This window comes from Ensifer sp. EB106-05-01-XG146, assembly GCF_058791875.1.
The window spans coordinates 1205379-1259628 of sequence record NZ_JBYTDX010000003.1 but is presented as its reverse complement, the minus strand read 5'-3'; the positions used below and the strand labels follow the sequence as shown (position 1 = coordinate 1259628).

At 58.3% G+C, this 54250-nt stretch carries 55 protein-coding genes and 5 pseudogenes (2 of these 60 only partly in view); 27 read left to right on the top strand and 33 right to left on the bottom strand.

Going from position 1 to position 54250, the window contains the following annotated elements:
- Both AC3WVQ_RS34620 and AC3WVQ_RS34615 read left to right on the top strand, forming a co-directional pair.
- A protein-coding gene (locus AC3WVQ_RS34620; protein WP_110819464.1) for a cation:proton antiporter domain-containing protein crosses the window boundary here: on the top strand, positions 1 to 1696 show its 3' portion. The gene continues 83 nt to the left of window position 1, outside the view; only the last 1696 of its 1779 coding nucleotides appear in the window; its start codon lies beyond the left edge, outside the window; the stop codon is at positions 1694 to 1696.
- A gap of 415 nt (positions 1697 to 2111) precedes the next feature.
- Positions 2112 to 2273, top strand: a complete 162-nt coding sequence (locus AC3WVQ_RS34615; RefSeq protein WP_492383542.1) for a Thivi_2564 family membrane protein — start codon at positions 2112 to 2114, stop codon at positions 2271 to 2273.
- A gap of 611 nt (positions 2274 to 2884) precedes the next feature.
- Here AC3WVQ_RS34615 and AC3WVQ_RS34610 read toward each other — a convergent pair.
- From AC3WVQ_RS34610 to AC3WVQ_RS34600, 3 genes are all read right to left on the bottom strand, one after another.
- A complete protein-coding gene (locus AC3WVQ_RS34610) occupies positions 2885 to 4663 on the bottom strand; it encodes an SLC13 family permease (protein ID WP_113080031.1) in 1779 nt (592 codons plus the stop codon).
- 164 nt (positions 4664 to 4827) lie between these two features.
- Complete coding sequence (locus AC3WVQ_RS34605; RefSeq protein ID WP_029742645.1) at positions 4828 to 4950, bottom strand: hypothetical protein; 123 nt, start codon at positions 4948 to 4950, stop codon at positions 4828 to 4830.
- 51 nt (positions 4951 to 5001) lie between these two features.
- Positions 5002 to 5301 (bottom strand): hypothetical protein, encoded by a 300-nt coding sequence (locus tag AC3WVQ_RS34600; protein ID WP_348646839.1) that lies wholly within the window; start codon positions 5299 to 5301, stop codon positions 5002 to 5004.
- An 873-nt stretch (positions 5302 to 6174) separates the two neighbouring features.
- On the opposite strand from AC3WVQ_RS34600, the gene AC3WVQ_RS34595 reads away from it, so the two are divergent.
- The gene (locus AC3WVQ_RS34595; protein ID WP_113080032.1) at positions 6175 to 6435 is read left to right on the top strand and encodes a hypothetical protein; all 261 of its coding nucleotides are present in this window, start codon (positions 6175 to 6177) and stop codon (positions 6433 to 6435) included.
- 234 nt (positions 6436 to 6669) lie between these two features.
- Here the strand turns inward: AC3WVQ_RS34595 and AC3WVQ_RS34590 are convergent, their stop codons facing one another.
- On the bottom strand, positions 6670 to 7407 hold the full coding sequence (locus tag AC3WVQ_RS34590) for an NYN domain-containing protein (RefSeq protein WP_034800491.1): 738 nt from the start codon (positions 7405 to 7407) through the stop codon (positions 6670 to 6672).
- Between the two features lie 919 nt (positions 7408 to 8326).
- Here AC3WVQ_RS34590 and AC3WVQ_RS34585 point away from each other — a divergent pair.
- On the top strand, positions 8327 to 9433 hold the full coding sequence (locus AC3WVQ_RS34585; protein WP_113080034.1) for an AI-2E family transporter: 1107 nt from the start codon (positions 8327 to 8329) through the stop codon (positions 9431 to 9433).
- 176 nt (positions 9434 to 9609) lie between these two features.
- Here the strand turns inward: AC3WVQ_RS34585 and AC3WVQ_RS34580 are convergent, their stop codons facing one another.
- The 3 genes and pseudogenes from AC3WVQ_RS34580 to AC3WVQ_RS34570 all read right to left on the bottom strand — a co-directional run bounded on the left by AC3WVQ_RS34580 (position 9610) and on the right by AC3WVQ_RS34570 (position 11052).
- Positions 9610 to 9912 (bottom strand): hypothetical protein, encoded by a 303-nt coding sequence (locus AC3WVQ_RS34580; RefSeq protein WP_029742639.1) that lies wholly within the window; start codon positions 9910 to 9912, stop codon positions 9610 to 9612.
- Positions 9913 to 10151: 239 nt separating this feature from the next.
- A pseudogene (locus AC3WVQ_RS34575) lies at positions 10152 to 10474 on the bottom strand (DUF892 family protein); the annotation flags it as partial.
- Between the two features lie 263 nt (positions 10475 to 10737).
- Positions 10738 to 11052, bottom strand: coding sequence for a hypothetical protein (locus AC3WVQ_RS34570; RefSeq protein WP_029742638.1), 315 nt, complete (start codon positions 11050 to 11052; stop codon positions 10738 to 10740).
- Between the two features lie 1493 nt (positions 11053 to 12545).
- On the opposite strand from AC3WVQ_RS34570, the gene AC3WVQ_RS34565 reads away from it, so the two are divergent.
- Together AC3WVQ_RS34565 and AC3WVQ_RS34560 are read left to right on the top strand one after the other, a co-directional pair.
- Entirely contained in the window at positions 12546 to 13142 is a 597-nt protein-coding gene (locus AC3WVQ_RS34565) for a cysteine hydrolase family protein (protein ID WP_192445773.1), read from the top strand.
- A 75-nt stretch (positions 13143 to 13217) separates the two neighbouring features.
- Positions 13218 to 13835, top strand: a complete 618-nt coding sequence (locus AC3WVQ_RS34560; protein ID WP_112975839.1) for a flavodoxin family protein — start codon at positions 13218 to 13220, stop codon at positions 13833 to 13835.
- Between the two features lie 188 nt (positions 13836 to 14023).
- Here AC3WVQ_RS34560 and AC3WVQ_RS34555 read toward each other — a convergent pair.
- The 3 genes and pseudogenes from AC3WVQ_RS34555 to AC3WVQ_RS34545 form a co-directional block, all read right to left on the bottom strand.
- Positions 14024 to 14550: pseudogene (locus AC3WVQ_RS34555) on the bottom strand (DUF4142 domain-containing protein).
- A 135-nt stretch (positions 14551 to 14685) separates the two neighbouring features.
- Positions 14686 to 15075 (bottom strand): hypothetical protein, encoded by a 390-nt coding sequence (locus tag AC3WVQ_RS34550; RefSeq protein ID WP_029742772.1) that lies wholly within the window; start codon positions 15073 to 15075, stop codon positions 14686 to 14688.
- Positions 15076 to 15435: 360 nt separating this feature from the next.
- Positions 15436 to 15630, bottom strand: a complete 195-nt coding sequence (locus AC3WVQ_RS34545) for a hypothetical protein (protein WP_029742771.1) — start codon at positions 15628 to 15630, stop codon at positions 15436 to 15438.
- Positions 15631 to 16012: 382 nt separating this feature from the next.
- Between AC3WVQ_RS34545 and AC3WVQ_RS34540 the strand changes: the two are divergent.
- Positions 16013 to 16192, top strand: a pseudogene (locus AC3WVQ_RS34540) (hypothetical protein); the annotation flags it as partial.
- Positions 16193 to 16360: 168 nt separating this feature from the next.
- On the opposite strand, the gene AC3WVQ_RS34535 reads toward AC3WVQ_RS34540, so the two are convergent.
- The 6 genes from AC3WVQ_RS34535 to AC3WVQ_RS34510 form a co-directional block, all read right to left on the bottom strand.
- Complete coding sequence (locus AC3WVQ_RS34535; protein ID WP_492383578.1) at positions 16361 to 16621, bottom strand: DUF6766 family protein; 261 nt, start codon at positions 16619 to 16621, stop codon at positions 16361 to 16363.
- A gap of 228 nt (positions 16622 to 16849) precedes the next feature.
- Positions 16850 to 17104, bottom strand: coding sequence for a hypothetical protein (locus AC3WVQ_RS34530; RefSeq protein WP_034800476.1), 255 nt, complete (start codon positions 17102 to 17104; stop codon positions 16850 to 16852).
- A 783-nt stretch (positions 17105 to 17887) separates the two neighbouring features.
- Positions 17888 to 18271: a Y4lK-related protein gene (locus tag AC3WVQ_RS34525; RefSeq protein ID WP_412472924.1), complete on the bottom strand. Its 384-nt coding sequence runs from the start codon at positions 18269 to 18271 to the stop codon at positions 17888 to 17890.
- A gap of 19 nt (positions 18272 to 18290) precedes the next feature.
- Positions 18291 to 18515 carry a hypothetical protein gene (locus AC3WVQ_RS34520; protein ID WP_029742766.1) on the bottom strand — a complete coding sequence of 75 codons (225 nt, stop codon included), beginning with the start codon at positions 18513 to 18515 and terminating at the stop codon, positions 18291 to 18293.
- Positions 18516 to 18541: 26 nt separating this feature from the next.
- A complete protein-coding gene (locus tag AC3WVQ_RS34515; protein ID WP_029742765.1) occupies positions 18542 to 18724 on the bottom strand; it encodes a hypothetical protein in 183 nt (60 codons plus the stop codon).
- A gap of 1804 nt (positions 18725 to 20528) precedes the next feature.
- Positions 20529 to 20732 (bottom strand): CsbD family protein, encoded by a 204-nt coding sequence (locus AC3WVQ_RS34510; protein WP_029742764.1) that lies wholly within the window; start codon positions 20730 to 20732, stop codon positions 20529 to 20531.
- 517 nt (positions 20733 to 21249) lie between these two features.
- Here AC3WVQ_RS34510 and AC3WVQ_RS34505 point away from each other — a divergent pair.
- Positions 21250 to 21552: a DUF982 domain-containing protein gene (locus AC3WVQ_RS34505; protein WP_492383541.1), complete on the top strand. Its 303-nt coding sequence runs from the start codon at positions 21250 to 21252 to the stop codon at positions 21550 to 21552.
- A gap of 198 nt (positions 21553 to 21750) precedes the next feature.
- Here AC3WVQ_RS34505 and istB read toward each other — a convergent pair whose 3' ends face one another.
- Together istB and istA are read right to left on the bottom strand one after the other, a co-directional pair.
- Complete coding sequence (gene istB, locus AC3WVQ_RS34500; RefSeq protein ID WP_060581982.1) at positions 21751 to 22494, bottom strand: IS21-like element helper ATPase IstB; 744 nt, start codon at positions 22492 to 22494, stop codon at positions 21751 to 21753.
- A 14-nt stretch (positions 22495 to 22508) separates the two neighbouring features.
- Positions 22509 to 24044, bottom strand: a complete 1536-nt coding sequence (gene istA, locus AC3WVQ_RS34495) for an IS21 family transposase (RefSeq protein ID WP_492382993.1) — start codon at positions 24042 to 24044, stop codon at positions 22509 to 22511.
- Between the two features lie 29 nt (positions 24045 to 24073).
- Here istA and AC3WVQ_RS34490 point away from each other — a divergent pair, with 29 nt between their 5' ends.
- Complete coding sequence (locus tag AC3WVQ_RS34490) at positions 24074 to 25342, top strand: adenylate/guanylate cyclase domain-containing protein (RefSeq protein WP_492383540.1); 1269 nt, start codon at positions 24074 to 24076, stop codon at positions 25340 to 25342.
- A 204-nt stretch (positions 25343 to 25546) separates the two neighbouring features.
- Here the strand turns inward: AC3WVQ_RS34490 and AC3WVQ_RS34485 are convergent, their stop codons facing one another.
- Both AC3WVQ_RS34485 and AC3WVQ_RS34480 read right to left on the bottom strand, forming a co-directional pair.
- The gene (locus tag AC3WVQ_RS34485) at positions 25547 to 26083 is read right to left on the bottom strand and encodes a YidB family protein (RefSeq protein ID WP_060520266.1); all 537 of its coding nucleotides are present in this window, start codon (positions 26081 to 26083) and stop codon (positions 25547 to 25549) included.
- Between the two features lie 651 nt (positions 26084 to 26734).
- Complete coding sequence (locus AC3WVQ_RS34480; RefSeq protein ID WP_492383539.1) at positions 26735 to 26944, bottom strand: hypothetical protein; 210 nt, start codon at positions 26942 to 26944, stop codon at positions 26735 to 26737.
- Between the two features lie 36 nt (positions 26945 to 26980).
- Between AC3WVQ_RS34480 and AC3WVQ_RS34475 the strand changes: the two genes are divergently transcribed.
- Together AC3WVQ_RS34475 and AC3WVQ_RS34470 are read left to right on the top strand one after the other, a co-directional pair.
- A complete protein-coding gene (locus tag AC3WVQ_RS34475; protein WP_492383538.1) occupies positions 26981 to 27244 on the top strand; it encodes a hypothetical protein in 264 nt (87 codons plus the stop codon).
- Between the two features lie 302 nt (positions 27245 to 27546).
- Positions 27547 to 28200, top strand: a complete 654-nt coding sequence (locus AC3WVQ_RS34470) for a hypothetical protein (RefSeq protein WP_192358655.1) — start codon at positions 27547 to 27549, stop codon at positions 28198 to 28200.
- A 246-nt stretch (positions 28201 to 28446) separates the two neighbouring features.
- On the opposite strand, the gene AC3WVQ_RS34465 is transcribed toward AC3WVQ_RS34470, so the two are convergent.
- Both AC3WVQ_RS34465 and AC3WVQ_RS34460 read right to left on the bottom strand, forming a co-directional pair.
- Complete coding sequence (locus AC3WVQ_RS34465) at positions 28447 to 28803, bottom strand: type II toxin-antitoxin system HicB family antitoxin (protein WP_192358658.1); 357 nt, start codon at positions 28801 to 28803, stop codon at positions 28447 to 28449.
- Positions 28800 to 29054 (bottom strand): type II toxin-antitoxin system HicA family toxin, encoded by a 255-nt coding sequence (locus AC3WVQ_RS34460; protein WP_192358711.1) that lies wholly within the window; start codon positions 29052 to 29054, stop codon positions 28800 to 28802. The genes AC3WVQ_RS34465 and AC3WVQ_RS34460 overlap by 4 nt, the downstream gene beginning before the upstream one ends.
- A 434-nt stretch (positions 29055 to 29488) precedes the next feature.
- Between AC3WVQ_RS34460 and AC3WVQ_RS34455 the strand changes: the two genes are divergently transcribed.
- Together AC3WVQ_RS34455 and AC3WVQ_RS34450 are read left to right on the top strand one after the other, a co-directional pair.
- Entirely contained in the window at positions 29489 to 29863 is a 375-nt protein-coding gene (locus AC3WVQ_RS34455) for a response regulator (protein WP_244547874.1), read from the top strand.
- A 542-nt stretch (positions 29864 to 30405) separates the two neighbouring features.
- Positions 30406 to 31173, top strand: coding sequence for a hypothetical protein (locus AC3WVQ_RS34450; RefSeq protein ID WP_134888037.1), 768 nt, complete (start codon positions 30406 to 30408; stop codon positions 31171 to 31173).
- A gap of 247 nt (positions 31174 to 31420) precedes the next feature.
- On the opposite strand, the gene AC3WVQ_RS34445 is transcribed toward AC3WVQ_RS34450, so the two are convergent.
- The 4 genes from AC3WVQ_RS34445 to AC3WVQ_RS34430 all read right to left on the bottom strand — a co-directional run bounded on the left by AC3WVQ_RS34445 (position 31421) and on the right by AC3WVQ_RS34430 (position 35396).
- Positions 31421 to 32515, bottom strand: a complete 1095-nt coding sequence (locus AC3WVQ_RS34445; RefSeq protein ID WP_492383537.1) for an extracellular catalytic domain type 1 short-chain-length polyhydroxyalkanoate depolymerase — start codon at positions 32513 to 32515, stop codon at positions 31421 to 31423.
- Positions 32516 to 32663: 148 nt separating this feature from the next.
- Positions 32664 to 32900 carry a DUF6894 family protein gene (locus AC3WVQ_RS34440; protein WP_492383536.1) on the bottom strand — a complete coding sequence of 79 codons (237 nt, stop codon included), beginning with the start codon at positions 32898 to 32900 and terminating at the stop codon, positions 32664 to 32666.
- Positions 32901 to 33322: 422 nt separating this feature from the next.
- On the bottom strand, positions 33323 to 34102 hold the full coding sequence (locus AC3WVQ_RS34435; protein ID WP_192358664.1) for a COG3904 family protein: 780 nt from the start codon (positions 34100 to 34102) through the stop codon (positions 33323 to 33325).
- Positions 34089 to 35396 (bottom strand): hypothetical protein, encoded by a 1308-nt coding sequence (locus AC3WVQ_RS34430; RefSeq protein WP_029742848.1) that lies wholly within the window; start codon positions 35394 to 35396, stop codon positions 34089 to 34091. The genes AC3WVQ_RS34435 and AC3WVQ_RS34430 overlap by 14 nt, the downstream gene beginning before the upstream one ends.
- 232 nt (positions 35397 to 35628) lie before the next feature.
- Here AC3WVQ_RS34430 and AC3WVQ_RS34425 point away from each other — a divergent pair, with 232 nt between their 5' ends.
- Positions 35629 to 35856: a hypothetical protein gene (locus AC3WVQ_RS34425; protein WP_029742849.1), complete on the top strand. Its 228-nt coding sequence runs from the start codon at positions 35629 to 35631 to the stop codon at positions 35854 to 35856.
- A 645-nt stretch (positions 35857 to 36501) separates the two neighbouring features.
- Here AC3WVQ_RS34425 and AC3WVQ_RS34420 read toward each other — a convergent pair.
- Positions 36502 to 36972: an NUDIX hydrolase gene (locus AC3WVQ_RS34420; RefSeq protein ID WP_060606913.1), complete on the bottom strand. Its 471-nt coding sequence runs from the start codon at positions 36970 to 36972 to the stop codon at positions 36502 to 36504.
- A gap of 147 nt (positions 36973 to 37119) precedes the next feature.
- Between AC3WVQ_RS34420 and AC3WVQ_RS34415 the strand changes: the two genes are divergently transcribed.
- The 3 genes and pseudogenes from AC3WVQ_RS34415 to AC3WVQ_RS34405 all read left to right on the top strand — a co-directional run bounded on the left by AC3WVQ_RS34415 (position 37120) and on the right by AC3WVQ_RS34405 (position 39043).
- On the top strand, positions 37120 to 38013 hold the full coding sequence (locus AC3WVQ_RS34415) for an SDR family oxidoreductase (protein ID WP_192358670.1): 894 nt from the start codon (positions 37120 to 37122) through the stop codon (positions 38011 to 38013).
- A gap of 119 nt (positions 38014 to 38132) precedes the next feature.
- Positions 38133 to 38270: pseudogene (gene ligD / locus AC3WVQ_RS34410) on the top strand (non-homologous end-joining DNA ligase LigD); the annotation flags it as partial.
- 407 nt (positions 38271 to 38677) lie between these two features.
- Positions 38678 to 39043, top strand: a complete 366-nt coding sequence (locus tag AC3WVQ_RS34405; RefSeq protein ID WP_492383535.1) for a DUF4334 domain-containing protein — start codon at positions 38678 to 38680, stop codon at positions 39041 to 39043.
- 46 nt (positions 39044 to 39089) lie between these two features.
- On the opposite strand, the gene ku (AC3WVQ_RS34400) is transcribed toward AC3WVQ_RS34405, so the two are convergent.
- The 5 genes from ku (AC3WVQ_RS34400) to AC3WVQ_RS34380 form a co-directional block, all read right to left on the bottom strand.
- Positions 39090 to 39902 carry a non-homologous end joining protein Ku gene (gene ku / locus AC3WVQ_RS34400; protein ID WP_112977423.1) on the bottom strand — a complete coding sequence of 271 codons (813 nt, stop codon included), beginning with the start codon at positions 39900 to 39902 and terminating at the stop codon, positions 39090 to 39092.
- A 14-nt stretch (positions 39903 to 39916) separates the two neighbouring features.
- On the bottom strand, positions 39917 to 40810 hold the full coding sequence (gene ku / locus AC3WVQ_RS34395) for a non-homologous end joining protein Ku (protein ID WP_492383534.1): 894 nt from the start codon (positions 40808 to 40810) through the stop codon (positions 39917 to 39919).
- A 208-nt stretch (positions 40811 to 41018) separates the two neighbouring features.
- Entirely contained in the window at positions 41019 to 41624 is a 606-nt protein-coding gene (locus AC3WVQ_RS34390) for a general stress protein (RefSeq protein ID WP_029742952.1), read from the bottom strand.
- A 22-nt stretch (positions 41625 to 41646) separates the two neighbouring features.
- On the bottom strand, positions 41647 to 41967 hold the full coding sequence (locus AC3WVQ_RS34385; protein WP_029742951.1) for a PepSY domain-containing protein: 321 nt from the start codon (positions 41965 to 41967) through the stop codon (positions 41647 to 41649).
- A 369-nt stretch (positions 41968 to 42336) separates the two neighbouring features.
- Positions 42337 to 42714, bottom strand: coding sequence for a hypothetical protein (locus tag AC3WVQ_RS34380; protein WP_034800313.1), 378 nt, complete (start codon positions 42712 to 42714; stop codon positions 42337 to 42339).
- Positions 42715 to 43390: 676 nt separating this feature from the next.
- Between AC3WVQ_RS34380 and AC3WVQ_RS34375 the strand changes: the two genes are divergently transcribed.
- The 10 genes from AC3WVQ_RS34375 (at position 43391) to AC3WVQ_RS34330 (ending at position 53120) form a co-directional block, all read left to right on the top strand.
- Positions 43391 to 43936: a nutrient deprivation-induced protein gene (locus AC3WVQ_RS34375; RefSeq protein ID WP_162728928.1), complete on the top strand. Its 546-nt coding sequence runs from the start codon at positions 43391 to 43393 to the stop codon at positions 43934 to 43936.
- Positions 43929 to 44348, top strand: coding sequence for a phage holin family protein (locus AC3WVQ_RS34370; protein WP_034800315.1), 420 nt, complete (start codon positions 43929 to 43931; stop codon positions 44346 to 44348). Before AC3WVQ_RS34375 ends, AC3WVQ_RS34370 begins: the two co-directional genes overlap by 8 nt.
- A complete protein-coding gene (locus tag AC3WVQ_RS34365) occupies positions 44345 to 45280 on the top strand; it encodes a DUF3618 domain-containing protein (protein ID WP_404526944.1) in 936 nt (311 codons plus the stop codon). Before AC3WVQ_RS34370 ends, AC3WVQ_RS34365 begins: the two co-directional genes overlap by 4 nt.
- Before the next feature lie 493 nt (positions 45281 to 45773).
- Complete coding sequence (gene coxB, locus AC3WVQ_RS34360) at positions 45774 to 46646, top strand: cytochrome c oxidase subunit II (protein ID WP_234824594.1); 873 nt, start codon at positions 45774 to 45776, stop codon at positions 46644 to 46646.
- Positions 46643 to 49159, top strand: coding sequence for a cytochrome c oxidase subunit I (gene ctaD, locus AC3WVQ_RS34355; RefSeq protein WP_192358678.1), 2517 nt, complete (start codon positions 46643 to 46645; stop codon positions 49157 to 49159). The genes coxB and ctaD overlap by 4 nt, the downstream gene beginning before the upstream one ends.
- Positions 49159 to 49539 carry a hypothetical protein gene (locus AC3WVQ_RS34350; RefSeq protein WP_034800322.1) on the top strand — a complete coding sequence of 127 codons (381 nt, stop codon included), beginning with the start codon at positions 49159 to 49161 and terminating at the stop codon, positions 49537 to 49539. The genes ctaD and AC3WVQ_RS34350 overlap by 1 nt, the downstream gene beginning before the upstream one ends.
- Positions 49536 to 50165: a cytochrome c oxidase assembly protein gene (locus AC3WVQ_RS34345; RefSeq protein WP_113189677.1), complete on the top strand. Its 630-nt coding sequence runs from the start codon at positions 49536 to 49538 to the stop codon at positions 50163 to 50165. Before AC3WVQ_RS34350 ends, AC3WVQ_RS34345 begins: the two co-directional genes overlap by 4 nt.
- Positions 50165 to 51232, top strand: coding sequence for a c-type cytochrome (locus AC3WVQ_RS34340; protein ID WP_063891187.1), 1068 nt, complete (start codon positions 50165 to 50167; stop codon positions 51230 to 51232). The genes AC3WVQ_RS34345 and AC3WVQ_RS34340 overlap by 1 nt, the downstream gene beginning before the upstream one ends.
- A gap of 48 nt (positions 51233 to 51280) precedes the next feature.
- Entirely contained in the window at positions 51281 to 52615 is a 1335-nt protein-coding gene (locus AC3WVQ_RS34335; RefSeq protein ID WP_060520201.1) for a PQQ-dependent sugar dehydrogenase, read from the top strand.
- 247 nt (positions 52616 to 52862) lie between these two features.
- Positions 52863 to 53120: a DUF6894 family protein gene (locus tag AC3WVQ_RS34330; protein ID WP_192445722.1), complete on the top strand. Its 258-nt coding sequence runs from the start codon at positions 52863 to 52865 to the stop codon at positions 53118 to 53120.
- Positions 53121 to 53413: 293 nt separating this feature from the next.
- Here AC3WVQ_RS34330 and AC3WVQ_RS34325 read toward each other — a convergent pair.
- Positions 53414 to 54250 (bottom strand): annotated as a pseudogene (locus AC3WVQ_RS34325) (quinone oxidoreductase family protein) (it continues 140 nt past the right edge of the window).

Below are 54250 nucleotides of genomic sequence, written 5' to 3'. Positions count from 1 at the left end.
GAAAGTGAGCCCGGTTTTTGGTTTTCTCGCAGCCGGCATCCTGCTTGGTCCATTCGGTCTTGGAGCGCTCGTTGGAGATTGGCCGTGGCTCTCGGCAATCTCTATCACTGACGCTGGGCAGATCGCGCATCTTGCGGAGTTCGGCGTGGCGTTCCTGCTTTTTATGATCGCGCTCGAGCTGTCGTGGAGCCGTCTTCTGCTCATGCGCAAACTCGTCTTCGGATTGGGTGGCTTGCAGGTTCTCACCGCGACAGGCATCCTCGCGGCGATTGCGGGCTTGCTGGGCCAGACACCGGCTTCAGCGGTGGTGCTGGGCAGTGCGCTCGCCATGTCGTCGACGGCGATCATCATACCGTCGCTTGTTGAGCGCAGACTGCTGAACACGACGGTTGGACGGGCCAGTTTCGCCGTACTGCTCTTCCAGGATCTCGCGGTGGCGCCTCTTTTGTTCATGGTGACGATTTTGGGCACACGTGGGGGGACGGGGCTCGGTGCCGGCCTGTTGTATGCTCTGGCGCCAGCCGTTGTAGCGCTTTTCGCGATGGCGGGCCTCGGTCGCCTCATTCTGCGCCCTTTGTTCAAGCTGGTCGCAACGACAAAAAGTAACGAATTGTTCGTCGCTGCATGCCTGTTGGTCGTAGTTGGCTCCGGTCTAATCACAGCCCTCAGTGGTCAGTCGATGGCGCTGGGTGCTTTCGTTGCGGGTCTCTTGCTCGCTGAAACCGAGTATCGTCGTCAGGTCGAGGTTACCATCCAACCGTTCCAGGGACTTTTGCTTGGGCTTTTCTTCGTCTCCGTGGGAGCTCGCCTGGATCTATCCGAGATCATTGCCAACCCTGTCGTCACCCTTGGCGTCGCCATCGGCCTTTTTGCCACAAAGGCTCTCACCCTTTTTCCCATCGCGCGCCTATCAGGACTAACGACCCGCAATGCCGGCGAGGTCGCGCTTGTATTGGGACCTGGTGGCGAGTTCGCATTGATCCTTATCGGTGCTGCTGTGGCCGGCAATGTGGTCCCTGGTGCCGTTGCCGCCACTGCCACGGTTGCGGCAACCTTAACGATGATCGGCGTTCCCTTGCTGGTGCGACTGCTAGACCGCGACCGGGCACCTGCCGGTGCGGTCGATCCTTCGTTTGCAGGATTAACGCCTGAGCATGACGACGGCTTGGAGCGTGTGATCGTGGTTGGATATGGACGTGTCGGGCAACTGGTCGCTGAGATGCTCACGCGACATGGGTTGAGGTTCCTGGCGGTCGACGCCGATCCCGTGCTTGTCGGCAAGGAGCGAGGGCGCGGCACCACGATCTATTATGGCGACGCCACCCGAACCGAGTTGCTTCGACGCTGCGGAATCCAGAGTGCTCGCGCGCTTGTTGTGACCTTGGACGATGCCGAGGCAGTGGCGTCTATCGTCTCTTCTGCAAGATCCGAGCGGGCGGATCTCACTATTGTCGCGCGCGCACGAGATGCGGTGCACGCAACTGAATTATACGAGCTCAAAGTGACAGATGCGGTGCCAGAAACCATCGAAGCCAGCCTCCAGTTGTCGCAGGCGGTGCTCGTTGGCATCGGCATTCCCATGGGGCCAGTGATAGCCTCCATTCATGAACGTCGGGATGAGTTTCGCAGGATGCTACAGCCAGAGGACAGTTCTGGCAGGGAACGGCATGCGATCCGACCGCGAAAATTGACGTGATACGAAATCACTCCAAAGCACGGGGAAATGTTCCGGGGCTGCCATGGAAGAGCGGGTATCTCACACGTAGGGATAAGAATTGTCGAAGTCGGCTTATCGTCAGGCGGCGTGTATCAATTTGGTATTACTTGACCCCTTTTCGATCATCGATCTATATTAAAGCTGCTAGCGAAAACAAACCTTCGCGATTGTAGCTTACGTGGCATCAATAAGGTTAAGGTTCGGGTTTCTGCCGCTCGAAAGTTTCGAGTGCGTTGAAACCATGTGCTTCCTCTGATGTATGCCGATATCAATCTACGTAAGACTATTTAGACTGTGGGCCTAGATACTAAGAGCATCGCTGACGTTCTCTTTTTATCGGCGCATGATCGGTGTTGCGCTGCCGGCAGGCGGTTCCTTCGAAGGAAACCTGGGCATGTCCATCATAATTAGCGTCCTGGTCACGGCCCTTATCATCCCCTTGTTGCTGTATCTTGTGCAAAAACTTCCGATTGACTCGACGATGAAGCAGATGGCCCAGATCGTTGTTGTAGTCGTCGGCATAATTCTATTGCTCAGCTCTCTGGACGTATTCTGATCATTGCACTAGCTTGCCATTACTCGATCCAGACGACGGTTCGGCCAGGAGTTGCTCACTGCCCGCCTTTGCAACGAAATTGAAGCCGGTGTTATCGAGACTCTATTGTGAAGGTTGCCGCCCGCGCCGTGAAACTGCGTTTTTGGGGCCTGTCCAGACGAGCTAATATGGACGCTGTTGGCTGCCGGAAGCCTCCTCGCCGGGTTCGGCTTCACCATGGCTCTGTTCCTGCCGAGCTTCTGATTCCGTCAAGCTCGGCATTCCCAGCGCTTCCGTCATCTCTGCAGCCCTGGGTATCCTGGCGCTGAACTGGCTGATATCTCCTGGCAGTTGTCGTAGCTCGCTCCATCGGCGCCGCTCCGCGTTCTATTGTCTGGGTCGGCGATTGCCTGCCCTCAACTCGCGAGAGACGCGGCCGGGCATAGTAGCACCCCGTCTACGCGATGTTCGAACAGCCACCCCTCGAGTGCGGGAGTAAGACCGCATACATTCGGCTTAACTTGAAAAGCGGAATAATAATTCCGCGTCTGAGGTGCTCGTCTCCCGTGCCACCGGCAGACCTTAGGTGCCACCACGGTGAACCTGAAAATGGAATTGAAACAACGCTTGCGCTAAAGGGGCGGCCAAAACCACAGGATCAGAGGCACGCCCAGCACGACCACAATGAACGAGAGCGGCAGCCCCAACTTCCAATAGTCGCTGAAACGATAACCGCCGGGTCCCAACACCAAGGTGTTGCACTGGTGCCCAACAGGCGTAAGAAAATCACAAGCCGCCCCCACCGCGACTGCCATCAAAAAGGCGTCCGGATTGTAGCCAAGGCGCTGAGCAAGGGTGACAGCGATCGGCGCGACGACGAGAACGGTGGCTGCATTGTTCAGGAACGGTGTTGCGGCCATTGCGACCACCATGATCATTGCAAGGGCCCCATAGGGAGGCAACGTGGCAGCAAGTTGAGCGAGGCCGCCGGCGATTAGGTCGGCACCACCGGTCACACGGATCGACTCGCTGACCGGAATGAGAGCGCCCAACATTATCAGTATGGGCCAATCGACAGCCTCGTAAGCTTCCCGAAGCGAAAGTGAACCGAGCATTACCGTCAGCACGGCAGCCGTAAAGAAGGCCGTGGAGACGGGCAGCAGGCCGAATGCCGTTAGCATCATGGCACCAGCCAGGACCACCACCGGCATCAGGCCTTTTCGGGGGTTCCCCAAGCGGATTTCGCGTCCGACCAACGGAAGAAGTCCGAGTTCCATCAACCTGGTCGGGAGAAGCACGAGATCGCCCTTCAAAACGAGAACGTCGCCTGGTCTTAACACGATGTCGCGCAATCGATCAGTGAATCGTTCGCTGCTTCGGCTTACCGCGAGTAGATTGATATTGAAGCGATCATGCAGCGCCAAACGTTTGGCGGTTTGCCCGATCAAGACTGATTTCGGGCCGATCACTGCTTCAATTCCGGCAATCTCCTCATCGGCTCCCTTTGCTTCCGTCGGGCGGTCGTGCCCCTCAAGTTCCAAACGCGCACGACTGATGCCCCGTTCGAGCGCCTGAGGGTCTCCTTCCAACAGAACGATATCGCCTTGATGGAGAATGACCTCCGGCAGGGGCATCAGCGGTTCGACCCGATTGCGAATGAGGCCAGTGACCAGAACCTCCTCGTCCAACAAGATCGACAGGTGACGGATCGACTTGCCGATGACGGACGAAGTCGCAGTGATGCGGGCCTCTGTCATGTAGTCGTTAATGTTCAGCGCCTTCTCCATTGTCGCGGCCGCCTTGCGCTCCTTTGGAAGCAGCCGGTAACCAAACGCCAGAAAGATCACGCCCGCTGCGGCAAGCCCTATGCCGACGGGGGTGAAATCGAACATGTTGAAAGGGCGGCCCGTCAGTTCCTCGCGCATCCGGGAGACGACGATGTTTGGCGATGTTCCGATGAGAGTCGTGAGACCGCCAAGCAAGGAAGCGAACGCCATAGGCATGAGAAAAGACGACGGGGAGGCTTTCGACCGGCGCGCCATCTGGAATGCGACTGGGATCATCATCGCCAAAGCGCCGATGTTCTTGATGAAGATGGAGAGAACCGAGACAGTCGTCACGAGAATGACAACCTGACCCTGGACAGAGGTCACGCTTGGCGCCGCCCGATGGAGGAGTGCCTCTATGACGCCACTTCGCTCAATCGCGGCGCTGACGACCAGCGCGCTGGCTACAACGATGACAATGTCGTCGCCGAAGCCGGAAAACGCTGCCTTGTGGGGCACTATCCCGGTGAAAACTGCGGCAAGCAACGCGAGAACCGCAATGAGGTCGTAGCGGAGCCGTCCCCAAATGAAAGCGACCATCAGGCCGATCAGAATGGCGAAGGCGAAAGCCTGAGCCTGTGTCATGGATAAAGTCCCGACCAACTCTTCCCAATGCCGGGCCCATTTTACTCGCCTGAAAGAGCTAATGTCTGGATTGCTTACCAGCTTTTTTCAAAGGCGCGGCACCCCGAACGTCCATCCAGGACGTTTTCCAGCCTCGTAGCCCGGATGCACGCATGATCAGGCGACTACAGGATGCTTCCGAAGAGGACCGAATAGACAATCACTGCAATCGCCAGCGTAAACGCAAGCGATACCAACAGGCGCGTGAAGTCGTACGTAGAGAAGCGGGCGGGAATGAGGTTTTTCATAACGATCTCCTATGTTTCGTCGAGATTCCCAACGAGCCGCGTTACCGCGCTTCACGATAGTGCGCGACTGCAACTCGTGCTGACCTTGCTGACGACGTCAGCTGGAACTTGGATGTTGGCCATAATGCTCGCTACGAGTTCGTCACGCTTCGCACGATTGGCGTAGCCCTGAAGCGTTGCGAGATCCGTGCTGGTGGCAGTAGCCATTCGTCCAGCGGTGTCTGAACAGATGCCGGCAAAGGCGTCCACTCTGGCCGTTTCTGCCGCCAGATTGCTGGCAGTCGTAGTGGTGAGCCATCCCGCATTGAAGCCGATGATTGGGCTGAAGAAAAGCCCGACCACCAAACCAATGGCGTAGGGTTTTGCATGTTAAAGGATTTGTCCGAAGGTCATGGATTAATTCCCTTTAATCAGGTGATTATCGGGATCGTTGCGGGCCCGCGCTCCGACCAGGAGCCAATGGCAATCCAGATTTACTACAGTGCGCTTTAAAAGATTTAATGTAAACAACCAATTCAATTGTTCATTAAAAAGTACGTTTCAAATAATTATCGTGCATAAATTTGAGCCGAAAACGACCGCATATCGATTTATCAGTGCTCGTATATTTATAGAGTCTGGACGTATTTTTCGATAAAACAGATTAGCAATTAACAAACAAAGTAAAGACGTATTCAAGGCATAGAGAGTTTTGATTGCTTTTGGCGCAAGATTGGCTTTTTGCTTTACCAAACTTATCGATCTCGATTTCGCATATTCACCTGCGGCGCGCTGCGCAGTGATTGACGCCAAACGGCCCGATCCCGGCTGAATCTCGCCCACGTATGCCGCAGAAAAGGAGGGCAGCGTGTTGCCCGGACGAAACATCGAAAGTCCATTTCGACCGACCATTTTGGATGCTAGACCTCGGCGAGATAGTGGCACCTGGCGAATAGCCGCAATCTTGCCGTCACCCTAACCGTATCGGCAACGTTAAAGTGTCACCATCGATCCCGACCGGTCTGTCAGTGGGCCATAGAGATCGCGCAAATATTTCACCCCGTGCGGCGGAAACGATCCACATCGCCAAATCCGCTTCAGGTACATCTCGCCTCGGTATCGCATCCGCAATGATGAACTCGGCCACGAGCAAGAGAGCAACGAAAGACAATCCGCAGCCGATGAACAGGGCATGGCGGCCGATAGCAGAGCAGTGTCGCCAGTCGTGGTACATCGGCTGCCGCAATGAAAAGCAAACACGAAGAACACGCGTTCGTCATCAGCGCATGGGAATCCGAAGGGGGGGCGCCGAACAGGTCTGAACAGCTCGGTCAGTATGGTCGCCGTTTCGACGGAGACGGAACCTATTCGATTTATCACCTCTTCACGGGAAAGACCGCAGAAATAGGCACCTGGAAGATGGAAGGGCTCAGCCCTAAAAATGCAGCGCGAGCGCTGCGTATTCTCAATAGCCCCAAGCTGGCCGGCAGTCGCCTCCGCCCGTGAAGAAACATTCGCAGCGTGTGTTGATAGGAGGCGCTGCGGCCCGGCGTCTGCCCAGCATTCCATCGGCCGAAGCCCTACTACGTTCGGAGATCGCTATTCCATGCTCAGAGCCCGCTGCGGAGCCGATACCGCCGGTTGCACTCCCAGGCGTTACCGGAGCTCTGAACCCGGCGACGTCAACGGCTGACTATGTCGTCCGATGCGAGTATGTTGGAGGGCGTATGCCTGCAATCTTTACTGTGCCTTGGTACCTTGCTTCAGGCGAATGCTGACGGGCCGGCCCTCCGCATGCTGGACCTCGAACTTGTTTGTCTTTCGGATGAGGTCGCTGAGCTTTCGAAACCCGAAGGTACGCGGATCAAAGTCTGGTGCCAAGTTGAGCAGTTGCTTGCCAACAGTACCGAGGTTTACCCAACCTTCCTCGGTTTCTTCTTGGGCAAGAACTTTTTTTATCAACGGCACGGCGGCGCTCACCGGTTGCAAGGACTTTGCGGCTGATGCGGTATCCTGTTCGTCTTTCCCGGCGTCTGCGAGCAGGTTCTCAGTGTAGATGAATCGGCGGCAGGCCTGCCGGAAGCTCTCCGGAGTCTTTTGTTCGCCAAAGCCAAAAACGTCGATGCCCTGCTCGCGAATACGGGCGGCCAAACGCGTGAAATCGCTATCGGACGAAACGAGGCAGAAACCATCAAAACGACCACTATGCAGCAGGTCCATGGCGTCGATCACAAGCGTGATATCTGATGCGTTCTTGCCGGTAGTGTAGGCGAACTGCTGCTGGGGAATGATCGCGTGTTTCGCGAGCACATCCGCCCAGGCCTTGGAACGCGTGCCCGAGAAATCGCCGTAAATGCGGCGGACACTCGCTTCCCCGATCTTTGCCACCTCTTCGAACAACCCGTCGGCGATCTTTGCCGAGGTATTGTCAGCGTCGATAAGGACCGCCAGGCGTGGTGATCGAGGCTCGAACGGCATGCTTTGCTCCCCTTGTCCAATCATCAAAGCTTAGCAACCGCTTCGCCATAGCACTATCCGGCTTTCCAGCCAGCACTCTTTTTCACCCGCATCAACGCCATCAGCATCGGGCCGAGGGAGAATTCCCCCGCCGCGCTTTGCCGATCAGATCCCTGAGATAGCCGCCCGGCGAAACTGATATACCCCGCCCCAAGGGTGATCACGCTTACATTTATGGAGGCGTAGTCCGGCAATTGGACCTGGTCCTTTGGAGATGCGAAAGGTCATCGAAGATGATTGTGCGGCTCGACGGAGGGCCTATGGCGGCAAGCCGCTAAGAGAAGACGGGAAACGTCATGGGCGATGGTATCAACGGCGTCTGGCGTCGCGCCAAATAACACTTCTGAACAATGGCGAGCGGGTTTACCGTCGCCCACCGCTGGGGCCGGAACGAACGCGCATTTGGCGCGTTACATCCTACGTTGGAGTACGGCAGGAAATAGCATCGTCAATCATCCTGATCGACGATAACCAGGTACTCCCAAGAGGCCCCGATGGATATCACCACACTACTCATCATCGTTCTCGTTGTTCTCTTGCTGGGGGGCGGCTGGTACGGTCGCGGTCGCTGGTATTGAGCCGTTCGTCACGGGCGGGCACTCCCCTATCCTGGACTGATCGAATTTCTCGAAGCGATCCCTTTGAGGCCCATCGTGACCGGATCGCAGCCTTATGGGTCAGTGAGTTCCTCCTATTGCGGTCACGCGCATCCCTAGCTCCGAGAGTGTTTCAGCAACGCTCGTCGGAGCTACTCGTTCTGAACCTCTGACCGCTGCCAGGTTTCAGCGTTTCCGCAGTGTCCGTCCAATGCGACTTGCCATGCGAGGCGTCGCCCCGCTTTCTGGCAAAACGCGATCGGTCCAGAGGAGGCGGATCGGTAATGTTAGATCTTCGCAGCTGGATAGGCTCTTTACTCGCTCTCGGTGCGCTTACACTTCTATTTGTCGGCTGCGCGCTGGTCCTTTGGCCCTTCCTGTCGGCCTTGCTATGGGCTGCGGTTATCTGTTTTTCGACGTGGCCTCTCTACCGCCAATGCGAACGTGCCGTCGGAGGATACCGTGCCGCTGCCGCGGCGATAATGACGATGGTGGTGGTCTTTGCTTTGGCAGCACCGCTTGCATTCCTTGTGACCGCGCTCGTGGACGACATAGAGAACCTGGCAGAAGCGATTACGCAGGTCCTGGAGGAAGGGCCTTCGGCGCCACCCAACTGGGTCAACGGTCTACCCATCATCGGCGAAGGCGTCGCGGCCTACTGGGAGAACCTCGCTCACGATGCTCCAGCGTTCATAGCTGAGCTCAAGAAATTAACAGGCCCAATCACGGATATCGCGCTTTCAGGCGGAGCGGCCCTCGGCGGCGTCCTGATTGAACTTGCCCTCAGCATATTCATCACCTTCTTTCTTTTTCTGCATGGTCGTCGCATGATCGGCTTCATGCGCCAGATCAGCGAGCGCGTTGCTGGCCCGCGGTCCAAGAGGCTGCTGACGGTCATCGGTGCGACCGTAAAGGGGGTCGTCTACGGGATGATCGGAACCGCGCTTGCGCAGGGCTTGCTTGCCGGTACCGGCTTCTGGATCGCCGGTGTGCCCCAGCCCGTATTGTTGGGTTGCCTAACTTTTGCGCTGTCATTCGTGCCGGGTGGTCCACCGTTTCTTTGGGTGCCGGTGGGGCTTTGGCTTCTGCTCCAAGGTTCCATGGGCTGGGCGATTTTCGTCGGCTTGTGGGGTTTTCTTCTTGTCAGCAGCATCGACAACTTCCTGCGGCCGTACCTGCTCAACCAAAACACCAATCTGCCGGTGTTGCTCAGTTTGTTTGGACTGGTTGGCGGGGTGCTCGCCTTTGGGTTGATTGGGCTCTTTCTTGGACCCACATTGTTGGCGGTCGCGTACAATCTGTTTCTCGAGTGGGTGGCAGCCGAGATCGAGGGACGGGTCCAAGCAGCCTCCGGCTTGCCCGTGGATTTGGAAACCAACTCGAAGAACTGAGCAACGTTGTAAATCTGGCCTTGCTGAAGTTCCTGTCTGGCTGGGCGCTTCTCACCGGCGGCCCGGCGATAACAATGGCCTGGCAGTGACCTCATGCTTTGCCTGTCGAAGAGATAGCGGCTACCGGCACCAAAGTGAGCAATGCAGAAGAAAACGGCAATTGGTGCCCCATCCGATCAATGGACTGTCTCCGGCGCTGCAGCGAGATCAGGCTGTACGCCGCCACCTTCGTTTTCCCAGCGGTCGACATCTTCACAAGGGAAAGGTGGCGAGAGCATTTCGATCTGGCTCATCAGAATGGTGACGAGCGCTGCTTCGGAGCAAGTGCCGCGTTGAAAAGCCGAGATCAGCAATCGAGCTGCGGCTCGTCTTTTCGCGCGGTGCCACGCACTCCCAACATCGAATATCCCGACGGTGTCGAGCACCCGTTTGAGCATATCGAGGGGAACGGGGACATGGGAGGCTACGTTGGAAGACATCTTGTCCTCCTTTGGTTGGAGGCATATCCGCAGACCGAACTTGAGGCCTGCTTAAGAGTTTGCCTGCCATCACTGTGATCCCGCTGCAAAGATATGGGAAGCACTTTCGTGATCGCAGTCTGATATCATGAGTTGGAGACGACAGACTGGACCCCCGGCTTTAGCCGGGAAGCTTTGCCAGAGTCGCGGTCCCGACGCCAAGCTTGAGCCCGGAGCCTTTGCCCGGCTCGATAAAAGGATCAAGCCGGGCTGGTGTTTGCGTCAGGCCGCTTTTCGGCGGTCTGATTGACGACCTTGGTGGCGGTCGCGGTCAGGGCGATCTCCGTCGCCTGCTCTTCGTCAAGCGTCGTCATAAGCAGCTTGGCGTCTTTCATGCCCAGCTGCAGCGCCCAGGTCCTCAGCGAGCCGTTCGTAGTGTTCGACAGCCTGTGCGGCTGCAAGCAGTCCGGCGTCGAGCGCGGGCGAGCCTTGATACACTTCCATGATCGAGCCGCCTTCCCATGATTGCGCCACATCTTTTTTCAGGCTTTTTGCCGATGATCCTGAACACTTCGTCAAGCCGCTAGACATCCTCCTTCAGCAGGGGCTACGGGCTAACGATGTCAGGCTTGTTCGCGGTTCCGTAGTGGTCGTGAAGCCCCCACCACTTGTATGGATCTCCCTGCGTACGGCCGGACGGCACGTCCTGCCAGGTTTCCTGTCGGCCAAGTGGCGTGAGGTCCAGGAGCGTAAAGATCGGACCGATCGCTTTACGCGATCCCAGTCCATCATGTTTTCTCCTTGAACGTTACGTCCCACACCGGCACCCGCCGCCTGTGTCGTGGATCAATGATGGACGCTTTCCGCGTTGCGCTTACGGGTTGCAGCCGCCTTTTTTGCGGAGGCCGATCGCTCTGCTTTAGGTCTCGAAGCAGCGGCTTGTCCGCCTTTTCTTCCACCCTTTTCAGACGAGGCGTTGCTCTCCGGGTGCCCACGGCCCGAACCGGACTTGTTGCCGCCGCCGCTTTCCTTATTCACCGTGGCCCAGGCTCGACGCTCGGCCTCCTTTTTCGGAACGCCACGGTCTTCATAGCCCTCCTCAATATGCTCGGCCTTGCGCTTTTGCTTGTCGGTGTATGCGGACTTGTCACCTCGAGGCATGGTTTCGCTCCTTCTCGCTACCTCGCGTTCAAACTCTCGATAACAGGCAAGGTTCCGCTCCGTGGTCTAGCGGCCGATCTACATGACGGTCAAAAAGATGAAGATGCCGGCCACGATCAAGCTCAGGCCAATCCGGTTTCTGACCGGCCCGACAAAGCGAAGGCCTGACCTTTGGGCTCTAGTGTTGGTCTTGAGCGGGCGGATCGGTGAAAGTCACTGAGAGGCCGGGTTCGCAGTGCTTCCCAGAGGAGCGACAGCACTCCGAGGAAACCACAAGCAGCAGCAACAAGGACGAGCATAGACATCGCAGATTCCTCGCGCAGAGCGATGGTATGTGGTGCGTTACCCGTCGATTGTGTTCGGCAAGACCAGCGCCTCCACCCTGGTCAATCCAGCAGGTCCAAACAAGTTCCGTGGATGCGCACCTGCTCGAATGCATCTGGCTCAACGCAGAGCAAAGTAGTCTGGCCTCCGATGGAGTGCCGGTTTTGGCGGCGCGCCGTCCGCGTGATCGGGCGCTCGTGGAACTTCAGCCTGGCAGCCGCCGTTTTATCCAATCATCAAAGGTGAAGCAAACTGATACACGACCAAGGCGATACCGAAACGGTCTCGACCTCATCGAGAACATCGGGTTCTGCATGCTCACCAACGAGGCTCGGTCCATATCTCAAGGCGCGCCCTTGTCGGCCCACGTGGATCGCGGCCCCGCCGCGTGTTCTTCGCACCTTCGGTGTCGCTCACGACGACGGAGAAAATCCGGCCCTTGAGATGCCGCGGGTAAGCCCAGCCGTCCATCTCAGGGCCAATGACAAAGTGCTGGCGAGGTGGAGAAGCAAGCCGTGCGGGGGTGAATGCTTCGACCGTACTCAGAGGCTATCCGGTCGAGCGACAGGAATTCGACGTCAACATCGCCTCTTTCTTCAATCGACGCCTTAGCCAACTCCAGCTTGCGATAGAACTTGGATTCTCCCCGGACAGGTGTGCTCGCTTCGCGCGGATGCGTTGACCAACAGAATTCCAGATGGCCGACGTATTGTCGTCATGACGTACTTTCGCCTCATCGATCGCTTTTCGCGGCAATCCAGTCAACACAGAGTTCGTAGGCTGGATCTCTATAGCCGGGTCCCGCCCTGCGGGTGTAGGGGCTCATTCTGGACTCATATAGGCATCCCATGCGGCGTTGGCGATGTCACTAAGCTGGGCCTTCAGGTGTTCAAACGCTGGCGGCCTCTCATTGTGTGAGATATCGTCGCCTGAATTCTCGCTTGTTGAGCCCAGGACTGGTCATGCCCGTTCGTGGGGTGAGAATCGGGTCGAAATCGGTGTGTCTGCTTGTGAGGCTATTGATGCTCTCCTGTCTCAAGAGAGAACGCGGAGCCTGCAAGAAGGTTCTGTGTGCCTGTGGTGATTGGCCTGTGGCAGAAAACTCCGGGCATCCGGGAACCAGTCACGCCGTTCGCGGGTTCGGTTGATCTTGAAGGAGGCACCGGGGCATGGAAGCAGTCGGCAAGTGGCGGCATATCTGCGTCGATGCCCAGCGGATGTTTTTGGAGCAGACGCCGTGGCACGTGCCGTGGATGAAAAACGTGCTACCGCAACTTGTCGAAATATCGGAACGCCATGCGAGCAACACAATCTTCACCCGATTTATGCCACCCCAGAATCCACGCGACGCGGCGGGAAGTTGGAGGGATTACTATCAAAAATGGTGGATGATGACCGGCGAGCACCTGCCTAAAGAAATGCTCGAGCTGCCGCCCTCCTTTCAAAACCTTGTGCCGCCAGCCCGCGTCTTCGACAAAACGACCTATTCGCCCTGGGTTGATGGCCGGTTGTTTTCGCACCTTCGACAAGAAGGCGTGGAAACCCTCGTCGTTACCGGCGGCGAGACGGATATCTGCGTCCTGGCGACCATCCTCGGCGCGATCGATCTCGGGTTTGGCGTCACCGTGCTTTGCGATGCGGTTTATAGCGGCGCCGACGAAACGCACGATGCCGCCATGGATCTGCTCAGCGATCGGTATTCAGTCCAGCTCGAACTCGTGAAGACCGAAGAATTCTTAGCGGCGACGCCTCGCCGTGAAGCGTAACGCAGTCCGGAGCGTCAACGACATCTGGTCGTTTGAACAACCCGGTTACCCGTCCCGAGTGAGAAGGATCCGTCGATGCCCCTGAAAGCGCTTGCCTTAAACTGCACCTTAAAATCCTCCGCAGCCACCGAGGCGTCGTCCACCGATAAAATCCTAAGTCTTATTGCGGCGGAATTCGAGAAGCATCGCGTCGACACTGAGACGGTCCGCCTGGCCGATCACAACGTAAAACCAGGCGTGACTTCCGATGAAGGTGAGGGGGATGATTGGCCCGATATACGCAAGAAGATCCTCGATGCCAACATCCTGCTCATCGGCACGCCCATCTGGCTCGGGCAGCCATCGAGTGTCTGCAAGCGTGCCCTGGAGAGGATGGACGCATTCCTTGATGAAACCGACGAAAAAGGGCGCATTGTTTCTTACGGCAAGATTGCCGTCGTTGCTGTCGTCGGCAACGAAGACGGCGCCCATCACGTTTCCGCTGAAGTTTTTCAGGCACTCAACGACGTCGGCTTCACCATTCCGGCAAATGCGGTCGCTTACTGGGTTGGCGAAGCGATGGGCTCTACCAACTTCGTCGATCTGAGAAAGACCCCTGAGCCGGTAAAAACGATGATTGCAATGCTTGCCCGCAATGCATCCCATGTTGCCACCCTGCTGAAGAACTCTGCATATCCGGGTGACGAGAACTAAGGCCCTCCAACAAGCGCCAAAGTAAGCCCCATCGGTACCGGGTTTAAAACCTGGATGATGCTGCGGCTCAATCGATCAAAGCGCAATTTTGCGCCCCGCCAGTTAGACCCGGACGCTCGCACCGCGATCCTCGTCACATCGAGCTTCATCTCGGATAGTCGCGGCCGTGCCCTCGAACCGCCATTGCGCTATTTGATAAGGTTCTTCGCAATTTCTAGATGGTGCTCCAGGGCCGGAAGCGTTTTTGCAGCCCAAGCCTTCAACTCAGCGTTTTCTCCGCCTTCGCTGTAGCGCTTGAACAGGTCCACCGCATCTTCATGCGCTTCCTGCTGTCGGAACGGTACTGTTTCCCAAAGTCTTCGCCCTTGAGATCGTTCAGCTTGGCGAGCATGTCCTTTTGAGCGGTCGTCATGGTCTTCGGCAGGGTCGCCTTGACCTTGCCACTGGAGACGAGGCCACTGAGGTCAGCAGTCGTCTTTTCGTGGTCTTGGACCATTTTCTGAGCGAAGGCCTTCGTTGCGGCATCGCCCTTTTCCAAAGCAAGCCTGCTGGACTGAACTTCGAACAGATCGCTTGTCGCCGCTTCCTGGACGAAATCCTGTGTTTTAGGTGCAGCACCGATCAGCGAGTTTATGCCGGATTTTTCCATTGCGGACTGGGCGAGGGCCGAACCGGCCAGAGTGAGCACGAGTGAAGCAAGAACGAGCTGTTTCATGATAGGTCTCCTGTCGGCAGGTCCAACTGCCAAGTGGAAAGAGTTAAGCCGTATGCGGGATCCGGGGTGCAGCCGAGCGCCCGCTGGCAACGCGCTGGCGATCGAGCAAAGAAGACGTGCGCGCGGGCCGCGTGTCTAGCTTTCGTTCTTCGTGGGATCGGAGCGTCCGGTCGGAATAGAGCTGGTGGTCGCGGCAACCGGGTCGCTTGCGGGAAACGAACTCTCGAGACCTTCGTCGAGCTGTTCTTCCAGAGTGCCGGTATCCTTTGCGCTGCGCGCGCTTCTCAAAGACTCCACCGCCGGCGATCCCGTTTCATCGCCACCGACGATTTCGCGGTCATCCCCCTCTTCGAACGCGGCTACTTGCACCATCATAGCTTTGGCCTTGGTCACGGCCGCATCGACGCCAAGGTCTCCGCCAGTGCTTTGTAGGCGAACGGAAATCACATCTCCGCCTTCTGCAACCCATTCGACGGTCATCACGCCTCCGGGATCTGTGAGCACCTGTTGTGCGATGATGTTCATGGTTCCTGTCTCCTGTCTCGTTGGTACACGCCAACGCAAAACACGGTTCGGCGACCGGTGGTTCCGAAGATTGTCAACGCTTTCATGCAAAAAGGACCGCCCGCCGGGATGGCGGACGGTCATCATGCTAAACTAGGATGAGCCAGCCCGTCCGGTTAGCGAGTGGACAAATCGGCACTCGCGACCTCGCCTGGAACCGGGCAGACAGTCCGCATTTCGTCCTCAGTCTCCAGACGGACTTCCGCGTCATCTGATCCCGGGAAGGGCTCGAGGCACTGTGACCTGCCGACTTCCCGAAACCTCTGGGTTCGGTCGACGTCATCGAGTCGTGCACGTCCTTGGCCGCCTTTCCATGGAACCTCAGCTCTTGCGGTCGGTGCCGCGACCGCCGCCCGTGGTGCCAGCGCCACTCTTAGCCCCGCCCGAACCGGCACTCTTGCCAGCCCCGGTTTCGCGACCGCCGGATTGTCGCTGCTTGTCGTCGTTCTTATGGCTTTGTTCGCCAGCCTTGCGATGCTGTTCGCTGCTGCCGCCCTGGCTGCGTTGATTTGCCATTGTCGTTCTCCTCGGTTGGTCCCGCCCTAGAGGCGGCGGGGACCAACAGAAGCGTGGGGGATCGATATGGTTCCCCGCCGAGCAAAAAATCGCCCCGCGACGTTGGGTGTCGAACCCGCATACGTGCAGCGCGCCTGCCTGTGCGGATGCATCCCGATGGGAACTTCAACGCGCATCGCCTGTTCGGCCTTTCGAAAAGGAGGCAGACATGTCGATTACCAAACCGAACGATGGCGCGCCGGGCAGCGCTGACCAGTCACCGCGATGGGAAGGGCCGGAGAAAACGAGGCCGAATGATCCCGAAAAGGATCGGGATGCGGCCGGCGAAAACAATCGGGAACCCGCGAGAAATGACCCTTCTGACGCGACCAAGACCAGGGCCGACGCGAAGGGCCAGTTTGCGGACCCCCAAGGCAACCGCAAGAGCACGGGAGTATCGAGCGCCAAGCCGACCGTGATCACCGGGTCTGAGGATATGTCGGGTCACCGCAGTCCGCCAGGAGATAGGGAACCTCCGAAAGACTGGGACGTGGGGTTCGATCAGGACCGGTCGAAAGAATAGTTCGCTCGGCGAGTGGGCGCGGTTGGAGCGGTCGTGGGAACGACCGTCGCACCCGCGAGATTTTCCAAGACGAATATCCCCGGCGCTCAATCAACGAAGCTCAAGAACATGCGTCAACTGCCGCAACAACCACGAGAATGTTCCTAACGCGTTGGTTGAGTTGGGAAATCAGAACCCGCTCCCGCGCCTCTCAGCGAGCAGCGTCGATGTCCTCTCCGGCCACGCTATAGGGGCCTGCCCTCCGGTCGCGGGCCAGTTGAGGTGCGCGGGCTGCCGCTGTCGAATACGCCCTGGTAGCCATCTCCAAGGTGTCCTTATGCCCCATTGCGGGGGGCAGAAAGAGGAACCACGGACCCTAGGGAAGATCGAGAGAGTAACGAGAACGGCGGTCGATAGAAATGCACTTTGCCAGTTCTGAAGGACGCGAATCGGAACTGAGAGCTGGCGAGGTGATCGGTCACTGAAACAGAGGATCCCCGTGGCTCGAGACTTCCGCGTTCTCCGCCTGACTGCTTCGTGTTGGGCTATCGCCTTTCAGGTGGCGCGAGAGGAATTGATTCCGACCGTAACATCATCCCTCAAGCGGTGATGGCATTCGGTGTGAGCTTCGCTGAGGCGATCAGACGTATCACGTTTGTGAATGCAATTTGCGTCTGACTACCAGCTCTCCTCGTGCAGCCGGTCAAGCACGACGACGACCTCAGCCTGTAAATCCAGGCAAAGCTGCTGAAAATCATGGATTCGCTCCTCCCGTCGGGGCGTCTCGCGCTGAAGAGCATCGAGTGTATTTGCCGCCAACGCATATTTTTCGAAGAGGTCGTACAAACCATGATCTTTGACTGAACGCAATCGTTCGCGATGAGCGGGCAGAGCCATTGCCAAGCGCGCCCGTCCGAGGTGAACTAAACCCATGTAGCCTCCAGATTACTCATGTGCCGGGCCACGAACACGGGATATTTCACCCAGCCCACGACGAGACGAGAACTCCGATTGTCGCGTATCCCGCTTTGTGAACCAGAGAGCGCACTCCAGGAGGCAAGCCTCGTCGGTATGGCCGACACGGAACTCGTCAATCAGGAATCTTGCCAGTTGATTGCCTCGCTTGGAAAGTTTGGGAAATCCCGCTAAGAAGCAGGTCCTCTCAAATACTCGATGCAGCATTTCTACGTCTTTAGGGCCGAGAGCGCAGTTGAGATCATCCGAATGAAAGTACATTTGGGACCTCCCATGAAGGGCGGCAAAGCGTTCGTGGTATTCGCGTCCACAAAACGTCGGCAGGGCTTGCCTGGTTCCACCGGGGAAATACCCATTTCGGGCTATTCGGGCACGTGATGAAGGGGATTCTGCAGGAGGTCGACGGCGGGCAGTTGAAGACATACGAAATTATGGCGTCAGGGCTAAGGGCGACAAGCCAACTTCCAAGGCGATCAAGACCCAGAGGCGTGCAGCCTAAACCGTTCCCATATGGCGCGCTCCCAATGGTAGCTCAAGAAGCGAAACTTTCCATGTCGGCGGAGCATGCACTTCCATTGGGGTGAATTGTCGCCCCGCCCTTCATCAGTAGCTTTTGAAGCGTGCTCCATCCGCTCAGACGAGCCGCTTGCACCAGCGTGCATTGGCCTCTGCCGATCCCGGCAGAGGCTTTTATTCTACCCGTAGCCTCGGCACTGTGTCTGCCCGCGGGAGTTTGCGAAACTAGTGACGGGTGATTTCGGACGCAAGCTCTAGGAACCGGCCAATCGACCAAAGGTAGGCGACGATCTCCCACCTCAGGGCGTCGCGATCGCCGTACTTCTCTACTATTCGGTCAAGCTTTTCCTTAGTTGCGGTCTGCTCCTCAATTTCGCTAATCACGTAGCTGTCATGCCCCACGGCGCAGATGTCGCAGCCTGCCTCGATGACGTCGTCGACGAAGGCCGGGATTTCACCGGGGTCCATCTGACGTCGATTTTTTTCAGTAGAGCCGCTCCTCCATTGAGGCCGTGAAGCCATACTGCGACCCACTTCGCTATCAGGCGCAAAACTGTCTCCGCCCTTATCGGGGATACTGGGATAACGCTTGCGCTTGGCCATGCTCATGGAAATAGTAGCTCATCGGTTAGCGTGAGTAGGGCGACGACTCTACCTTGTCGGCGTAGATCTGTTGGAGTTCGGCAATCTGCTCTTTACGGGCCGGGTATTCCCGCAGAAGCTCGCGTTGAGGAGACGAACGCGTAAGCCTCGAAGAGATCGAGTAGGCAGCGCTCTCTGGCTTGGCGTCGCTGAGGGCGATATCGTGGCAGAGCATTTCAAGGCGGGTTCGCCCTAAGTGCATCAGTCTCATGGCTGCTTTCCTGTTTCAGTCGAGAACTACTTCGAGGATGCCAAAGGTGTCGGAAGGACGATGGCGACGGATTGTTGAGGTTCGTGCGATAACGCGCTGTTCACGACGAGGTATCCGCCGATGACGAGCATCGCCAAGAGCATCACGCCGATAAGAAACCCTGTCGAGAATTTTTTCGGTGGCCCGCCGTAGCGGTATTGTTCGTACATAGTCCATTCCTCCGGTCGGCAACGACACCAGAGCGAACCGAAGGGACGGGCAGGCTGCCCTGGTGTCGTTGTCGGCCTATGCCGAATAGTTCGCCATAGGCTGAGGTTTAGAAATAGCGTATCGGGGTCAGTTCTCCACGGGATTAGGACCATTGCGCCGGGGTTATGGGACTGAAGTCCCATGGTGGAACCGTTGGCGCTTTCCTACGTTCTAACGTGTTGCTCGACCGCCGCTTGGTGATCGAAAGCGCCTCTAGGCCCCACCTTCAACCTCAACTCCGCAGATGGGGCCTATCGAGCGCGGTTTGCCTGCGGACCGTTCAACAGAAGCGTCAGATGTTTTACCTCACGGCCCCAGCGATGGGGCTGTCTTTTTTAATGGACGCACGCAGGAAGCGACTAAAAAGGAAAAGGCCCCTTCCGTCGACAGAGCCAACAGGCTGTGTTGGAACGGGGTCCACTCCCACGGCGCCGCGCCGATCCTGCTCAATGCATTCGCCGCTAAATCGGGCGCCTTCGTCCACCCACGACGATAATCCTCATCGGCGACCGCGGGCCCCGTCGTGGTAATGGCCGCGGCGACTAGGGATCATAAAAGAAATGGCCCCGTCGGGACGAGGCCAGAGGCACTTATCGAGAGAGAGTACTTCACTTCCGGGCGGATTGTGAAGGTGTCACCCTGATCGGGGGCTCAGGGTCTCACGAAGCCAGAAACGTCGAGACTTCGTATCGGTTCCATTACACCGTAAGAAATGACCAGGCGGCGCGCTGGCGCGTGCGGCTCATCCGTCGGGCACCTAGTGGGCCAAAGCCATCGCAGGTCCGGGAATCCCCTGTCGATCAATTCATAAAGAAGTGGCCCCGTCGGGCGCGACGAGGCGAGGGGCTACTTCGGGGGACACTTGGCATCAAGACAAGCGAAAAAACGCACGGGGCTGAACAGGTTCCTGTCGGCAGGGAGCGAACACAAAAAAATGGCCCCGAAAGGCGATAACGGGGCCAAGCGAGCGTGTACCTGGCGGGTTCCGCACGCCTTCGCGTCGCAGCCCGGTCGATGATCCGGCGTCGGGATCATCGGCAAATCACAAACGGCCATCGATCCGAAAAGTTCCCTATTCGTCCGCACCGCGTCGGGGTGCTCGAGCCACATGGCACTCTCGAACAGTGCACCCTCGTCGAGTACATCCACGATCGAACTGGATACACGACTGTTTTTGTCACGCACGACCAGGGGAAGGCGCTTGAGCTAGCCGACCGTATTGTGGTGCTGAACAACGGCTCAAACGAGCAGACGGGCACGCCGGACGAGATCTCCGCTCACCCGTCTCAGTTCGTTTACGGGTTCATTGGCCAGTCGAACTGCCTAAGCGTCAGTGTTTCCGGCCGCGAGATCTGGCTTGAGGGCCGATCTACGGGGCTACCGACAACTGAGCACGATGGTCAGGCGGCCCTCTACTTTCGGCCCACGATATACAACTCGTCATGGGATCCGAACACGGTCTTGTGGGGTCTATCACCGGAAGCCGGCGCGTGGCAGGCACTCGGCATCTTGAGGTGAGGTTGGAGAAATTCGCTTCAGTTGTGCAGTTCGAACTGCCGCCCGATCGAGCACCCTTTCCCCCCGAGAGTCGTATCGCCTTCAATACAAAATGGATGCTCTTTCGCGGCGAACAGCGCGCGAGTTTATCTGAAGCAAGTTTTCCCGACCGGTAGCTGGAGGGCAGTTTAGCGGCCCGACGCGCCGTAGCCGTCGGGCCGCTTGGGGCACACCAGATGCTCCGCCTGGGGCGGGGCGCTCTGAAGATTACCAGGTTTGCCGGCCGAACCAGTCATCCACGTCTTGTCGTGCCCGATCTTTTTCGAGGCCATACCGTTCCTGTATCTTGCCTTCGAGCTGATCGCGTTTGCCAGCGATTTGGTCCAAGTCGTCGTCGGTCAGTTTCCCCCACTGTTCCTTGATCTGTCCCTTGAATTGCTTCCAGTTACCTTCAACACGGTCCCAATCCATGTCATTTCCTCCTGTGAATTGTGGATAGCAGCTAAACGCCTTGGCTACGCATTTGTTCAAATGTGCCTGCTGCGATGGTTCCGGGGACAACGGTGCGACGACTCCACAGGCGGCCGATCCCGCCACGGGAAGAGTTTGCCCGTCGACGATCCCGCGCCCGTAGCTTTATGGCCTCAGCGGAGAGCAAAGCAGTGCTAAAGATACTCGGCGCCAACTGGACGCCGGCGAAATCCCGACATTCGTCACTCGGGGGATAGAAGCAGTCTGCGAGATCAGCGGTGGGCCACCTACAACGTCCTGACGCGTTGAAAGACGCCGCGTGAAAGTGCGGGGGGGGGGCTGTCGCTTCGCGACCCCATCAACAGTTCCCGAACAAGGAGCCTTGCGGGGGCACCTCGATAACGGGAAGAAGGCAGACCGGCTAAAAAAGGGGGCGGATCCGTGCCCAACCTCGTTGCTCGAACTGGGAACACATTCCTGTTTTTCCGGTTTGAAGGTGTTCGAGAAGGAGAACGCCATGGCAGAGGATCGGTGGGAACGCGAGGAACGCTACGGACGCGATCTAGAGAAAGCAAAACAACCGGCCCCCTGGAACGAAAGCGTTGTGATAAGCCTGCCCAAAGCGGATCACGAGGTGTTGGTTGGATCAGCCAGTGAAGCGGTGGCGGTTTTGCGAAACGATTGGTCCGGATCCAGATCCGGTCCAGCATATCAGGCTGCTTTGACCACCTGTCTCGAAGCCATGAATGGTCACTTGCCTGGTTACATGGCCCGATTGGCCTTTGAAGAAGCTGCCCGTGAAGCAGGAGTCCTGCGCTGAGGCTTGTAGGACGTCAACTTTGAAGCCTTTCACCCTCTGGCCGATGCCTTGGTGCGTATTCCGGTGAAGTCGGCCACTGATTCCGAAACGAAGCCGGCCACCTATTCCGATTTCATTCCGGCCACCATTCCGATCTGAAGCTGGCCAGTTGATGCTCCCCTGGGTCGTTGTTTTGCATGGCGCGTGATTGTCGCGTGGTCAAGCGGCGGATGGTGTTTGACGCTGCTTTCGCAAGCTCTCGCCGGACAGTTCGATGCGGTAGGCGTTGTGGACAAGGCGGTCGAGGATTGCATCGGCGATCGTTGGATTGCCGATCATGTCATACCAGTGATCGACGGGCACCTGGCTGGTGACGATGGTGGATCGCTTCTCGTAGCGGTCCTCGACGATCTCCAGGAGATCGCGCCGCTGCTCGTCGTTGAGCTTCTCCGGACCCCAGTCGTCGAGGATGAGCAGGTCGGTTCTGGCGAGCGCCTTGAGGACCTTGGGATAACGGCCGTCGCCGCGCGCCAGCGCAAGGGTGGCGAACAGCCTTGGCAGGCGATGATAGGCGACGGAGAAGTCCTCGCGGCAGGCCTTGTGTCCGAGCGCGCAGGCCAGCCAGCTCTTGCCGACGCCGGCGGGTCCGATCAGCAAGAGACTATGGTGTTGCCTGATCCAGTCGCAGTTGGCGAGCTTCAGGACGAGATTGCGATCGAGGCCGCGGGCGGCGCGGAAGTCGATGTTCTCGATCTGGGCATCATGGCGCAGCCTCGCGGCGCGAGCCCTTGCCTCGAAGCGCTTCTGGCGGCGCGTGGTCGCCTCGCGTTCGAGCAGCAGAGCGAGCCATTCGCCATGCTCGAGGTGTCTGGCTTCTGGCTGCGCCTCGAGTTCCTGATAGGCGCTGGCCATGCCTGTCAGGCCGAGTTCGCGCAGCATGTCGATGGTGGGATTGGTCAGCATTATCAGGTGTCTCCTCAATGGAAGTAGCCGGGGCCACGCAGATTGGCGTGTTCCATGACGGCGGCGGGTTCGGTGGAATGTCTGGGGGCCTTGTGGGTTGCGATGAGCGAGGCAATCGTCTTGCAGGTCAGGCCGCCGATCTCGACGGCCCGTGCCGAAATGACCTCAGCGCGCTCGCGGCCGAGGTCGCGATAGAGGCGCAGGATGCCGAGGCAAGTTCGGAAGCCCTGCTCGGGATGTGGCCGGCTGGCGAGAATGGCGACGATCAGCCCTTCGGTCTGCGGACCGATGGACGCGCCCCAGCGCCGGAAGCGCTCCGGCGTCCATTCGGCGTATCGGCGGTGGGAGCTCGGCATGTGCGCCGGGTCTGTTCCATAGCGCGGCCCGCCATAGCGGCGCTGATGGACCGCGACGCGTTTGCCGCGATGGAAGATCTCGATCATTCGCGCGGTCGCCCGGATATCGACCTGCTGACGAATGAGCGCGTGCGGGACGGAATAGAAGAAGCTCCTGAACTCGACATGGTAATCCGTCGAGACCCGCGCAAAGCGCCATTCGGCGAACTCGTACTCCTCGGCGGGCAAGCTTGCGAGCGCCGCGCGTTCGACCGTCTCGAAGAGATGGCGCCGGCTGACACCCAACCGGCGCATGACATGATTGTTGATGCGCTCCAGCACGTCGGCGATTGCGGCATTGGCCTCGGCGAGCGAGAAGAACGTCTGCTTGCGCAAGCGGCCGAGAAGGCAACTCTGGGCGAAGCGCATGCCGTTCTCGACCTTGGCCTTGTCCTTCGGGCGTCGCGGTCGGGCCGGCAGAACGCCGACACCGTAGTGGGACGCCATCATGCCGTAACTGCGGTTGATCTCGGGATCGTAGAAGCTGGCGCGGCTGACGCCGGACTTCAGATTGTCGGGCACGACCAGGCGGGGCACACCGCCGAAGAAGGCAAACATGCGCACATGTGAGCCGACCCAGTCCGGCAAGGTCTGGGTCCAGGTCACCTCGGCGAAGGTGTAGCTCGATGCGCCGAGCACGCCGAGGAACAGCTCCGCCTCGCGGACTTCGCCAGTCTTGCGATCAACGATCGGCACCTTCTTGCCGGAATAGTCGACGAAGACCTTGTCGCCGGCCGCATGCTCCTGGCGCATCGTCGGCGACAGGCGCCGCTCGAACCCACGGAACAGCTCGCAGAAACGGCTGTAGCCGTAGCCGTCGGGGTGGACGCCGCGATATTCCTCCCACAGGATCAGCAGCGTCACGCCGGGCTTCTTCAATTCGATAGAGAGCTGCGCCCAGTTCGGCTCGTGACGTCGCCGTTGGCCCTGCTTAACGCCGGCGCGGGCGAAAAGCCGAGACTCCAGAGCATCGTCTGTCAGTTCTCCCGGCAATGGCCAGTTCAGCCCCGCCATCGCAGCCCGCTTCAGGTTATCCTGGACGGTGCTGCGGGCAACGCCGAGGATCACCGCAATCTCTCGGCTGCTTGTCCCGCTTCCGGCAAGCCGGAGCATCTGTCGTAATTGTCGCATGGTCAGCCTTCTCTTTGCTGGCATCAAAGTCTCCTCGTGTACCGGGAGGCTTGATGCCAAAGTTGCTGACCCAAGGGGTATCTTCAGAGCCGGAAACCGGCCGGTCTTTGATTGGAATCGTGGCCGGCTTCAAATCGGAACGGTGGCCGGATTTTGATCGGAATAGTGGCCGGCTTCAGATCGGAATCCGCACCTTGGTGCGAGGGGAAGCGGAGTGGAACTACCCTGTTAGAACCCTCGCGGCACTCCACCTCGAGGCAGATTTCGGTCGAGCAAAATTCGGCCTTTGGGTGATACGCCCGCGGATGAGATCAAACGTTTACGGAAGGAACAAAGCCGCGTGCTCATCGGTTGATCATCGACTGCACATCGAAACGCACGCGTTGGATCGGATCGTTCACATGGAGGCGCCACCACTTGAAAGAAAGCTTGCAGCGATCCTGGCTGCCGATATCGAAGGTTACTCGCGGTTGATGAATGCCGACGAAGAGCAGACCCTGGCGACCTTGACATCACATCGTACTATCATCGACGGCCTTATTGAAAGTGCTCATGGAGAGATCTTCGGGACCGCGGGGGACAGCGTGTTGGCGGAATTCCCATCGATTGTGCATGCCTTCAACTGTGCGATCGCCATCCAGCAGGCCATGTGGCGTGCCAACCGGCCGCTTGCCGACAAACACAAGATGTACTTCCGCATCGGGATCAACGTCGGCGATGTTCTGGTGAAAGACGGCGATATCTTCGGGGATGGGGTCAACATCGCCGCTCGGCTTGAAGGCCTGGCCGATGCCGGCGGCATCTGTGTAACGCGAGGAGTACGAGATCATCTGCGCGATCGCGTCGACACCACCTTTGAGGATTTGGGCGAGCACCAGGTCAAGAACATTTCGCGCCCGCTCCGGGTGTTCCGTGTTCTGTTTGACCCGCAGTCCGAACCAAGCCCCAGTGCAGAGCTAACGTCCGTCCAACACCCGGAGCGATCCTCTTCGGTCGATCAGACCTTGCCGGAAGACCAAGACAAAGATGAAGCGCGCCGGGTTGAGGTGGCTTTTTGGGAGGCGGTACAGGAGAGCGATGACCCGGCCGAATATCTCCTATATCTGAAGCGATACCCTGCGGGCGAGTTCGCCGAACTCGCAGCCGCGCGCGTTGCTCAAGGTGGGTCTGGGGTGGGCGAGCCAGGTATCGAGGTTTCATTCTGGGAAACGGTGCGGGACACCGGTAACGCCGAGATGATTGAAGCGTATTTATCAAAGTATCCAACGGGTCAGTTCGTCGAACTCGCCAAGATCTTGTTGGCAGACATTCACGCCAAATAAAACACGCAACGATCCTCGTCACGACCAAATGGCTTGAAAAGGAGATGAGAGCGCCGACAGCGTCCGGAACGGGTGCGATGTTCCGGGTCGAGCCAAGTATGCAACGTGATTGTGGAGGTGCCGCTAGGGTAGCGCGTCTGATTCCTGTGCAACGCCCGCCTGAGAAACGCCAAAGAAGCGGCCGCCTTGCGGCGGCCTCTTCGACTATATGATTTGGGTCTTGGGTGGAGGAGTGATCTGCCCTTCGAAAGGGTCGTCCTCTTGAGGCAGGACGCCGTTGGGGGTCAGATCGTCAACCGCCTTTGGCAGATCTCGGCTGAGGCGGCTCAAAATCTCCTCAGGAGAAAGACCCGTCCGCGCGGAAAGATCCTCCAGGACTTCCGGCCCGAGCGCTTCCGATAACTGCCTATCATCAATCTCGCTGTTTGGACCGGTCTGCACCCAGGATTTTGCGGTCTCCCCGTGTCCGTTGTGCTCGAACTGTTTGAGGAGATCGCCGAGACCACCCCTCAACACGCCGCCGGTCGATGAACCGCCGAGCAAGCCCCCGAGGCCACCAGAGCCTCCAGTCAGACCGCCAAGCAGGTCACCCAAACCTCCTCCGGCCTCCTGCTGACCGGTTGGCCCTTGGTCTTGTCGGTTCTGGGTCAGACCTTTCAGAAGCTCCCCGATCTTCTCCCTGTTCTGGTATCCTGCCACCGCAAGGACACTTAGCAGGGCTTTAAGTGCAGTGCTTACCATGTGCTTCTCCTCTTCTGTCATATATTCCCGTTCAGGCATCTGCTGATTTACGACGGAGGTCGCGATCGCTGTTAACGCGAGGTCGGTGGCCTGCTCATCGTCGAATTTGTGGCGGATGGATCGCCAATGCCGCGGACCGAGGCTAGTTTGGTCATGGCTTTTCCTTTGGGTTAGAAGGAGCATCGGTAGACGCTTAAACTCCACCCGGCATCTCTTGTTCCGTTCAGCTGATGTTCCATGCCCCGATGGCACTGCGTATCAACTTTACTGACGAGCGAAAGTGGACTGGGGGCGACCTCAAAATCGAGGCTCATGATGTTAACGCCAGTCTTCAGTCGAAAGAGGGGAACGATAGTCTGAGCACGGTGTTTTGATCTTATCCGCCGGGCCCGATCTGCTGCCGCGCCAGTACCTTAATCTCCAAACGAAAGAAAAGCCATGATTGAACGTCCAAATCAGCCCCCTGGGACGCTTGAGCGCAAGGTCGAACTCGAGCAGACGGTGCACTATGCAATCCAGGTCCTTGTCGAGGAAGCTTGCCTTTTGGGTTGGACCCAGGCTGAATTTCTGACGAGCATATCGGACACCGCAATCGCCAGGCTGAGCCTTCTGGATGAGGACGAAGCAATTTCCCCACCCGCAGAGGGTGACTTATCGCGGACCATTTATCCAACCGATTAGCCGGGTTGCTGAGTGATCAAAAATGGGCTTGGAGCAGCGAAGCCTTTGTGCGGTGTCGGTCTCAAGATTTGTCCCGGCATCGTTGAGGCGCAGCTTGGCACCAGCCGCATCCTGATCCACAAAGAGGAACACCAATGTCGAGTTTGCCATGCGCGTGCGCTGCGCATCCACCCGCAGCATCGTCGCCGCTATCTCCTCCTTCCTGGCGGAAGATGAATGCAAACATCCGACAGCGCACAGTTCGATGACGCTGATACCGGTCACTTCATGCGTGTCAGTTTCCGCTCCGAAGGGGGGCGGGCGCTAGAAATGCTGAAGGATGAGTTTAAGCCGATTGCGGACCGTTTTGGCATGGAATTCGAGTTCTTCGACAGCCGATCGATGACGCGGCTGACCGCCGCCGCTTTGGCGCGCGTGCGGCTCATCTCGCCTGAAGCGGTGCGCACGATGTGGTTTAAGGCAGCCTTCGAGGCTTGGTAAGATCCAACCTCTCAGGCGATTGTCGCCGATCGAGCCGACCCGTGCGGACAAGAACAAGCAGCTCCCCGCTGAGCGGAGAGAGTTCATGATTTTTGCGTTTGTCGTCGCCTAATGTTCCGTTGGGAACTGACCGCCATGGCGATTTGTGTCCTTGTTACCTTTGAGCGATCGCTTGTTCGTTTGTTCTTTACTGCCAAGCCGAATGTCCACGAAGCGCGCATCGCTTTAAGAACCAGACTTATAATTGTGGGATTGGTTCGCAAATGGCGAGCATTGAATGACTAGAGCAACATGGTGAAGAGATGCGGAGTTTTACGCTCGAAAACAACTGTCTCATCAACATCGATGAGAAGAGATCGGCCCACGGCGACATTCGCACGTTGATTGAGGCCGCAAGGCGTGGAGAGGCGGATATCGCCATTTTGGCTTCGAGCGCATATGAACGTCAGCCCGGTGGCGCACATCTAAAACGATTTGCAGACTTTGAAAGCCGAATGAGCGCGCTCGGACTTGGTCACATCAGCCTCTTGCGGCCGATCGGGCGACACGGTTTTTCATTCCATGGTTTCTCTATTATGAGTGATGAAGCGGCGATTGAGCGCGAGCGACTTATCTTCAGAACCCTTTTTCCGACGACGCCAGCACGATGGTCGGACTACGCGGTGAGCTACGGCTTGGACAAAAAGGATCTGTCCAGCGCCGCTGCTTGGCATTGGCGCAATTGCCTTGGCGCTGCTCAGGCGTTCTGGGCACATGAAAATGGCAGGCGCCATGTGTTCGTGACCACCAACGAAGGCTTTGCGCGCCTTCCGAAGAAACTTGAATTTGCCAACGCCGTAATCATGACCCCGACGCAGGCGGTTCAGGTTTTAGCTGGCGACAATCGCCGCAGCCCGGCAGCCGGCTTGCGCCGACAGAGTCGGCCCGTTGCGAACATGGATTTTCTACCGAGGTAGCAACAACTGCTATGGGCCTGCTTGGACAGGCTTTCTCCGCAAGCAATCTTTGCAAAGGCTCTGGGCCGCCTAAAGTTGTCTAACGACTGAACTGCACCTTCGGATCGTCGCCCCGTCGCGAGTTTCGTCCGACCTCGGATGAATTGAGGGTTCCTTACGCCCAAGTTCATTCTAGTGTTGGTGACGACCGTTGACCTCGACCCGGACGAGAGCCCTGCCGGCCGACCTTGCGGGGAAGCGAATGGCCTATGCCGAAAGGCGGGCCTCTGCGACGTGCGCCGCGGCTTCGTCTAATGCCTCCTCGGCCCACTGATTGAGGCTCTTCCCCGACAGTTCGGCAGCCAGAGAAGCTCGGCGATGCACTTCGGGAGCAACTCGAAACATCATCTTGCCGGAATAGGGTCTTTGAGGCTCTTTGCCGATGCTCTTGCAGGTCTCAAGGTAATCATCGACAGCCTCATGGAACGCCTTCTTCAGTTCAGAAACGCTATCCCCGTGAAACCCGACTACGTCCGAAATGCCAGCAATCTTACCGACGAACAGCTCGTCCTCCGCGTCGAATTCTATGCGAGCGTGATAACCGTTGTAAGTCATGGTGTTCATGGTTCTACTCCAATTTGCGTCAGGAATTCGCGAGCATCGCAAACTTGATAACGTTTTGCCTCCTTGTCGGGATGAGGACGATGGAAGCTCGCGATTATGCCGTCCTTTTCGAACTTAACGCGCGAGCCGTTTCTTTCGATGACGTTCGCGCCGGCAGCGACAAGCAGGTTTTCTATACCGGCCCACTCTATGGTTCCCGAGACCGGATCTTTGAAAACCGCCACGAGAGTCTTTTTCTGCTTGCCGTTCATGCTAGCAAACATAGTGATGCTTGCTAATTCTGCAAGCATTATTTCTCATGCAAATACGATCCGTGTGTTTAGAGCCCTGGGTGCGAATCGCTCGATGGGTCCGATTTCAGTGCACCCGTGATGCTGCGAAAATCCGTGCGCTCGTGACTTTTGGCATAGTCATTTGCAAGTCGCACGCCCGGAAAGATCCAGCTGCGGGTTCGATTCTCTTCAAGGACAGAGGTTCGTTGGTTAACTTTCGGCCCAACGCCGACAATAGCTTTGAGCGGGCCGGCCAATTCCGAATGGCACTTAAGTCGCACTGGTCGACGGGCGGCCACGCACGAATAACGAGCCAGCTGGGAACGGGTACGACAGTCACGCTCTTTCTCCCGGATGGGTCCGGCGCCGACAAAGCAAGCATCGGCTCGGCTCCGTCCCAACACGGGAGTCTGATGGGTGAAGGTGAGGTCGTGCTCGTTGTGGAAGACGACAGCGCCGTGAGGCTGCTGATCGTCGACGTTCTGAAGGAACTTAGATACAGGACGCTCGAAGCCGAAGACGGAGAACATGCGCTGCCGATAATCGAAAGCGCGCAGCGCATCGATGCCGTGGTTTCCGATGTCGGCTTACCAGGGATCAACGGGCGGCAGTTGGCCGAAGTGGCTCTGGCAAGGAGGCCGGGCCTCCGTGTTCTGTTCTTAACGGGCTATGCAGCAACAGCATCCTCACGCGCGGACTTTCTCGGACCGGGCATGGACATGATGACCAAGCCGTTTTCCATGGACGATCTGGCGCGAATAGTTCGAGAAATGCTTGCAAAAGATTGAGACGCCGGCGCAACTCATGCCGACAGTCAGCGCCGACTAGCCGGCAAGGTGTGCGGCCTCTGACAGTGCCGCCGTCGCGACGTAACAACCCTTCTCGCGACGGAAGACCACCGACCGCCTTGGGACGACCCGGTTCGTGCGCGATCAAAGCATGGAAACATGGGAGATCATGATTGCTAGGGGCGTTCGGCAGGCAAACCAAATAAGGGTAAAGAGCGGTTGCTATTCGAATGACAAAGGCGCAGTGTCCAGTCTCCAGTAGCAGATGTCACGGGCGCTGCTGTATGAGGGTTCGATACCCTGGCCCCAATCAAGGGGGCGCCATGTCCTACACCGAACAGACATTTTCGCCTTGCGATCCAGCAAATTCCGGTCGGTCCTAGACACTTGAGGCTGCGAACTGCACAGCGCTATGCGCAGTATGTTCCCTGCCACGACAATCTGGCATTGGTTGGGACGAACCGATGGGCGCAGGTAAGCGCCGGCCGCAATGGCTTCACACTTCTGTGACCACTCAACCGCCCATTTGGAGACATAAGGACATGCTTCAACCGTTCTTCCTAGCGTTGGCTATACAGGCGAGCGTTCTTCTATCCGCAACTCTGCTCTTGATCCCTGGGGCATATGGTCAAGGGTCGGTGCCAGCAAATTCCGAAGCAAAACGCTACGGATCGGGATGGGAGTGTAATCGTGGATTCCGACAAGAGGCCGATTCCTGCGTTGCTGTGACGGCTCCCGACAATGCTTTCCTGACATACGCTTCCTATGGCAACGGCTGGGAATGCGATTACGGGTTTGCCGAAAAGGACGGCCAGTGCCTTGCGGTTCGGCTGCCCGCCAATGCTTTTCTCGACTCTTATTCTGGTGACCGCTGGAAGTGCATGCACGGATATCGTCAGCGCGATACTGAATGCGACCTCATCGAGGTGCCGGACAAGGCGTATCTGACGGATTCGAGCTATGGCGAGGGCTGGATCTGTGAACGGGGGTATCAGGTCATCGCTAGCAAATGCGTCGCACTGATCGTTCCTGACCATGCCTACCTGACCACCAGCGGCAATGAATGGTTGTGCGACCGTGGATTTGAAATGAAAGATCAGGCCTGTGTTGCTGTAAAGGTTCCCGAAAATGCAACCTTTGCGGACAACTCCTATGGCCAGAAATGGAAATGTGACCGGGGATTTGAAGCAAAGGGATCGGTATGTTCACAGATCAATCTTCCTGAAAACGCACATCTGGATCGTTCCGGAAACGGCTGGGAGTGCAACCGTCCGTATCGGCTCAGTCGCGGGGTATGCGGTATGGAGTGACGGCAGCGCGACATATCTAGATGTGCGCGTCTAGATGTGCGCGCCGTCGCCGCTCGATGTGGCCGCTTTTCAAGAAATCGTCTGGACCCACCGCATAGCGTGAGGGCTGAGAGTACGGCCCATCAGGGTGGGCGACCTTGTAAATTGGATGTTCGCTGCGCCGGCGTCACTCGCCGTTTGAGGCATCTCCACGCGGCGAGTCGTCAGATCAAAAGGGCGGGTGGCCACGAAGGAAGTGTGCGCGGTGTTATCTCATCAGACCCGCTGCACGTAGCGCGTCTTCGATCGTCCGCCGAATGCCGTCCGCCGGTCCCTTGGGACTCGGATTATCGTTGCTCCGAGCCTTGGGGATAGCGACGTCAGTGGCGACGCCCGGGTTCACCTGTCTCAAGGGTGGCGCCGCAACCCCGAACGATTTGGCAATTTCCTCGGTCGACGAAATGCCGACGTCAAGCATGTAGGGCCCTGCCCGACCGTACCCACTTTTCGCATCGATCGGTGTGCCGTGGCCCATACCCTTGACGCGGTAAAGCTGAAGGCGTTCCTCCCCGTGGGCATTGACCCAGACCCGGCGTTCAAGCCGCGACGTCGGTTGGTCTACCCGGGGCGATCCTCGGGTTTCAACAACGCCCAGCCACTGGTCGACAATCGCATCTGCGTTGGCCGAGTTGACGGTCATGTCCTGCGTTCCCTGCCAGACCGATATCGCCGGCCATGGGCCCGTTGTTTTGGATGCGGACCGAAGCAGCTTTTGAAGCGTGTTAGTGTCGGGAATGCCTTGCGCGCGCATGCGGTCGAACGCTTGGGGTATCGTGTGTGCCGTGCCATAGGGGAGGCCGGCTATGATTGCGCCGCCGGCAAAGACTTCGGGATAGGTCGCCAGCATCACATTGGCCATCGCTCCACCTGCCGAAAGCCCGGTTATGTAAACTCGCGAGGTATCGATGTCATAACGTGCTTCGGCGGTCTCGACCATCTGGCGGATTGAAAGCGCTTCACCATCGCCGCGCGCCATATCGTTCGGCTGGAACCAGTTGAAGCAAAGATTGGCGTTATTGCTGCGGGTCTGCTGCGGGAAGAGGACGACAAAGCCATAGTCGTCGGCCAATCTGCTCCATCCCGAGCCTGTGTCGTATGACGACGCCGTCTGGGTGCAGCCGTGCAAGACGACGACGAGCGCCGGTCGTGGAATAACTGTCGATGGGACATGAACTTTTGCCTCAAGCTGGCCAGGGTTCGGTCCAAAGGCCTCGAATTCCGACAAGTGGCTCTCTCGAGAAGGGTCGACCGGATGTGTGCGGAACTGCTTGAGCAAAGCGAGGGTGTTAGACAAGGAGCGCATAACGAAACCTCCAGGCCGTAACGGCCAGGATGGCTATCATAGCGGCCTCATACAGCACTCGGTAATCATTGCTGCAGTGCACAATATAATGCTGCGACGCAGCGTTTCAATGGAAGGCGCGAGATTTCGCCAGACGAACGCAAATCCATCAATCGAGCCAGCGGTTGCGAAACGTGAGGCTGGAAACGGAGATAGGTTTGCCCTCTTCGCTGCGCACAGAAACTGAAATTTCAGTGCCATAGCCCTCAAGCAATTCGTCGCGTGCGACATCAACGAGGATGCGCGTGATTTCCTGCATGACGGCCTCGCGGGAATGTAGCTCAAGCCCCAGATCATCCCGCGTCTGTCCGTCACCATTCATAAGATCGAAGAAATAGCGCGTCATCACCACTCCGGCCTCCACTTCCATAGAAAAGCCCGGAAGGAAGCCATTGTTCCCAGAAGTAAATCAGCGCTGGGTATTTCTTCGACAGCCAAAGCTCCAGTGCACAGCCTTTGTGCGCTCGAACCCGACAGTTCTCTCACCGGTTGAGTTGCGAGCCATGCCTAACCTCTCATCTACCGCGGACGCTGCAGATCGCGCCAATTGCATTTATGCAAAGCACACACAGTCTGGGGTCACGATCCCAGAAACGTTATGACGGGGCTTCCAGGAAATAGGCGTCAAGAGGCACGGCCCCGCGCTGATTTCTACGCCCGCCTTCAAGATCGGTGTTAAGTCCTCCTGTGTCCGATTGTGTTTAATCCAACCAAAGAGGCCCGCCATTGTCCATGCCCTAGCGTAGAGCTGATCCGCTCGGTAGAGACCTAACTTCTCTTCTTGGAACTCGCAGCTGGCGTAGTCGTCAGTCGAAAATCAGCCATTTCCTTCGCCGTCAAATAATAAAGGCGGTCCGCAGGCGTTTCCAAAGCGTTGAACCAGAGTTCGGCAGCAATGCCCATAGCCTCGAGATGGCGGGCGACACGTGCGGTGGCGGACTGTGTGGTCGACATGAGCTCGTCTGCGGTGGGTATGACGTTTCTGACGGTAAATAGCTGGTGCACTCCAACCACCGCATCTTTTTCCGCGAGGCGTTCAACGCCGCCTGCAAGCACGATTGGACATGAGGATGCGCAAAGTGCTCTCGACACCACTTTCGTCGTCAGCGATTTTTCGCGTATCAGCTTGGAAATTGCCAGCGCGTCGTCCACTGAGCCGCCTGGGGAGTTGAGCGCGACGGTTCTTACATACTCGCCGCGAACTTCGATCTCTCTGGCAAAGCGCGAAGACGCGCCTGGATCGAAGGTGCCTTCGACAAGCAGGACGCCGCCGGGGCCAAGTTCCAATGTCATCGGCTTGTTCAGCACTTCGGTCGGGCTCGATGGGCTTTGCGCAGCATCGCTCGGATCCCCCTTGGTTCCTGCAGGCGGCATGAACGGGACCTGGTAGGCTGGGTCGGCGGTTGACAGCTTGGGGCTGGTTTCCATGTTGCGAACGTCGATAATCAGAAAAATCGCTGTCAACGACAGCAATAGATAGAACACGCCTCGCATCGCGGTGCCATCGTCGAGGCGCTTCAAGGCCTTGATCGGTTCATCGATCCTCATGTGGGCGATCCTTGGGACGTATTCTCGGGTCGAGGTTTGTGATGTTGTTTGCCTCTTCCGTAGTTTTCTGCGCTTCAAGCTCGGCGGCAACCTCCATCAGATCCGAGCCGCTTTCCGCCAGCGCACGCTTCAATTCTATTGCCTGCACGAGTTCGGCTGCCGTGATGCGTTCGGCAAATGGCATCCTCTCTTCCTGTTTTCGGATCGCGCCGTGCACGACTGCAAGAATGAACACGAGTACACCGGGCAGGAGATCGATGGAGATGGCGCCAGCCCATGCTGGAATAAAGTCCGAAGCGTAGCGCAAAACTGCTTCGGCGGACGATAGTGGAACGAACCTTCGCTCCTTTACCGGTGCGCGCGCAAGGATCTCGTCAGCGGCGTCGGACAGAACCTTCGACTGGGCCGCTACTGAAGCGCGCACTGTCGCCATTACCCTGTCCTGGCGGTCAACTAGGTCGGCATCGCCACCGTCGGCGACAGGTGCAATAAAGCCGAGCGAAAGATCATCGGCCGCGCGACGGATCGAAGGGGCAATTGAAGTCTGTCCGAGCGAGGCTATGACCCCGGTGAGCGCCACGACTTCCGAGGAGAACTGGTCGGCACGCGGTTCAATGGCGCCGGGCGCCGATACCAGCGTACGCATGGTCTCAAGCCGCTTTTGTCCTTGTTCGAACAACGTCGTTACCTGTTCGCGCGAGGCGTTGATGCCGTTCTCTAGATCTTTCATCTGCGCTGACATCTGCGACAGCAACTGAACGACGCTTCCTGAACCGGTCGTACCGGTCAGAGCGCCCGATTGCCGTTCCGAAAGCGCCAGCTGAGCAAAGCGCTCGGAGGCGCGCTGGATATCGGGCAGAAGACTCTGGGCAGCAAGTGCGTTCTGGTGCGCCTGGTCGAGGTCGGCGGTATAGTCTTCCACCGTCTCGGCCAGGTGCTGCTCAAGTGCCGCAGAACCTGCTAGTGCAGCAGCATTTAGCCAGCTTGACATGGCCATGATCATGACCGCGCCGATGGCCATCACACCGAGCATGGCGGCGCGGCCCGTATGGGTCGTGATATGCGGAAAGAAGCGCGCCATATAGGACCAGAAAGCGTAGATGCCGACCGAGACGGAGGCCGAGTAGATAATCGCTGCGAAGAAGATCGCCGTTGGCGAACCGTCCAGGATGCTGCGCACGCCGAGATAAGTGTACACGCCGGAGGCAAGGGCTAGGACGGCAATGGCAAACCGCGTCATCGTTTCGACGGCAGCGACCCCGTCGTGCAATCGCTGGGATGCGCCGGTCGCCATGGGCCAGTCTCCGTAGAAGGAAAGTATTCCTTAAAAGAGGATCAAGAAGCGGGCGGAATAAAGGCCGGTTTAACACCGCGTCCCGGACATCCGTTCTAATTGATTGGGACGAACCAAAGCGCGCCGGTCGCGGATAAGGTTCAACGGCACCAAGCAGAAGCGCACGCACGTAAATCACCTAGGAACTATCGCGTCCTCCGGCAGTTGGTGGTGTGCGAGAAGGAGAGCGCCGATGACCCCAGATATTCGAAACTCCACTTTCTATGTGTTGACCCAGGACGATCCCTCCGCGCCAACAGACGCGGTTCCGGTTGGCTTCGAAGAGGCCTATGAGGAGGCTCAAAGGCTCACCGAAAGCGGCTTGGCGGTTCATGTCCTTTATACTGAAGACGCAACTCAAATGCAGCTGACGCGGTTTACTGAGGCCGGAATCAGAACGAGCTTGGCTTCGCAAGGGTAAGGGGAACGGTCGGTTCTCGGCGATCGACAGGATTCACGAGTTCGTTCTGCCTGAGAAGTGATGAGGCCAGCAGTTTACCTTCATGTAAACCCGATGTGATCGCCGCTGTTGTCCTCGTCATTGCCTCGGCTTACCGGGCGCTTTTTGCTTTCAGCGACACGTTTGGGCGCCCGTCATAAACAGCACGACAATCATCACTTTTTCGTGTTCGTCCTGGAGAACTCTCAAGATCGCGACAGCATAGCTATGCAGGCCTAACTCGATGAGCATTCAGACCTCCAAGGCGTAAACGAGCATGTCGGTATCGAGAAGCTGGACGAACTCGCGCTACGAGCGCTGATCACGGTGTTGGAAAGACAAGCCGGGCGGTCTGGCGAAGAGGGAGATCGAGCGCCATCGCGCGGCCTCGGGCGTCGACTTGAGGTCCGAGCCGATAAGCGGTCGCAGGCCGCGTCAAGCCAACCGCTATGGAGATGGAGAACATCCGGATTTTTCCGCCCTCTCCTTTTGGCCCACACAATGGCAGTCGAGCTCGCTACCCACCCCTCCCGCGACGGTCGGTCCGCCAGCGCTCGCCAAGATATCGACAGACGACGATACAAACTTCAAAAATGTACGAGAATGGAATCGTCGCAGTTTGCGTCTTCAAGGCAAAGTCGCACTGCCGAAGCGTAAAATCTGGTCGCGTAGGGATCGCTCAGCGACGCGACGGGCGGCCTCTCGATATTCGAACCAGACAAGTTTGCGCTCGCCCTTCTCCGGAAAGTTCCCGCGCAGGCCAGCAACTTTCATCGCAAAAACGTGGACCTTGCAAGAAACTTTCAGGCCACTATCTAACTTCTTCCTGTAGACGTAGTGGCCAATTGGAGCCCTCTCACAGCTCCCTTTTACGCCGGCCTCTTCGAACGCCTCCCTTGCCGCGACCTCATGAGCACGCTTTCCTTTCATGGGCCACCCCTTTGGGATGACCCAGCGACCGGTATCGCGGCTGGTGATGAGAAGTATTTCGAGCGAATGCCCTGTGCGGACACGATAGCACAAGGCCGCATACTGCAACCTCGGCGGACGACGAAGCATCAACTGCACGTCGGCAAGGACCCTGTGCAGCAATTGCATGGAACGTTTTCTCCCTCGGCGCGAAAAGAGGTTGAAGAGACGTCAAATGAACGGTGGAGCCTGTCGTTTGGTTCCTCCGAATTGCTGGACGGGAACCCGAAACCAATCCACGAGTTTAACCGATTATCGCCACATGAGGATTTACCAATGACCGATCGTCTGATGATGCAAGATCCCCGAACACAGTACCCCTCGCCGCCGTTTGACCCTCAACCACAATCCATGCCCGGTATTGTTGGTAGGATGCATCCAAAGCCCGATCACGGCGAGAAAACCTACAAAGGGGCAGGTCGGTTGAAAGGGCGCAAAGCCCTGATCACCGGAGGAGATTCTGGCATTGGACGAGCCGCAGCGATTGCGTTTGCACGGGAGGGTGCCGACGTCGCCATATCGTTCCTGCCGGAGGAAGAACCGGACGCGAAAGAGGTTATCGAGTTGATCGAGGCCGAGGGCCGCAAGGCGCTCGCCTTGCCGGGTGATGTGAAGGATGAAGACTGGTGCCGCGCGTTGGTGTCGCGGGCACTGTCCGAGCTTGGTGGCATAGATATCCTGGTGATCAACGCGGCCCGACAACAGTTTCGCAGGAACGTCTCGCTTGTAACGTCCGAGGACTTTGACGCCACGCTGAAGACCAACCTCTACGCCTTGCACTGGATTGTTCAGGCCGCCGAGCCGCATTTGCCCCCAGGTGCGTCCGTCATCACAACCGCGTCCATCCAGGCATATCAGCCATCGCCAATTCTCCTCGACTACGCCACGACCAAAGCTGGGATCGTCGCCTACACCAAGGCACTCGCAAAACAACTCATCGAGAAGGGTGTCCGGGCCAACGTCGTGGCACCGGGTCCATTCTGGACGGTCTTGCAGCCAAGCGGCGGCCAGCCTGACGAGAAAGTGAAGAACTTCGGGAAGGACAGCGATTTCGGTCGGCCCGGCCAGCCGGTCGAGCTGGCCCCTATTTACGTCTTCCTCGCCTCGCAGGAGGCAAGTTTCGTCAATGGTGAAGTTTACGGTGCGACCGGCGGAAAAGGCGTTGATTGATGCCGTATGATTTCGGCGCGGCCGGTGCCGACGGCCGACGGGCTGGTGCGGCAAGCCGCCTTCAAGGGGCTCCGCGAGGATAAGCCAGCTGCCGAGATTAAGGCAGAAAAGCCGGCCCGACGGCGGTCGCTCCACTATCGCCGCGAGCCCGGTCAGGGGCGACTGCCTCCATGCCTCTCAATTGGGCGCAAGTGAAATCCGATCTCGGCCCGAAGCGGTTCATAGCGCGCACGGTCCCGGCGCCCTCACCAAAATCAGGGCCGAACCGCCGAGCGACGTTCGCGGTTAGAACTTCGTCAACGCTGGGCAGAAACGGAAGCCGAGCGAAGCGAACCGGAGACAAGGAAGGCACGTGGACAGGCACAATTAGTGACGAGGAGCAGGATGTAAAGGCAAAGGGCAAGGAAAAAAATACAGGCGCGCTATCCGATACTCCTCGATGGGAGATCGCCCCTACGAGCGCGCGATCGCCACGCATGTTGGAGTAGTCCTTCTAACCAGGTCTTACGGCGAAATAGCAGATATCAGAACGGTCCGCAATCTCTATTTCCCTCCATGGGTGCGATGAACTTGTCTGGGCTACCTGGCCGCGGGGTTCACTCGATGAACTGGTAAGGACCTGGTCCGAAAAAACGACGCCGACCTCTGAACTCAAGCGGGGCTGATGGTTTCCGACATTGGAAGATTTGCGGCAGGCGCGTCGCGGGGGCAGAAGTGGGTTCCGCTTCCCCTCGCAGTTCGCTTTCATGCGTTTGGAAGAACGGCCCTTGCCGCCGTGCTTTTTGCCGGTCTTCAACGGTGCCTTCAGGCAAAGGGTCCCGTCGCCTCGATCAAAACGGTTGCCTTTGAAGGCGTCGCAAGCGCGGCCATGATCTATGACGACCAGTCGATCGTCGACCATTTTCGACGGATCAATGACGACAGCTTGATGGGACTGATGGCCATGCGAGATGACGATCGGTTTTATGTTTTTGAACTTGAGAGGGTCATCGATCCCATCGCGCTGGCGCAGAACCTGCCCGTGGGCTGACGAGAGCCAGCCGTGCCGTCGTCAAGGTCTAAGGGTCGCGGATGGTTCATTTCCGGGGACGACGCTCCGCTGCGACCGACTTTTTCAAGGCGTCCATGATGTTGACGACGTTGCTGGGTGGCGATGGTGTGGTTGACGATTTGGACTTGGCCCTGGACGGTTTCTTTATCGCCTTCTTCTTGGCAGCGATGATGTCGACCAGGCGTTCCTGCACGGGGTCCTCCACCATGCTGGGGCTCCAATCCTTCGTCAGCTTCTTTATCAATCGCTGCACAAGCGGCATCATTTCGGGGTCCGCCTTGGCGTCGCTCGCGGTGGTGAAGTACGTTTCTTCGCCACGAACTTCGTCGCCGTAGCGCAATGTCCAGAGCACGATCCCCTTGCCACGCGGCTCGAGCATGACGGCTCGTTCCCGACGCGATATGACCAGTCGTGAAATACCGACCATTTTCTGAGCTTCCATCGCATCTCGGATAACAGAAAAGGCCTCCTGGCCGACCGGTTCGCTCGGAGAAAGGTAGTAAGGCGTATCGAGCCATATCCACTCGAGGCTGTCGCGCGGGGTGAACGTCGAGATATCAATGGTCCTGGTGCTTTCGAGTGCGACGGTCTCAAGCTCCTCGTCCTCGATCACGACATACTCCTTTTCCCCGCGCTGGTAACCCATGACCTCATCGTCTTCCTTGACCTCTTTCCCGGTTACCGCATCGACGAAGTGACTGACGACACGGTTCTCGGTCTCGCGATTAAGCGTGTGAAAGCGAACCTTTTCGCTCTCGGACGTGGCCGGCATCATCTCAACCGGGCACGTCACCAGCGAGAGTTTCAAATAGCCTTTCCAGTAGGGGCGGACAGCCATGGCTCAATCTCCCGTCAGCCGGTGCGACGCGACGTTGCCGCCTGTTTCGACTTGGAAGACGAGCTCGACTCTTTTTGCCGACGAGCGCCCTTGTTTGCGTTGGCCGCTTGACGCCTGGACTTCGACTTGCTCGCATTGACGCCCGCGCTCTCGCGGAGCGCCTTGAGCAGATCGCCGGGTTTGGATGCTACGGGCAACTTTTTCTTCGGCAGGGCACGCCCCTCGATTTTGGCTTTGACCAGCTCGGCAACAGCCGCCTCGTACCGATCATCAAAGTCGCCGGGGTCAAAACTGCCTTTCTTGGTGTGGATAATGTGCTCTGCAAGTTCCAGCATCTCGCCCTCGATCTTGAGGTCGGGAAGCTCCTGGAACGCCTCTTTCGAAGATCGCACTTCATAGTCAAAGTTGAGGGTTGCCGCCACCAGCCCCTTGCCGTGTGCGCGGATAAGTACGGTTCGTAGCCGGCGAAAAAGCACGGTCTTGGCGATCGCGGCGACCTTGGCCTTAGCCATCCCATCACGGAGCAGTGCGAAAGCCTCCCCGCCCATCTTGTCGGGTGCAAGATAGTAGGGTTTGTCGAAATAGGTTGTGTCGATCTGCGAGCAGGGAATGAAGGCCTCGATCTTCAGGGTCTTGTCGCTTTCCGGAACCACCGCTGCGACTTCTTCAGGTTCCAGGACGACGTATCGTCCACCCTCGATTTCATAGCCTTTTACCTGATCGTCGGCCTGAACGGGCTCTCCCGACTCGCTGTCAACGAACTCGCGCTTTACCCGGTTGCCTGTTTTTCGATTGAGCCTATGGAAGCTGATGCGTTCGGACGAGGACGCGGCGGTGTAAAGTGCCACTGGACAGGTGACCTCTCCGAACTTGATGTAGCCTTTCCAGTTCGCTCGCGGGGCAACCATGGCTCCATTCCTTTCGACACCCGGGAGGGACGCAACCTGTCGGTATGCAAATCGTTCCACGGTCAATTTCGTCAAACTCTACGAAACGTCTAAGCGCTTTTGTCAGGTGCCGTTGTTGCGACGAGAGAGCCTGCCAATCATCAGGAACGTGCGAAGGCCAGTTTACGGTTCAGGTGATCTGAACGCATCATGGCCGCCTTGGTTCAAACTAGCGCATGCTCTCGAGACGTTGACGTTCCTTCTCGACTTCGTCGGCGGTGTAGGGATCGAGCGTCTCGTCAAAGCGTGTCCAGCCCTGTTCCGTGTAGGCGGCGCGGCGTTGGACAGGATCCACCCAGGTCCCTCGGCGCAGGATCGCTTCGGCATCCGCCTGGAGCGCGTCGTCGACCCGTGCCGTGACGACCGTGCCACCGCGCCGTACGCCTTCCGCATAGACATGGGCATGTTCCTCCGGAACGCCCGAATCCGTCATCGCTCCGATAATCCCGCCGGCGGCACCACCTGCTACCGCGCCGGCGGCAGCACCCGCCGCGGTCGCGGCAAGCCAACCGGCTGCGACCACCGGCCCGACACCCGGGATGGCCATGAGCCCGAGACCAGTCAACAGGCCGCCAATGCCACCGACCGCAGCGCCGACACCGGCGCCCGTCCCAGCGCCTTCAGCCGCGTTGCTTTCGTCTGCAGTGCCGTACCAATCGCCAACATTGTTGGAAACGATGCTGATGTCGTCCGACGGCACGCCGCGATCTTCAAGGGCTGACACTGCTGCTTGGGCGTCCGAATAGTCGTCAAAAAGTCCACTAACGGTTTTCATGGGAATTTCCTCGTTGCTGGAGTTAGTTGGCAACAATGTTGCCCTGGTAGTCGAGCGCGACCTGCATGGATTTGCCGTCCTTCGAGGCAGTTGCACGCCAGACGCCCTTGTCGTCGAGCTTTAGACCGGTCACATCGGTGTAGCCGGCATCAGTAAGGCGATCCTTGGCCTGTTCTTCAGTGAAACTGTTGGCACCGGCGACGGGCGCTGTTGGATTGGTGGTGTCTGGTGTTGCCACGGCAGGCGTATCACCATCTGCCGTAGCCGGAGGTGTGGCGGTCTGCGCGAGCGCGCCCAAACTCGATGCGCCGAGGAAGACCGCGGCGAGCAGTACGTTCTTCATGATGTTCGGTTCCTTGTTCTCAGCCCGTTAAAGGCAATGTTCAAACTCGGCGAAACGCTTTTGGTTCCTAAGCATTTGGTCTTTTCCACTCCCGACCGGAGCACTCGAACCATGAGCGGAGGCTAGTCCGCAATTCTTTGCGCTTACGCAAGTTGCATTTGCCGAAGTCGGGTGGGAGCTGCTTTTAGCATCAAGAAGTCAACGCCGGACGTTCTCTGCTTTGTAGGAAATGTGATTGCTGCGGATAGTCGACGTGCCATCGTGAGCCGAGCCTCACTGGCACGCCCAATGGTCTGGCGCCGCAGATCTCGTTTAGCGTTGGCCCTCGAACGCCGTCCGCCGAGACCCATCAGTTAGAAGGTGCCATGCTTATTTTCTGGCGCTTTTGCCTCTTTGCATAAGAAGCTGCATTTCTTCAAATCGGCGTCGGCGTTCGCCATCTTCCTGGTCGGAAGAGTAGCAAGTCCGGGAGACGCAGAAGCGTAGGAGTTTTGTGATCGGATTTGGCTGATCGAATTCGCAGTCGAACGTATCTGACATTTCGGCCTTCTTCGTATCCGATCTCTCAGAATATTTGAAGCGGACGCCAGGGGGCTTAAGCTCAGGGAACGATTGCACGACCCCGACATTCAGCGTGTCGGTCATGAAAAAATTCCTTGCGACCGACGTGCAGGCCGATTCAAGTTCGGCACTTTGGGCAAAGGCGGGGCCAGCGATAAGAACTGCGGTGACAGGAAGCCATTTCATTTTCCTCTCCATTCGCACCTGGTCCACACGAAAAGGTTGTTGCGTGAACCCGAAAAGACCGGGAAAAGTTCCAATCCATGAGCAAAATGCGGACAACCGATAGAAACCCACGCCTGGTCCAAGAAAATCTCCTACCACCACGACCTCATCGAGGTTTCAAGGAGCGAATGGAGGGACGCCGAGCTTAGAGGTGGGCCGCCAGTCGATGTCGTCATGCTGGACAAGAACCTTCAGGGGATAGCGGGCTTCGGGTAGCAGACGCCTGCAAGGAGAAATCGATAGCGTTTCTTATCTTGAAGTTCGGGAGCGCCCAAACTGCCCCAATTCTCTCCAAGCCGTTTTCGAGCTAGGCCCTCATCGAGGGGGTTGAGGCCCTTCTTGAGCAAAGCAAGAGGAACGGCATCTTCCTCAACATGATCGGACAGTAGAGCCCTAAGCTCGCAGCACCGCAGCGTCCGTTGGCGGACGCTGCGGTGCTGTGCAGGGGCTGAGGGAGTCCCTGCGCAGGGCGGGGTTGTTCCACGAGATCGATCGCAGTCGCCCAGCGTCTTCATTGGGCAGCGCCTTCGGATCGAACAAACGCCAAGCCGAGTGCCGTATGAGGCAGGGAACAAGATAGCGATCCGCTGGTTGGATCGCAACGAAGGGCCCGCGTCAGAGAACCAGGAGGTTTGTGATGATCGAAAACCCGGAGAACCGTAGACAACAACAACAGCAACCTATTTCGCCCTCACAAGAAGGCGGCCCTTATTCTGGGGGGGGCGAGAGCGATGCAGGTCGGCCCCGCGTCGACCAGAACGTCGCGAGTGACGATCTTTCGGGCCAGGCAAAAGCGGCGGCAGCCAAAGTCGTGGATGACGAAAAGGGGGCATTGGCGCGCCAATTGCGTGGTCTTGCTGGCGCCATGGAGAAGGTGGGATCTGAACTTCGCGATTCCGATCAACCGGGGCTTGGCCGCTACACCCAGGACCTTGGAAATTCGATCGGACGGCTGGCCCGCGAATGCGAAGACCGGGATCTCGGTGAAATCGCGTCGATTGCAGAAAACTATGGGCGGAAGCAGCCCCTTGCCTTTCTTGGCATGGCAGCGATTGCGGGACTGGCAGCGAGCCGATTTCTGATCGCTTCGGCAAAGCGAACGGCCACCAAGACATCGAACTCCTCGTCATCCCCCCGCGCAGGCGACGATTGGTCATTTGAAAAGGACTTCCGCGATGCATAACCCCCGTGACGACCGCTCTTTACCCGACCTGATGACGGGACTGGTGACCGATATAGCCGGACTGTTTCGCAAGGAGATCGACCTCGCCAAGGCCGAGGCAAGCGAGAATATTGACCGGGCGATCGGCAGCATCGAGACGCTCATGGTTGGCCTTATCTTTGCTATTGCCGCGATCGGCGTGCTTCTGAGCGCTGTGGTCGAGGGTCTGGGCGCCTTTTTGATGCAGCAGGGAATGCAAGAGGCAAATGCCCATGCGCTCTCAGCGGTCGCCGTTGGTCTTGTCGTCGGCGTCCTCGCGTGGGTTATGATTTCGCGCAGCCTTGCCAGGCTCGGAAACCGCAGCATTCGGTTTGAAAAAACGACGGCGTCGCTCCAGCGCGACCTCGACGTGGCCAAGGAGACAGTGAAATGAACGTCGACATGCATTCGTCCGCGGACCTTCAACGGGAGATCGAGACCGACCGTCAAAGGATTGAAGAAAAACTGCATGCCATTCAAGAGCGAATGTCGCCTGGCGAATTAATGGATGAATTCATCGCCTATGCCAGAAGGAGTGGAGGTGCCGACTTCCTCAACAATCTGGGTGGGGCAATGAAGGCGAACCCGATCCCAGTCGCATTGACAGGGATCGGTCTTGCATGGCTCCTTGCCGATCCCGCCTCGCGAGCGCCTCAAGCGTCGGGCGTTGACAAGGGAGTGGATGATTACCCGCTTGCGCGAGTAAAGGGCAATTTGCGACGGGTCGGACCGATCGAGGCAAATTTTGGCGAGCGCTACAGCCATTTTGAGGATGAGGACGGCAGTCGTTTTCGGGCGAAGACCGATGCGGCCGGCCGAAGGGCCGGTCACTTCGTCGATCCAAGTGGAACCGTCTATCGCGGTTTCGCCGATACGTCGGGCCAGGCGATTGCGGAAATCCGGGATGAGGCAGGCAGTTTGTTCGATGAAACAACCGGCTGGGCATCAGCGACATGGCGTGAGGTGAAGGGGGCGGCCAGTGGTGTTTCCGGTGCCGTTTCAGATGCCGCCCGGTCAGCAGCCGACAGCATTCGGAGCGCCCATGAGAGTGCTCAGGATCACGGGGCGCAGCTGAATGCCGCCATGCTCAAGACATTTCGAGATCAGCCTCTGGTTGGCGGAGCGCTGGCCTTTGCGATCGGTGCGGCCATCGGAGCGGCACTCCCCGCAACGGACTTTGAGGATGAGACCGCTGGCGAGGTTTCGGATCGCGTTCGCGGCCAGCTTCAAGCAACGGCTGGTGCAGCTGCCGAGGGCGCGATCGAGGGTGCCAAGAGCGCCTTGGGAGAGGCCAACAAGCCTGAAAACGAAAACCCTTCTGGCTGACGGCCGGAAATTGTCACTGACCGCAACCTTGCGGACGCCCGCTGTTTGCTAGGGGCAGAGGCGATTCCCGCGCGCGCTGAGGATTTGCGATCTTGGCGTTCAGGAGAATGCCGATCGCGTCGCGAAGTCTCCTCTGCTTTTGGGAGTGGCGGCAGCCGTTCTTCGGTTCCTGCGGCAATGCGGCGCGCCTCGCTCAATCGGGCGGAACGCCGTCATGCGATGGGCAAATTCGATAACGCGCACGAATTTGTCCGCTCTTGTGCCGAGCGCACAATCGCAGATTGCATCCATCGGCGCGGGAACGCTTTCTGGAACTTTGCGGGGAGGCTCGGGTTAAGCGATCAACTCTTCTGGAAAGGACAGTAAAACGCCACGCCTCCGATCTCAAAGACGAAGATTGCTCCAAAGGCTGCCCTTAATCGCGGTTGCTCTGCCTGGCTGCCAGGGCACTCAATCCGCGTTGAGCCCCGCGGGTTCGGAAGCAGAGGCGACGTTGACTCTGTTTGTCGTCATGTCCATCGGCGCAGCCGCGATCTGGTTCGCGGTGGTCGCCTTCGTCTGCTTTGCCGTGCGCAGTCAAAGACGAGTTTTCGCAGAGCCTGCCGCAAGCCGGCTCGTCCTGTGGGGCGGCGGCGTGTTCCCAACTGTGACGCTCTTTGCCCTTTTGACATATGCATTCTGGTTAATGCCGACGCTTAGACCTTCGCCGACTTTTCGCGATGCTACGGATTTTCGGGTCGAAGTCACCGGCAGGCAATATTGGTGGCAAGTGGTCTATGTCCATCGCGGCCTCACAATCGCAGCGGCAAACGAGATCCGCTTGCCGGTCGGTCGGCGAATAGAATTTCTACTGAAGAGCGATGACGTGATCCATTCCTTCTGGATACCCTCTCTCGGGGGCAAGATGGATATGATCCCGGGTCGCGAAAACCGCCTTTCGCTGATGGCGCAAAGAACGGGGGTATTTCGCGGCGCGTGCGCCGAATTTTGCGGGACGTCTCACGCATTCATGGCGCTCACCGCAGTGACCATGGAACCCGACGCGTTCGACGCATGGCTTGCCAGCCAGGCGAAAGCCTCGATAAACGTCGCGGGAGAGGGGCGCGCACTCTTCTTGCGCCATGGCTGCGGCTCCTGTCATCGCGTTGCGGGCACGGAGGCCGCAGGCGCGGCTGGACCCGATCTTTCTCACCTAGGGTCTCGGCAGATGCTGGGAGCCGGGATCGTCGCCAACACCGAGGACAACATTGCTGGCTTCATCGCGAACCCGGGTGCGATCAAGCCTGGTGCAGCCATGCCCGCTTTCTCCATGCTGGCGCCGCAAGATATCCGTGCAATCGCCGCCTGGCTGAAAGGACTGAGATGACCGAGCCGGGCGCCCGCGCGAGTGAAGAGGAGCGCGCAGCGCAGAGCGAGCGGCTGCGCAAAGTATGGGAGAATCCGCACGGCTGGCGCTACTGGACGAGCGTCAACAACACGCAGGTTGGGCTGTGGTATGCGTCCACCGCCTTCATCTTTCTGCTCTTTGCCGGCGCGCTGGCATTGATTATGCGGGCGCAATTGGCCATGCCCGACAATGATCTGGTTTCGGCGGACTTCTACAATCAGCTATTCACGCTGCACGGGACCGTCATGATGTTCCTGTTTGCCGTGCCAATCTTCGAGGCAGTGGCGATTTTTCTGTTGCCGCCGATGATCGGGGCTCGAGAGTTGCCGTTTCCGCGACTGGGCGCGTTCGGGTTCTGGAGTTTTTTTCTCGGTGGCATCTTTGTGTGCGGCTCGATTTTCTTTGATGCAGCGCCTTCCTCCGGTTGGTTTATGTATCCGCCGTTGGCAACCGACGAAAAACTTTCCGGCATTGGCGCCGACATCTGGCTGCTAGGCCTCTCTTTCATCGAGGTGGCTTCGATTGCAGCGGCGGTGGAGCTCATCGTCGGGATCATGAAATGTCGCGCGCCCGGCATGCGCATCAATCTGATGCCGCTCTTCGCCTGGTATCTGCTGATTGTCGCCGGCATGATCCTCTTTGCATTTCCGCCGCTGATTGCCGGCGATATCCTCTTTGAAATGCAGCGCATGTTCGACTGGCCCTTCTTCGATCCGGCACGCGGCGGCGATCCGCTGCTGTGGCAGCACCTTTTCTGGATTTTCGGCCATCCGGAGGTCTACATCATCTTCCTGCCGGCGATTGCCTTGATGGCGATGATCGTTCCAACCTTTTCGGGGCGTCCGATCGTGGGTTACTCCTGGATCGTGCTTGCCGCGGTCGGCACGGGCTTCCTGTCATTCGGCTTGTGGGTACACCACATGTTCGCGACAGGACTGCCCCAGATATCGCTTGCCTTCTTTTCGGCCGCTTCCGAGGCAGTGGCGATCCCAACGGCGGTTCAAGTCTTCGTCTTCATTGCCACCATGCTTGCTGGCCGCGTCATCCTTTCTACTCCAATGCTGTTCGGGGCAGGCGGCATCGCCATTTTCGTCATCGGCGGGCTAACCGGCGTCATGGTGGCAATTGCGCCCTTCGACTGGCAAGCGCACGACACTTACTTCGTGGTTGCCCACCTCCACTATGTCCTGATTGGAGGGATGCTGTTGCCGGTCGTTGCGGGGATCTACTACTATTACCCCCTCATCGATGCAAAACGTCTGTCCAATACGCTCGGACACATTGCCTTCTGGCTGATGTTTGTCGGTTTCAACGTCACCTTCTTTCCAATGCATCTGACCGGCCTTTTCGGCATGCCGCGTCGGGTTTTTACCTATCCGGCCGACCTTGGGTGGAACCTCTTGAACCTTGTGTCGTCTGTCGGCGCCATCGTGTTTGCCTTCGGCGTTTTGATCGTGGTGTGGGATGTCCTGCGCCCTAAGCACCGGGAGCCTCGCGCCGAACAAAACCCGTGGAATGCCGGAACGCTTGAATGGGTCAGCGAGCCTGAGGAAAACTGGGGTGTGCGCTCCGTTCCCTTCGTTTCGAGCCGCTATCCACTTTGGGATCAACCGACGCTTGCCCGCGAGATCAGCGAGGGGCGATGGTATCTTCCCGACGCCAAGGAAGGGCGTCGCGAAGGTCTGGTCACCTCCGTGCTCGATGCACGGCCGGAACAGGTCTTGCGCGTTGGCGGCACCTCAAAGGTCACCATCCTCTCGGCTTTCTCGCTCGGTGCCGTGTTCATCGCTTTGACGTTTAAGTGGTGGATCGCAGGGGCAATCGCCGCCTTCACCTGTTTCTGTGCGATCCTCTATTGGCTCTGGACGGGGACCGGGGAAATTCCCGAGAAGCCGCAGAAGGACGTCGGCGTTGGGCTCGCCTTGCCGCTTTACGCATCCGGTCCGTCCTCAGTCGGCTGGTGGGCCATGTTCATCACGATGGTGGGCGACAGCACCGCCTTTGCGAGCCTGATCTTCGGCTATTTTTTCTATTGGACGATACACGAAGACTTCACGGCGGGATCAGCTGGTCCCGGAATGATGTGGCCACTGGTTTCGGCAGCGCTCTTTGTCTTTGCGTGGCTCGCCACCTTGGCTGCAAGACATTTCAACGCCCTCGCGCGTACGGCGTTCGCGCGTGCCGCTTTGATCGTGGCGCTCGCCCTGACGGTCGTCGCATCCGCGGCTGGCATCGCGGGGCCCTGGTTGCACGCCATGAACCCGACCGCCCATGTTTACCCGGCCATCGTCTGGGTGCTGGTTTGCTGGACAGTCGTTCATGCTTGTGTCGGCGCTGTCATGCTTGCTTATTGTCTTGCGCGAAGCCTTGCCGGGCGCCTTACGAAAACCCACGACATGGACCTGCGCAACGTGGCCCTCTACTGGCATTTCCTGGCAATTACGGCGCTCATCACCTTCTTCGTGATCGGTCTTTTCCCGGAGGCACTTTAATGCGTCTGCTGCCAAGGGAAATCGAAACGTTCTGGACGCTGTTCACGGGGCCGGCCATCTGGGCCGGGCACTTCCTGATATGCTACGCCAGCGCGGCGATTTTCTGTGCCAAACCAGCGTTGTTCGCGATGGAGTTCAAATCCTTGCGCCTAGGCATCGCCGTCATCACGGTTTTAGCGCTCGCAGCCATTGGGCTTTCGGCGTTCCTTGCGTGGCGCCAGTGGGGCTTCGGCGCGCACGATCCTCCGCATGACGATCCGACGCGCCACGATCGCCTTCTGTTTCAGGGATTTGCAACCTTGCTGCTTGCCGGCTTGAGTTTCGTCGCCGTCCTGATGACGGCACTGCCGACGATCTTTGTTTCGGAGTGCTTGCGATGAGGGTGCTCTGGCTTGCGAATGGTTGCCTCCTTTTGGCCGTTATCTGGCTTGGCCCGCTGTTGAGTGCGTGGCGCGGCTCGGTTACCGCCCACATGCTCGCGCACATGGGGGTCGTAGCAGTCGCAGCACCTCTGATCGCTATAGGTGTTGCTCCCCGTCTCGCCAGCTGTCGCCGGCCCGTGCTCACCGGGTTGCCGATCGTCGCCTCGCTCGTCGAACTCCTGGTGGTCTGGGGTTGGCATGCACCGGCTGCACGTCGGTTGGCGGAGAGTTCGCTTTGGGGCACCGCCCTTGAGCAGGCCTGCTTTCTAGCCGCCGGGTTGTTCCTATGGTCCACGTGTCTTGCGGCCGGGAGCACGAACAGGTCTTCAAGCAATGCGGCAGGCGCCTTCGGTTTGCTGCTGACGAGCGTTCATATGACGCTCCTCGGCGCCCTCTTGGCGCTCAGCCCACGCACGCTCTATCAATTTGGCGATGTCACCTGTTTCGGCACGACCTTGACGGCGGCTCAGGATCAGCAACTCGGCGCCGTTGTCATGCTGATGGTTGGCGCCGCAGCCTATCTCGCAGGTGGGGTCGCCTTGCTTTCCGGTCTGCTTGCAGAGCCAAACCGGAGGGTCGCCTGATGCATGTTCGATGGAAGCACCTGGCCGTCGGGCTCGCCATCCTGCCGATCGTCGTCCTTTTTGCCACCTGGATCGGCTTCTTCAACGTCGGTGCGTCTTCCGGCCATTGGAGGATAACCGAGTGGTTTTTGCATTTTGCCATGCGTTCGGCCGTTCGCACCTATGCGCTCGCCGTTGATGCCCCGGAGAGGCTACCTGATAACGGCATCCCACCGGCAGCCGGTCACTTTGCCCGTGGCTGTGCTACCTGCCACGGTGCGCCGGGCGAACCGCGGTCCCCAGCAGCACTTGCGATGTTGCCGCGACCGCCGGATCTTTCCGCTGTAGTCGAGCAATGGGAGGACGCAGAACTGTTTCGCATCGTGAAGCACGGGGTTCGCTTCACCGGCATGCCGGCGTGGCCGACCCAGGCGCGCGACGACGAAATCTGGAGCATGGTTGCGTTCCTGCGAAAGCTTCCGGCTATGGATGCGGCCACCTATCGTTTGCTCGCCTATCGCGAGAGGCCACAGCCACCCATGCATGCGTTCCGATTCGAAGATGCATTGGCAGAATGTACCCGCTGCCATGGGACCGATGGGATGGGCTTTAGCCCGCTCACGCCTGTTCTTGCAGGACAGAAGGAGGCCTATCTGCTCGAAAGCCTCAACGCCTATCTCGAGGGACGTAGACCAAGCGGCATGATGCAACTTCCCGTGCAGTCGGTGGATCCGGGGCATCTTCGCGCTCTTGCCAGCCATTTCGCAGCTTTGAAGCGCAATGCGGTGGTGCAACCACTAAAAGACGATCGGGTGGGGCAGGGCGAGCAGATTGCGCAGCACGGCCGTCCCGCCCAAAAAGTTCCGGCATGCTTGGGCTGCCACCAAAATTCGCAACGTAACCCGTCCTACCCAAGGCTTGACGGTCAGCCCGAGGCATTTCTCGCGGCACAACTGAAGCTCTTTCGCGAAGGCTCGCGATCGGGAACTCCGTTCAGCCATTTGATGGAGAGTGCGGCAGAATACCTGTCTGACGCAGATATCGAGAATGTTTCGGCATATTTTTCGAGTTTGCCTCCTGAGGATTGAAACACCTTCGTGCCGAAATCGTTTGGCTCGGTCATTGAGGAGCCGGTCATGAAAAAGCTGCTGATCACCGTTCTTGTTGTCGCTGCGCTTGTGGTTGCCGCGGGTGGGGGCTTAGTTGCGCTGTCCCGGCATGAAGCCACGGTGCCGATCGAGCAGACCTATGGACCGGATCCGGTTCTCGTTGAACCGAAAGCCGAGTGGTTGCCTTCCGTGAACGTCGCCGAGGCCACGCCCTGGCCCAATGGGCAAATGCCCGTCGCGGCGCAAGGGCTTGAAGTCAAGGAATACGCCGGCGATCTGGAGCATCCACGCTGGCTCCATGTGCTGCCCAATGGCGATGTTCTGGTGGCCGAAAGCAATGCGCCGCCGAAGCCCGACGCGGGCTTTTCGATCCGGGCCTTCTTCATGGGCCTCTTCCAGGCTAGAGCCGGTGCCGAGACGAAGAGCGCCAACCGCATATCGCTTCTGCGTGATTCAGATGGTGACGGCGTGGCGGAAACCAAGACACCGTTCATCACTGGGCTCTACTCCCCCTTTGGAATGTCATTGCTCGACAGCACACTCTATGTCGCCAATGCCGACGCCATCGTGGCCTTTCCCTATCAGGAAGGCGCAACGCAAATCACCGGGGCGCCTGACAAGATCGTCGACCTGCCTTCAGGTCGCAACCATCACTGGACAAAGGATGTCATCGCCAGCCGCGACGGAACAAAGCTCTATGCCACCGTGGGCTCCAATTCCAACGTAGCCGAGAATGGCATGGATGAGGAGAAAGGACGAGCCGCGGTCCACGAGATCGACCTCGCCAGCCGACAGACGCGGCTGTTCGCATCCGGTCTTCGCAACCCCAATGGGTTGTCCTGGCAGCCTGATTCAGGCCAGCTCTGGGTCGTCGTCAATGAGCGCGATGAGATCGGCCCTGACCTCGTGCCCGACTATATGACGTCCGTACAAGATGGTGCCTTCTACGGCTGGCCCTATAGCTGGTATGGCCAACATGTTGATGATCGCGTCGAACCCCAGAACCAGGAGCTTGTGGCCGTCGCTATCAAGCCTGACTACGCGCTCGGGCCTCACACGGCGTCACTCGGCCTGACTTTCAACACCGGCGATCTGTTCGGGCCCGAGATGAAAAGCGGTGCCTTTGTCGGTCAACACGGCTCATGGAACCGCATCCCGCGCAGCGGCTACAAGGTCATTTTCGTGCCTTTTGCCGCCGGCCGGCCGTCCGGCCCGCCGCGCGATATCCTCACGGGTTTCCTAAGCGCCGAAGGTAAGGCTTTGGGTCGGCCGGTGGGCGTTGCGATTGCTCGCGACGGCGCGTTGCTGGTCGCCGATGATGTCGGAAACAAGGTGTGGCGCGTAGCACCCCACGCCAATTGAGTGTCGGGATCACCGCAGCGTTCGGCTGACCTTGCCCCTGGGCTGGAGGAATGCGGCGTTGCACGGTGGTCACCGCTTTTCCAGTGCACCATGGCCCGATAGCCGTAAAATGTCACCGTCACGCTCCTGTCACGCGACAAGGCGGTCAGGGCCCGATAAGTTGCGCGCTCATGTCAAGCCTCGAATTGTCGCTGGCAGCGCGCTTTGTTTCATCAGCGCAGCGGCATCACGTACGGAGTGGGATCTCATGCGCCGCTATCTATTTAATATCCATACAGCAGGCGTCGTTAGCCGCGACGAAGTCGGTCGAAAGTATTCATCGGATGGGGCTGCCGTCGCTTACGGTCAACGGGTCGTAGATGAGCTGACCAAGGATGAGGAATATTACGATGCCATAATAGATGTGGTCACGGCATCTGGACGGTTGGTTGCGCGACTTATATCGCGCAACGCTCCGCCCATGCGTCCCGTGAGCCAGCCGACGCGCCAAGTTTCATTGCATTGAGCATTATCTTCAGTGAGAATCTCTCCCGATCGCTAAGGGACAGGATGGAGTTTTCGCAGCATCTCCGGGGAGATCATAGATATTGCTCGTTCACTGGTGTGTCAAAGATGTGAGCTGTGCGCGGCGGCGGTACCTAACCTGGCGACCCCGCCCGAGGAGCGATGCTCGCAGCCGCCTGGTTCCCGTCGCGACCTGTTGGATGTAACTCTCAGGATATCGCGGCCAATTTACAAACAAGCGACACAGAAGAATGGTTGTCGGGGCTGTCGACTGCTCATCCAAACGTGGGTTGTTCACGACCCTCCTGGAATCAGGAGCAGCTTGCCAGTTGTCTTGCGGCTGGCCATGTCCTTATGTGCCTGCGCAGCATCCTTGAGAGGGTAGCTTCCCCCTGCAGTGACCTTCAACGACCCGTCCGCGATCCAATCGAAAAGCCGGCCGGCGCGCTCGCGAAAGAGTTCGGGTGAGTGGATATGGTCGAAGAAGACGCCATAGCCGATCTTGACGCTTTTCGGCAGGCTCATGATGTCGAGCGGGCCCGGCCCACCCAGCACCGGGCCATACCAACAGAGCGTTCCTGACCGCCGCAGTACTTCGAGGGACGCTTTGAATGTCTTGGGACCGGAGCCATCATAGACCACGTCCACTCCCCGACCACCGGTGAAGCGGAGCACCTCGTTGACAAACTCTCCTTCTGTATCGACGATCACGTGCTCGGCGCCGGCATTTTGCGCGATGGCGACCTTGTCTTTCGATGACACGCGCCCGATGACGCGCCCGCCTCGGAGCTTTATGATCTGCGTCAGGAGCAGTCCTACGCCGCCCGCTGCAGCATGAACGAGCGCGATGTCCCCAGGTTGGACGGCATAGAAATCGGTGGCAAAGTGGCTGGCGGTCAGGCCCTGCATCATGATTGATGCGGCCGTTCGGTCATCAATGAAGTCGGGGACCTTGACGAGCGACGTTGCCGGGATCGACAGGCGCTCGGAGTAGCTTCCGGGGGCATAGACCCAGGCGACGTGATCGCCCACGGCAATATCCGTAACGCGTCGCCAACACTGAGCACGCGGCCGGCGCCCTCGACGCCAAGCACTTTCGGGTTCGGGGTTTCCGTCCACGCCATGCCCTGC

What these genes read in the sequence shown, in the direction of transcription:
- AC3WVQ_RS34615 (WP_492383542.1), top strand. Translation starts at nt 2,112, where the DNA reads ATGTCCATCATAATTAGCGTCCTGGTCACGGCCCTTATCATCCCCTTG.
- AC3WVQ_RS34610 (WP_113080031.1), bottom strand. Translation starts at nt 4,663, where the DNA reads ATGACACAGGCTCAGGCTTTCGCCTTCGCCATTCTGATCGGCCTGATG.
- AC3WVQ_RS34605 (WP_029742645.1), bottom strand. Translation starts at nt 4,950, where the DNA reads ATGAAAAACCTCATTCCCGCCCGCTTCTCTACGTACGACTTCACGCGC.
- AC3WVQ_RS34595 (WP_113080032.1), top strand. Translation starts at nt 6,175, where the DNA reads ATGAAAAGCAAACACGAAGAACACGCGTTCGTCATCAGCGCATGGGAA.
- AC3WVQ_RS34590 (WP_034800491.1), bottom strand. Translation starts at nt 7,407, where the DNA reads ATGCCGTTCGAGCCTCGATCACCACGCCTGGCGGTCCTTATCGACGCT.
- AC3WVQ_RS34585 (WP_113080034.1), top strand. Translation starts at nt 8,327, where the DNA reads ATGTTAGATCTTCGCAGCTGGATAGGCTCTTTACTCGCTCTCGGTGCG.
- AC3WVQ_RS34580 (WP_029742639.1), bottom strand. Translation starts at nt 9,912, where the DNA reads ATGTCTTCCAACGTAGCCTCCCATGTCCCCGTTCCCCTCGATATGCTC.
- AC3WVQ_RS34570 (WP_029742638.1), bottom strand. Translation starts at nt 11,052, where the DNA reads ATGCCTCGAGGTGACAAGTCCGCATACACCGACAAGCAAAAGCGCAAG.
- AC3WVQ_RS34565 (WP_192445773.1), top strand. Translation starts at nt 12,546, where the DNA reads ATGGAAGCAGTCGGCAAGTGGCGGCATATCTGCGTCGATGCCCAGCGG.
- AC3WVQ_RS34560 (WP_112975839.1), top strand. Translation starts at nt 13,218, where the DNA reads ATGCCCCTGAAAGCGCTTGCCTTAAACTGCACCTTAAAATCCTCCGCA.
- AC3WVQ_RS34550 (WP_029742772.1), bottom strand. Translation starts at nt 15,075, where the DNA reads ATGAACATCATCGCACAACAGGTGCTCACAGATCCCGGAGGCGTGATG.
- AC3WVQ_RS34545 (WP_029742771.1), bottom strand. Translation starts at nt 15,630, where the DNA reads ATGGCAAATCAACGCAGCCAGGGCGGCAGCAGCGAACAGCATCGCAAG.
- AC3WVQ_RS34530 (WP_034800476.1), bottom strand. Translation starts at nt 17,104, where the DNA reads ATGGGTTTAGTTCACCTCGGACGGGCGCGCTTGGCAATGGCTCTGCCC.
- AC3WVQ_RS34525 (WP_412472924.1), bottom strand. Translation starts at nt 18,271, where the DNA reads ATGAGCATGGCCAAGCGCAAGCGTTATCCCAGTATCCCCGATAAGGGC.
- AC3WVQ_RS34520 (WP_029742766.1), bottom strand. Translation starts at nt 18,515, where the DNA reads ATGAGACTGATGCACTTAGGGCGAACCCGCCTTGAAATGCTCTGCCAC.
- AC3WVQ_RS34515 (WP_029742765.1), bottom strand. Translation starts at nt 18,724, where the DNA reads ATGTACGAACAATACCGCTACGGCGGGCCACCGAAAAAATTCTCGACA.
- AC3WVQ_RS34510 (WP_029742764.1), bottom strand. Translation starts at nt 20,732, where the DNA reads ATGGATTGGGACCGTGTTGAAGGTAACTGGAAGCAATTCAAGGGACAG.
- AC3WVQ_RS34505 (WP_492383541.1), top strand. Translation starts at nt 21,250, where the DNA reads ATGGCAGAGGATCGGTGGGAACGCGAGGAACGCTACGGACGCGATCTA.
- istB (WP_060581982.1), bottom strand. Translation starts at nt 22,494, where the DNA reads ATGCTGACCAATCCCACCATCGACATGCTGCGCGAACTCGGCCTGACA.
- istA (WP_492382993.1), bottom strand. Translation starts at nt 24,044, where the DNA reads ATGCCAGCAAAGAGAAGGCTGACCATGCGACAATTACGACAGATGCTC.
- AC3WVQ_RS34490 (WP_492383540.1), top strand. Translation starts at nt 24,074, where the DNA reads ATGCCAAAGTTGCTGACCCAAGGGGTATCTTCAGAGCCGGAAACCGGC.
- AC3WVQ_RS34485 (WP_060520266.1), bottom strand. Translation starts at nt 26,083, where the DNA reads ATGGTAAGCACTGCACTTAAAGCCCTGCTAAGTGTCCTTGCGGTGGCA.
- AC3WVQ_RS34480 (WP_492383539.1), bottom strand. Translation starts at nt 26,944, where the DNA reads ATGCTGCGGGTGGATGCGCAGCGCACGCGCATGGCAAACTCGACATTG.
- AC3WVQ_RS34475 (WP_492383538.1), top strand. Translation starts at nt 26,981, where the DNA reads ATGCAAACATCCGACAGCGCACAGTTCGATGACGCTGATACCGGTCAC.
- AC3WVQ_RS34470 (WP_192358655.1), top strand. Translation starts at nt 27,547, where the DNA reads ATGCGGAGTTTTACGCTCGAAAACAACTGTCTCATCAACATCGATGAG.
- AC3WVQ_RS34465 (WP_192358658.1), bottom strand. Translation starts at nt 28,803, where the DNA reads ATGAACACCATGACTTACAACGGTTATCACGCTCGCATAGAATTCGAC.
- AC3WVQ_RS34460 (WP_192358711.1), bottom strand. Translation starts at nt 29,054, where the DNA reads ATGAACGGCAAGCAGAAAAAGACTCTCGTGGCGGTTTTCAAAGATCCG.
- AC3WVQ_RS34455 (WP_244547874.1), top strand. Translation starts at nt 29,489, where the DNA reads ATGGGTGAAGGTGAGGTCGTGCTCGTTGTGGAAGACGACAGCGCCGTG.
- AC3WVQ_RS34450 (WP_134888037.1), top strand. Translation starts at nt 30,406, where the DNA reads ATGCTTCAACCGTTCTTCCTAGCGTTGGCTATACAGGCGAGCGTTCTT.
- AC3WVQ_RS34445 (WP_492383537.1), bottom strand. Translation starts at nt 32,515, where the DNA reads ATGCGCTCCTTGTCTAACACCCTCGCTTTGCTCAAGCAGTTCCGCACA.
- AC3WVQ_RS34440 (WP_492383536.1), bottom strand. Translation starts at nt 32,900, where the DNA reads ATGACGCGCTATTTCTTCGATCTTATGAATGGTGACGGACAGACGCGG.
- AC3WVQ_RS34435 (WP_192358664.1), bottom strand. Translation starts at nt 34,102, where the DNA reads ATGAGGATCGATGAACCGATCAAGGCCTTGAAGCGCCTCGACGATGGC.
- AC3WVQ_RS34430 (WP_029742848.1), bottom strand. Translation starts at nt 35,396, where the DNA reads ATGGCGACCGGCGCATCCCAGCGATTGCACGACGGGGTCGCTGCCGTC.
- AC3WVQ_RS34425 (WP_029742849.1), top strand. Translation starts at nt 35,629, where the DNA reads ATGACCCCAGATATTCGAAACTCCACTTTCTATGTGTTGACCCAGGAC.
- AC3WVQ_RS34420 (WP_060606913.1), bottom strand. Translation starts at nt 36,972, where the DNA reads ATGCAATTGCTGCACAGGGTCCTTGCCGACGTGCAGTTGATGCTTCGT.
- AC3WVQ_RS34415 (WP_192358670.1), top strand. Translation starts at nt 37,120, where the DNA reads ATGACCGATCGTCTGATGATGCAAGATCCCCGAACACAGTACCCCTCG.
- AC3WVQ_RS34405 (WP_492383535.1), top strand. Translation starts at nt 38,678, where the DNA reads ATGGTTTCCGACATTGGAAGATTTGCGGCAGGCGCGTCGCGGGGGCAG.
- ku (WP_112977423.1), bottom strand. Translation starts at nt 39,902, where the DNA reads ATGGCTGTCCGCCCCTACTGGAAAGGCTATTTGAAACTCTCGCTGGTG.
- ku (WP_492383534.1), bottom strand. Translation starts at nt 40,810, where the DNA reads ATGGTTGCCCCGCGAGCGAACTGGAAAGGCTACATCAAGTTCGGAGAG.
- AC3WVQ_RS34390 (WP_029742952.1), bottom strand. Translation starts at nt 41,624, where the DNA reads ATGAAAACCGTTAGTGGACTTTTTGACGACTATTCGGACGCCCAAGCA.
- AC3WVQ_RS34385 (WP_029742951.1), bottom strand. Translation starts at nt 41,967, where the DNA reads ATGAAGAACGTACTGCTCGCCGCGGTCTTCCTCGGCGCATCGAGTTTG.
- AC3WVQ_RS34380 (WP_034800313.1), bottom strand. Translation starts at nt 42,714, where the DNA reads ATGAAATGGCTTCCTGTCACCGCAGTTCTTATCGCTGGCCCCGCCTTT.
- AC3WVQ_RS34375 (WP_162728928.1), top strand. Translation starts at nt 43,391, where the DNA reads ATGATCGAAAACCCGGAGAACCGTAGACAACAACAACAGCAACCTATT.
- AC3WVQ_RS34370 (WP_034800315.1), top strand. Translation starts at nt 43,929, where the DNA reads ATGCATAACCCCCGTGACGACCGCTCTTTACCCGACCTGATGACGGGA.
- AC3WVQ_RS34365 (WP_404526944.1), top strand. Translation starts at nt 44,345, where the DNA reads ATGAACGTCGACATGCATTCGTCCGCGGACCTTCAACGGGAGATCGAG.
- ctaD (WP_192358678.1), top strand. Translation starts at nt 46,643, where the DNA reads ATGACCGAGCCGGGCGCCCGCGCGAGTGAAGAGGAGCGCGCAGCGCAG.
- AC3WVQ_RS34350 (WP_034800322.1), top strand. Translation starts at nt 49,159, where the DNA reads ATGCGTCTGCTGCCAAGGGAAATCGAAACGTTCTGGACGCTGTTCACG.
- AC3WVQ_RS34345 (WP_113189677.1), top strand. Translation starts at nt 49,536, where the DNA reads ATGAGGGTGCTCTGGCTTGCGAATGGTTGCCTCCTTTTGGCCGTTATC.
- AC3WVQ_RS34340 (WP_063891187.1), top strand. Translation starts at nt 50,165, where the DNA reads ATGCATGTTCGATGGAAGCACCTGGCCGTCGGGCTCGCCATCCTGCCG.
- AC3WVQ_RS34335 (WP_060520201.1), top strand. Translation starts at nt 51,281, where the DNA reads ATGAAAAAGCTGCTGATCACCGTTCTTGTTGTCGCTGCGCTTGTGGTT.
- AC3WVQ_RS34330 (WP_192445722.1), top strand. Translation starts at nt 52,863, where the DNA reads ATGCGCCGCTATCTATTTAATATCCATACAGCAGGCGTCGTTAGCCGC.